Source organism: Aquificaceae bacterium (assembly GCA_037481935.1).
Taxonomy (GTDB): Bacteria; Aquificota; Aquificia; order Aquificales; family Aquificaceae; genus Pampinifervens.
Genome location: JBBFKQ010000008.1, coordinates 1 through 54,112, shown reverse-complemented (window position 1 = coordinate 54,112; position 54,112 = coordinate 1). Strand labels below are relative to the sequence as shown.

64 protein-coding genes, 2 tRNA genes and 1 pseudogene (1 of these 67 cut by a window edge) are annotated in these 54,112 nt (G+C 48.3%); 18 read left to right on the top strand and 49 right to left on the bottom strand.

Going from position 1 to position 54,112, the window contains the following annotated elements; all coding sequences use genetic code 11:
* The 4 genes from WHS43_07755 to ispE form a co-directional block, all read right to left on the bottom strand.
* A protein-coding gene (locus WHS43_07755) for a 50S ribosomal protein L25/general stress protein Ctc (GenBank protein ID MEJ5339531.1) crosses the window boundary here: on the bottom strand, positions 1-329 show its 5' portion. 241 nt of this gene lie to the left of the window's left edge; only the first 329 of its 570 coding nucleotides appear in the window; it begins with the start codon at positions 327-329; its stop codon lies off the left edge, out of view.
* 12 nt (positions 330-341) lie between these two features.
* Positions 342-1,277, bottom strand: coding sequence for a ribose-phosphate pyrophosphokinase (locus WHS43_07750; protein MEJ5339530.1), 936 nt, complete (start codon positions 1,275-1,277; stop codon positions 342-344).
* A 27-nt stretch (positions 1,278-1,304) separates the two neighbouring features.
* Positions 1,305-1,377, bottom strand: a tRNA-Gln gene (locus WHS43_07745).
* Positions 1,368-2,180: a 4-(cytidine 5'-diphospho)-2-C-methyl-D-erythritol kinase gene (ispE, locus tag WHS43_07740; GenBank protein ID MEJ5339529.1), complete on the bottom strand. Its 813-nt coding sequence runs from the start codon at positions 2,178-2,180 to the stop codon at positions 1,368-1,370. Before ispE ends, WHS43_07745 begins: the two co-directional genes overlap by 10 nt.
* 169 nt (positions 2,181-2,349) lie before the next feature.
* Between ispE and groES the strand changes: the two genes are divergently transcribed.
* Together groES and groL are read left to right on the top strand one after the other, a co-directional pair.
* Positions 2,350-2,643, top strand: coding sequence for a co-chaperone GroES (gene groES / locus WHS43_07735; GenBank protein ID MEJ5339528.1), 294 nt, complete (start codon positions 2,350-2,352; stop codon positions 2,641-2,643).
* A 24-nt stretch (positions 2,644-2,667) separates the two neighbouring features.
* Positions 2,668-4,305 carry a chaperonin GroEL gene (gene groL, locus WHS43_07730; protein MEJ5339527.1) on the top strand — a complete coding sequence of 546 codons (1,638 nt, stop codon included), beginning with the start codon at positions 2,668-2,670 and terminating at the stop codon, positions 4,303-4,305.
* A 25-nt stretch (positions 4,306-4,330) separates the two neighbouring features.
* Here the strand turns inward: groL and sulP are convergent.
* Positions 4,331-6,361: pseudogene (gene sulP, locus WHS43_07725) on the bottom strand (sulfate permease).
* 94 nt (positions 6,362-6,455) lie between these two features.
* On the opposite strand from sulP, the gene WHS43_07720 reads away from it, so the two are divergent.
* Positions 6,456-7,193, top strand: a complete 738-nt coding sequence (locus tag WHS43_07720) for a carbon-nitrogen hydrolase family protein (GenBank protein ID MEJ5339526.1) — start codon at positions 6,456-6,458, stop codon at positions 7,191-7,193.
* A gap of 28 nt (positions 7,194-7,221) precedes the next feature.
* Positions 7,222-8,799, top strand: a complete 1,578-nt coding sequence (locus WHS43_07715; GenBank protein MEJ5339525.1) for a CTP synthase — start codon at positions 7,222-7,224, stop codon at positions 8,797-8,799.
* Here WHS43_07715 and WHS43_07710 read toward each other — a convergent pair.
* From WHS43_07710 to guaA, 8 genes are read right to left on the bottom strand one after another with little or no spacing between them, the layout of a single operon-like run.
* Entirely contained in the window at positions 8,771-9,913 is a 1,143-nt protein-coding gene (locus tag WHS43_07710; protein MEJ5339524.1) for a metallophosphoesterase, read from the bottom strand. The two genes, WHS43_07715 and WHS43_07710, sit on opposite strands and share 29 nt — an antisense overlap.
* Entirely contained in the window at positions 9,910-10,581 is a 672-nt protein-coding gene (locus WHS43_07705; GenBank protein ID MEJ5339523.1) for a response regulator transcription factor, read from the bottom strand. Before WHS43_07705 ends, WHS43_07710 begins: the two co-directional genes overlap by 4 nt.
* Positions 10,578-12,413: a sodium-extruding oxaloacetate decarboxylase subunit alpha gene (gene oadA / locus WHS43_07700; GenBank protein MEJ5339522.1), complete on the bottom strand. Its 1,836-nt coding sequence runs from the start codon at positions 12,411-12,413 to the stop codon at positions 10,578-10,580. The genes WHS43_07705 and oadA overlap by 4 nt, the downstream gene beginning before the upstream one ends.
* A gap of 8 nt (positions 12,414-12,421) precedes the next feature.
* On the bottom strand, positions 12,422-13,348 hold the full coding sequence (thiL, locus tag WHS43_07695) for a thiamine-phosphate kinase (protein MEJ5339521.1): 927 nt from the start codon (positions 13,346-13,348) through the stop codon (positions 12,422-12,424).
* Positions 13,345-13,587 carry an NIL domain-containing protein gene (locus WHS43_07690; GenBank protein ID MEJ5339520.1) on the bottom strand — a complete coding sequence of 81 codons (243 nt, stop codon included), beginning with the start codon at positions 13,585-13,587 and terminating at the stop codon, positions 13,345-13,347. Before WHS43_07690 ends, thiL begins: the two co-directional genes overlap by 4 nt.
* 12 nt (positions 13,588-13,599) lie before the next feature.
* Complete coding sequence (locus tag WHS43_07685) at positions 13,600-14,847, bottom strand: HDOD domain-containing protein (GenBank protein MEJ5339519.1); 1,248 nt, start codon at positions 14,845-14,847, stop codon at positions 13,600-13,602.
* Positions 14,813-16,099 carry a serine hydroxymethyltransferase gene (gene glyA / locus WHS43_07680; protein ID MEJ5339518.1) on the bottom strand — a complete coding sequence of 429 codons (1,287 nt, stop codon included), beginning with the start codon at positions 16,097-16,099 and terminating at the stop codon, positions 14,813-14,815. The genes WHS43_07685 and glyA overlap by 35 nt, the downstream gene beginning before the upstream one ends.
* 10 nt (positions 16,100-16,109) lie before the next feature.
* On the bottom strand, positions 16,110-17,642 hold the full coding sequence (guaA, locus tag WHS43_07675; protein ID MEJ5339517.1) for a glutamine-hydrolyzing GMP synthase: 1,533 nt from the start codon (positions 17,640-17,642) through the stop codon (positions 16,110-16,112).
* A gap of 67 nt (positions 17,643-17,709) precedes the next feature.
* Here guaA and WHS43_07670 point away from each other — a divergent pair, with 67 nt between their 5' ends.
* Positions 17,710-18,903, top strand: a complete 1,194-nt coding sequence (locus WHS43_07670; GenBank protein MEJ5339516.1) for a class I SAM-dependent methyltransferase — start codon at positions 17,710-17,712, stop codon at positions 18,901-18,903.
* Here WHS43_07670 and WHS43_07665 read toward each other — a convergent pair.
* The 4 genes from WHS43_07665 to WHS43_07650 all read right to left on the bottom strand — a co-directional run bounded on the left by WHS43_07665 (position 18,882) and on the right by WHS43_07650 (position 20,759).
* Positions 18,882-19,646, bottom strand: a complete 765-nt coding sequence (locus WHS43_07665; protein ID MEJ5339515.1) for an ABC transporter ATP-binding protein — start codon at positions 19,644-19,646, stop codon at positions 18,882-18,884. The two genes, WHS43_07670 and WHS43_07665, sit on opposite strands and share 22 nt — an antisense overlap.
* Positions 19,643-20,080 carry a pyridoxamine 5'-phosphate oxidase family protein gene (locus WHS43_07660; GenBank protein ID MEJ5339514.1) on the bottom strand — a complete coding sequence of 146 codons (438 nt, stop codon included), beginning with the start codon at positions 20,078-20,080 and terminating at the stop codon, positions 19,643-19,645. Before WHS43_07660 ends, WHS43_07665 begins: the two co-directional genes overlap by 4 nt.
* A 3-nt stretch (positions 20,081-20,083) precedes the next feature.
* A complete protein-coding gene (locus WHS43_07655) occupies positions 20,084-20,659 on the bottom strand; it encodes a CDP-alcohol phosphatidyltransferase family protein (GenBank protein ID MEJ5339513.1) in 576 nt (191 codons plus the stop codon).
* A gap of 12 nt (positions 20,660-20,671) precedes the next feature.
* Positions 20,672-20,759, bottom strand: a tRNA-Ser gene (locus WHS43_07650).
* Between the two features lie 22 nt (positions 20,760-20,781).
* On the opposite strand from WHS43_07650, the gene WHS43_07645 reads away from it, so the two are divergent.
* Positions 20,782-21,951 carry an O-antigen ligase family protein gene (locus WHS43_07645; protein ID MEJ5339512.1) on the top strand — a complete coding sequence of 390 codons (1,170 nt, stop codon included), beginning with the start codon at positions 20,782-20,784 and terminating at the stop codon, positions 21,949-21,951.
* On the opposite strand, the gene WHS43_07640 is transcribed toward WHS43_07645, so the two are convergent.
* The 5 genes from WHS43_07640 to WHS43_07620 are packed head-to-tail and all read right to left on the bottom strand — an operon-like array spanning position 21,893 to position 25,924.
* Positions 21,893-22,825 (bottom strand): dihydroorotate dehydrogenase, encoded by a 933-nt coding sequence (locus tag WHS43_07640; GenBank protein MEJ5339511.1) that lies wholly within the window; start codon positions 22,823-22,825, stop codon positions 21,893-21,895. The genes WHS43_07645 and WHS43_07640 overlap by 59 nt on opposite strands.
* Positions 22,818-23,762 (bottom strand): complex I NDUFA9 subunit family protein, encoded by a 945-nt coding sequence (locus tag WHS43_07635; GenBank protein ID MEJ5339510.1) that lies wholly within the window; start codon positions 23,760-23,762, stop codon positions 22,818-22,820. Before WHS43_07635 ends, WHS43_07640 begins: the two co-directional genes overlap by 8 nt.
* Entirely contained in the window at positions 23,759-24,493 is a 735-nt protein-coding gene (gene tatC, locus WHS43_07630) for a twin-arginine translocase subunit TatC (GenBank protein MEJ5339509.1), read from the bottom strand. The genes WHS43_07635 and tatC overlap by 4 nt, the downstream gene beginning before the upstream one ends.
* Complete coding sequence (locus WHS43_07625; GenBank protein ID MEJ5339508.1) at positions 24,447-24,770, bottom strand: twin-arginine translocase TatA/TatE family subunit; 324 nt, start codon at positions 24,768-24,770, stop codon at positions 24,447-24,449. The genes tatC and WHS43_07625 overlap by 47 nt, the downstream gene beginning before the upstream one ends.
* A gap of 23 nt (positions 24,771-24,793) precedes the next feature.
* Entirely contained in the window at positions 24,794-25,924 is a 1,131-nt protein-coding gene (locus WHS43_07620) for an aspartate aminotransferase family protein (GenBank protein MEJ5339507.1), read from the bottom strand.
* A 203-nt stretch (positions 25,925-26,127) separates the two neighbouring features.
* Here WHS43_07620 and WHS43_07615 point away from each other — a divergent pair, with 203 nt between their 5' ends.
* Entirely contained in the window at positions 26,128-26,847 is a 720-nt protein-coding gene (locus WHS43_07615; protein ID MEJ5339506.1) for a hypothetical protein, read from the top strand.
* Here the strand turns inward: WHS43_07615 and WHS43_07610 are convergent.
* Positions 26,835-28,526: an NAD+ synthase gene (locus tag WHS43_07610; protein ID MEJ5339505.1), complete on the bottom strand. Its 1,692-nt coding sequence runs from the start codon at positions 28,524-28,526 to the stop codon at positions 26,835-26,837. The two genes, WHS43_07615 and WHS43_07610, sit on opposite strands and share 13 nt — an antisense overlap.
* Before the next feature lie 73 nt (positions 28,527-28,599).
* Between WHS43_07610 and hfq the strand changes: the two genes are divergently transcribed.
* From hfq to WHS43_07585, 5 genes are read left to right on the top strand one after another with little or no spacing between them, the layout of a single operon-like run.
* A complete protein-coding gene (gene hfq, locus WHS43_07605; GenBank protein MEJ5339504.1) occupies positions 28,600-28,809 on the top strand; it encodes an RNA chaperone Hfq in 210 nt (69 codons plus the stop codon).
* Positions 28,809-29,915, top strand: a complete 1,107-nt coding sequence (gene hflX, locus WHS43_07600; protein MEJ5339503.1) for a GTPase HflX — start codon at positions 28,809-28,811, stop codon at positions 29,913-29,915. Before hfq ends, hflX begins: the two co-directional genes overlap by 1 nt.
* Positions 29,912-31,204: an adenylosuccinate synthase gene (locus WHS43_07595; GenBank protein MEJ5339502.1), complete on the top strand. Its 1,293-nt coding sequence runs from the start codon at positions 29,912-29,914 to the stop codon at positions 31,202-31,204. The genes hflX and WHS43_07595 overlap by 4 nt, the downstream gene beginning before the upstream one ends.
* Positions 31,189-31,425 (top strand): hypothetical protein, encoded by a 237-nt coding sequence (locus tag WHS43_07590; protein MEJ5339501.1) that lies wholly within the window; start codon positions 31,189-31,191, stop codon positions 31,423-31,425. The genes WHS43_07595 and WHS43_07590 overlap by 16 nt, the downstream gene beginning before the upstream one ends.
* 40 nt (positions 31,426-31,465) lie before the next feature.
* A complete protein-coding gene (locus WHS43_07585; protein MEJ5339500.1) occupies positions 31,466-32,074 on the top strand; it encodes a CDP-alcohol phosphatidyltransferase family protein in 609 nt (202 codons plus the stop codon).
* On the opposite strand, the gene WHS43_07580 is transcribed toward WHS43_07585, so the two are convergent.
* The 9 genes from WHS43_07580 to WHS43_07540 form a co-directional block, all read right to left on the bottom strand.
* A complete protein-coding gene (locus tag WHS43_07580; GenBank protein MEJ5339499.1) occupies positions 31,998-33,095 on the bottom strand; it encodes a glycosyltransferase in 1,098 nt (365 codons plus the stop codon). The two genes, WHS43_07585 and WHS43_07580, sit on opposite strands and share 77 nt — an antisense overlap.
* The gene (locus WHS43_07575; GenBank protein MEJ5339498.1) at positions 33,092-33,823 is read right to left on the bottom strand and encodes a metal ABC transporter permease; all 732 of its coding nucleotides are present in this window, start codon (positions 33,821-33,823) and stop codon (positions 33,092-33,094) included. Before WHS43_07575 ends, WHS43_07580 begins: the two co-directional genes overlap by 4 nt.
* Positions 33,820-34,704, bottom strand: a complete 885-nt coding sequence (locus WHS43_07570; GenBank protein ID MEJ5339497.1) for a zinc ABC transporter substrate-binding protein — start codon at positions 34,702-34,704, stop codon at positions 33,820-33,822. The genes WHS43_07575 and WHS43_07570 overlap by 4 nt, the downstream gene beginning before the upstream one ends.
* Positions 34,701-34,925: a hypothetical protein gene (locus WHS43_07565; GenBank protein MEJ5339496.1), complete on the bottom strand. Its 225-nt coding sequence runs from the start codon at positions 34,923-34,925 to the stop codon at positions 34,701-34,703. Before WHS43_07565 ends, WHS43_07570 begins: the two co-directional genes overlap by 4 nt.
* 167 nt (positions 34,926-35,092) lie before the next feature.
* A complete protein-coding gene (locus WHS43_07560) occupies positions 35,093-36,523 on the bottom strand; it encodes a hypothetical protein (protein MEJ5339495.1) in 1,431 nt (476 codons plus the stop codon).
* Between the two features lie 12 nt (positions 36,524-36,535).
* Positions 36,536-36,874: a hypothetical protein gene (locus tag WHS43_07555; GenBank protein MEJ5339494.1), complete on the bottom strand. Its 339-nt coding sequence runs from the start codon at positions 36,872-36,874 to the stop codon at positions 36,536-36,538.
* Positions 36,875-36,920: 46 nt separating this feature from the next.
* Positions 36,921-37,211 carry a hypothetical protein gene (locus tag WHS43_07550; protein MEJ5339493.1) on the bottom strand — a complete coding sequence of 97 codons (291 nt, stop codon included), beginning with the start codon at positions 37,209-37,211 and terminating at the stop codon, positions 36,921-36,923.
* A gap of 4 nt (positions 37,212-37,215) precedes the next feature.
* Positions 37,216-37,506, bottom strand: a complete 291-nt coding sequence (locus tag WHS43_07545; GenBank protein ID MEJ5339492.1) for a nucleotidyltransferase domain-containing protein — start codon at positions 37,504-37,506, stop codon at positions 37,216-37,218.
* Positions 37,487-37,918, bottom strand: a complete 432-nt coding sequence (locus WHS43_07540) for a nucleotidyltransferase substrate binding protein (GenBank protein MEJ5339491.1) — start codon at positions 37,916-37,918, stop codon at positions 37,487-37,489. Before WHS43_07540 ends, WHS43_07545 begins: the two co-directional genes overlap by 20 nt.
* A gap of 18 nt (positions 37,919-37,936) precedes the next feature.
* Between WHS43_07540 and mog the strand changes: the two genes are divergently transcribed.
* Complete coding sequence (gene mog / locus WHS43_07535) at positions 37,937-38,467, top strand: molybdopterin adenylyltransferase (protein MEJ5339490.1); 531 nt, start codon at positions 37,937-37,939, stop codon at positions 38,465-38,467.
* A 2-nt stretch (positions 38,468-38,469) separates the two neighbouring features.
* Here mog and WHS43_07530 read toward each other — a convergent pair whose 3' ends face one another.
* From WHS43_07530 to WHS43_07500, 7 genes are all read right to left on the bottom strand, one after another.
* On the bottom strand, positions 38,470-38,709 hold the full coding sequence (locus WHS43_07530) for a hypothetical protein (protein MEJ5339489.1): 240 nt from the start codon (positions 38,707-38,709) through the stop codon (positions 38,470-38,472).
* A gap of 26 nt (positions 38,710-38,735) precedes the next feature.
* The gene (locus WHS43_07525) at positions 38,736-38,948 is read right to left on the bottom strand and encodes a DUF3276 family protein (GenBank protein ID MEJ5339488.1); all 213 of its coding nucleotides are present in this window, start codon (positions 38,946-38,948) and stop codon (positions 38,736-38,738) included.
* Positions 38,949-38,969: 21 nt separating this feature from the next.
* On the bottom strand, positions 38,970-39,509 hold the full coding sequence (locus WHS43_07520) for a Uma2 family endonuclease (protein ID MEJ5339487.1): 540 nt from the start codon (positions 39,507-39,509) through the stop codon (positions 38,970-38,972).
* Positions 39,509-40,054: a Uma2 family endonuclease gene (locus WHS43_07515; protein MEJ5339486.1), complete on the bottom strand. Its 546-nt coding sequence runs from the start codon at positions 40,052-40,054 to the stop codon at positions 39,509-39,511. Before WHS43_07515 ends, WHS43_07520 begins: the two co-directional genes overlap by 1 nt.
* Positions 40,055-40,102: 48 nt before the next feature.
* Positions 40,103-40,612 carry a thiol peroxidase gene (gene tpx / locus WHS43_07510; GenBank protein ID MEJ5339485.1) on the bottom strand — a complete coding sequence of 170 codons (510 nt, stop codon included), beginning with the start codon at positions 40,610-40,612 and terminating at the stop codon, positions 40,103-40,105.
* Positions 40,613-40,755: 143 nt separating this feature from the next.
* The gene (locus WHS43_07505) at positions 40,756-41,298 is read right to left on the bottom strand and encodes a Uma2 family endonuclease (GenBank protein MEJ5339484.1); all 543 of its coding nucleotides are present in this window, start codon (positions 41,296-41,298) and stop codon (positions 40,756-40,758) included.
* The gene (locus WHS43_07500; protein ID MEJ5339483.1) at positions 41,298-41,834 is read right to left on the bottom strand and encodes a Uma2 family endonuclease; all 537 of its coding nucleotides are present in this window, start codon (positions 41,832-41,834) and stop codon (positions 41,298-41,300) included. Before WHS43_07500 ends, WHS43_07505 begins: the two co-directional genes overlap by 1 nt.
* A 43-nt stretch (positions 41,835-41,877) precedes the next feature.
* Between WHS43_07500 and WHS43_07495 the strand changes: the two genes are divergently transcribed.
* The 5 genes from WHS43_07495 (at position 41,878) to WHS43_07475 (ending at position 45,561) form a co-directional block, all read left to right on the top strand.
* Positions 41,878-42,348, top strand: coding sequence for a prepilin-type N-terminal cleavage/methylation domain-containing protein (locus WHS43_07495; GenBank protein ID MEJ5339482.1), 471 nt, complete (start codon positions 41,878-41,880; stop codon positions 42,346-42,348).
* A 67-nt stretch (positions 42,349-42,415) separates the two neighbouring features.
* Positions 42,416-42,880 carry a GspH/FimT family protein gene (locus WHS43_07490; GenBank protein ID MEJ5339481.1) on the top strand — a complete coding sequence of 155 codons (465 nt, stop codon included), beginning with the start codon at positions 42,416-42,418 and terminating at the stop codon, positions 42,878-42,880.
* Positions 42,877-43,206 carry a hypothetical protein gene (locus tag WHS43_07485; protein ID MEJ5339480.1) on the top strand — a complete coding sequence of 110 codons (330 nt, stop codon included), beginning with the start codon at positions 42,877-42,879 and terminating at the stop codon, positions 43,204-43,206. Before WHS43_07490 ends, WHS43_07485 begins: the two co-directional genes overlap by 4 nt.
* Before the next feature lie 10 nt (positions 43,207-43,216).
* Positions 43,217-44,044, top strand: a complete 828-nt coding sequence (locus WHS43_07480; GenBank protein MEJ5339479.1) for a prepilin-type N-terminal cleavage/methylation domain-containing protein — start codon at positions 43,217-43,219, stop codon at positions 44,042-44,044.
* Between the two features lie 5 nt (positions 44,045-44,049).
* Entirely contained in the window at positions 44,050-45,561 is a 1,512-nt protein-coding gene (locus tag WHS43_07475; GenBank protein ID MEJ5339478.1) for a hypothetical protein, read from the top strand.
* Between the two features lie 151 nt (positions 45,562-45,712).
* Here WHS43_07475 and WHS43_07470 read toward each other — a convergent pair whose 3' ends face one another.
* The 10 genes from WHS43_07470 to ppsA form a co-directional block, all read right to left on the bottom strand.
* Positions 45,713-46,021: a type II secretion system protein gene (locus WHS43_07470; GenBank protein ID MEJ5339477.1), complete on the bottom strand. Its 309-nt coding sequence runs from the start codon at positions 46,019-46,021 to the stop codon at positions 45,713-45,715.
* A gap of 55 nt (positions 46,022-46,076) precedes the next feature.
* Complete coding sequence (locus WHS43_07465) at positions 46,077-46,400, bottom strand: prepilin-type N-terminal cleavage/methylation domain-containing protein (GenBank protein ID MEJ5339476.1); 324 nt, start codon at positions 46,398-46,400, stop codon at positions 46,077-46,079.
* A gap of 205 nt (positions 46,401-46,605) precedes the next feature.
* A complete protein-coding gene (locus WHS43_07460; GenBank protein MEJ5339475.1) occupies positions 46,606-46,737 on the bottom strand; it encodes a hypothetical protein in 132 nt (43 codons plus the stop codon).
* Positions 46,734-46,988: a hypothetical protein gene (locus WHS43_07455; GenBank protein MEJ5339474.1), complete on the bottom strand. Its 255-nt coding sequence runs from the start codon at positions 46,986-46,988 to the stop codon at positions 46,734-46,736. The genes WHS43_07460 and WHS43_07455 overlap by 4 nt, the downstream gene beginning before the upstream one ends.
* Before the next feature lie 28 nt (positions 46,989-47,016).
* Positions 47,017-48,996 (bottom strand): pilus assembly protein, encoded by a 1,980-nt coding sequence (locus WHS43_07450; GenBank protein MEJ5339473.1) that lies wholly within the window; start codon positions 48,994-48,996, stop codon positions 47,017-47,019.
* Entirely contained in the window at positions 48,993-49,226 is a 234-nt protein-coding gene (locus WHS43_07445; protein ID MEJ5339472.1) for a hypothetical protein, read from the bottom strand. The genes WHS43_07450 and WHS43_07445 overlap by 4 nt, the downstream gene beginning before the upstream one ends.
* Positions 49,223-49,963: a hypothetical protein gene (locus WHS43_07440; protein MEJ5339471.1), complete on the bottom strand. Its 741-nt coding sequence runs from the start codon at positions 49,961-49,963 to the stop codon at positions 49,223-49,225. Before WHS43_07440 ends, WHS43_07445 begins: the two co-directional genes overlap by 4 nt.
* 3 nt (positions 49,964-49,966) lie before the next feature.
* Positions 49,967-50,617 (bottom strand): hypothetical protein, encoded by a 651-nt coding sequence (locus WHS43_07435; GenBank protein ID MEJ5339470.1) that lies wholly within the window; start codon positions 50,615-50,617, stop codon positions 49,967-49,969.
* Entirely contained in the window at positions 50,614-51,477 is an 864-nt protein-coding gene (pilM, locus tag WHS43_07430; GenBank protein ID MEJ5339469.1) for a pilus assembly protein PilM, read from the bottom strand. Before pilM ends, WHS43_07435 begins: the two co-directional genes overlap by 4 nt.
* Complete coding sequence (gene ppsA, locus WHS43_07425; protein ID MEJ5339468.1) at positions 51,474-54,029, bottom strand: pyruvate, water dikinase; 2,556 nt, start codon at positions 54,027-54,029, stop codon at positions 51,474-51,476. Before ppsA ends, pilM begins: the two co-directional genes overlap by 4 nt.
* Between the last annotated feature and the right edge of the window lie 83 nt (positions 54,030-54,112).

Below are 54,112 nucleotides of genomic sequence, written 5' to 3'. Positions count from 1 at the left end.
GTGCCGATAAATTCTATGGGCACTTCCACCTCAATCTCGCTCACATGTGTTATATCCTGCAGGTCCACGTGTATGGGGTTGTCCCCAAGCCAGCCCATCTGCATCTCCCTAAGGAGACATACCCTTCTATCTCCATCAATCTCCGCCTCAATGAGAAAGGTTTCACCCTGTGGAAAGGCCTTTAGGTCTCTTATGCTTATGTATGCATGTATGTTCTCCACATCTTTGCCGTATACCTCCACAGGAACGTAGCCTTCTCTCCTGAACCTCTTTACCTCGCTCTTTTTGCCTAAAGCTCTTGGTATTAGCTTGACCTGAACCCTTTTCATCCTTTACCTCCTTTATACAAAAAGTGAGCTTATGGATTCACCCTCATGGGCACGTTTTATAGCTTCTGCTATGAGCGGAGCTATGGAAACAACCTTTAGCTTCTCAAGCCCTTTCCCCTCCATGCTAAGGGTGTTGGTCACTATAACCTCTTCCACTGGAGACTCCCTCAGTCTGTCTATTGCAGGACCTGAAAAGATACCATGGGTTGCGGCCACCCACACACCCTTTGCTCCCTTTGATAAGAGCATGTTAGTGGCGGCAACTACAGTGCCGGCGGTGTCTATTATGTCATCAACTATTATCGCCTTTTTACCCTTAACATCGCCTATGAGGTCAAGCACTTCCGCCACGTTGGGCTCAGGTCTTCTCTTATATATAATGGCAATGCTACAGCCCAGCTTGTTGGCAAGGAGCCTTGCCCTCTCTACCCCGCCTGCATCTGGTGAGACCACCACCATATCCCCATCCATATAGTTCTTTATGTATTCGTATAGCACATTCAGGGCGTAAAGGTTATCCACAGGTATGTTGAAAAAGCCCTGAATCTGGGGAGAGTGAAGGTCAACTATTATGAGCCTCTGGGCTCCTGCAACCGTTATGAGGTCAGCCAGAAGCCTTGCACTTATAGGAACTCTAGGTTTGTCCTTTCTGTCCTGCCTTGCATAGGCATAGTAAGGGATTACAGCGGTTATTCTTCCAGCAGAGGCCCTTTTGAGAGCATCAAGCATGAGAAGAAGCTCCATTATGCTCTCGTTAACGGGATATCCAAGAGACTGAATCACGAAAACATCTTCCCCTCTCATGGATTCGTTTATCTTCACTCTCACCTCACCGTCGCTGAACCTTCCCACTATAACATCGGACAGTGGGATGCCAAGATATTCAGAAACTTCCTGTGCAAGCCTGGGATTGCTGGTGCCTGTCAGAAGTTTTATAGAGCCAAACATTGCACACCTCTTCAGTTTTATGGAAAGCTGGGGTGCCTGGATTCGAACCAGGAGCCCCCGGATCCAAAGTCCGGTGCTCTGCCAGTTGAGCTACACCCCATAACTTTCCACTCTGTAAAGCCTCCAGCCTCTTGCCCTGCAGGCAAGCTCTACCTCAACGGTAGGCTCACCTACATAAAAAACGCTTGAGCCACTACCACTCACCAGGGCTGACATGCCCAGGCCTCTCAGAAACCTAAGCACTTCGCCCACCTCAGGGTAAAGCTCTCCAGCCAGCTCACCCAGCCTGTTCTGGAGCACGCTGAAGTCTCCAGCCCTCAGGCAATCTATTATTTTATCACCCTCTAACTTTTCTGTCAACATCTCTTCTCTTACCATGCTGTATACATGGGCTGTTGAAGACCTGATTCCCGGATGTATGAGGGTAAAGGTCATCCTGGGCAGCTCTAGTCTTTCAAGAATCTCACCCCTGCCCCTTCCTATAGCAGCTCCACCGAGGAGAAAGAAGGGAGCATCAGAGGATATCCGACCTGCTATTAGATATAGCTCTTCTTCACTCAGCGGATTACCCATGAGCTCGTTTACGGCCCTTAAAACCGTGGCAACATTTGAAGAGCCACCCCCAAGACCGCCGCCCTCGGGTATGTTTTTCTGGATAAAGATTCTCAGGCTAATTTCCTTCCCGAGAAGTCCCTCCATCACCCTGAGGGCCTTGTAAACCAGGTTTTGTTCCATGGGTATCCCCGTGCTGGTTTCAACGCTGAGGGGACCTTCCTCTATAAGCACCTCGTCAAAGAGGTCTACAGCCTGATAGATGGTGAAAACCTCGTGGTATCCATCAGCCCTCTTTCCAAGAAGCCAGAGACCCAGGTTCACCTTTGCGGGGGACAGAAGCCTCAGCATAGGTATAATCATAGCTCTTTGATTTATCCGCTGCAAGCCATGTTTATTAACTTTTCAGGCTAAATAAATATTAGTGATTTATACTAAGAATTTTCTCAAAAACCTCTTGACAAACTTTCCGGGTGTTAATATAATATCTACCCGTAAAATTCCTTGAAGGAGGTGGAACATGGCAAAGCTCAGACCCCTTTATGACAAGATTGTGGTCAGGAGACTCGAAGAACAGGAACAGAGAACAGCCTCTGGCATCATCATACCAGACACCGCCAAAGAGAAGCCTCAGGTGGGTGAGGTGGTGGCGGTGGGAGAAGGAAAGCTCCTGCAGAACGGTCAGCAAGTTCCACCAAAGGTAAAGCCCGGGGACAGGGTTGTTTTTAACAAGTATGCGCGCACCGAGGTAGAGCTTGACGGTGAAAAGTTCCTTATCATGTCTGAGGACGAAGTCCTTGCCATAGTTGAGTAAAAAACTTTTAAAGGAGGTGGTAGCATGGCAGCAAAGAAGGTTATCTACGGAGAAGATGCAAGGGCAAGGCTCAAGGCAGGCGTTGACAGGCTTGCCAACGCGGTAAAGGTCACCCTTGGACCAAGGGGTAGAGAGGTGATAATTGAGAAGAAGTGGGGAACGCCCCTTGTCACAAAGGACGGCGTGACCGTTGCCAAAGAGATTGAGCTCAAAGACCCCTATGAGAACATGGGAGCTCAGCTGGTAAAGGAAGTCGCCTCCAAGACCGCAGACGTTGCCGGTGACGGAACTACCACGGCAACTGTTCTTGCTCAGGCAATCTTCACCGAGGGACTCAAGGCAATAGCCTCCGGCGCAAACCCCATGGACCTTAAGAGGGGCATAGACAAGGCTGTGGAAAAGGTTGTTGAGGAGATAAAGGCACAGTCCATACAGGTGGGTGGAAGGAAGGAAATAGAACAGGTTGCCACCATATCCGCCAACAACGACCCCGAGATAGGAAAGATAATAGCGGACGCAATGGAAGCCGTGGGTAAGGATGGTGTTATAACCGTTGAAGAGTCCAAGTCCGCCCAGACCACCCTTGAAACCGTCCAGGGTATGCAGTTTGACAGGGGATATCTGTCTCCCTACTTCGTGACCAACCCTGACAAGATGGAGGCAGTGCTTGAAGACCCATACATACTCATATATGAGAAGAAGATTTCCAATGTAAAAGACCTTCTGCCAGTTCTTGAGCAGGTGGTAAGGGCTGGAAAGCCAATCCTGATAATCGCCGAGGATGTGGAAGCGGAAGCCCTTGCAACCCTGGTGGTCAACCATATAAAGGGCGTAATTAGGGCATGCGCAGTAAAGGCACCGGGCTTTGGTCAGAGGAGGAAGGACTACCTGCAGGACATAGCTATACTAACGGGTGGAACCGCCATAACTGAAGAGCTGGGTATAAAGCTTGAAAGCGTTGGGCTTGACATGCTGGGAAGGGCGGACAAGGTGATAGTGGACAAGGACAACACCACCATAGTGGGTGGAAAGGGCTCTAAAGAAGCCATAAACGCGAGGATAGAGCAGATCAAAAAGCAAATCGTGGAGACAACCTCCGACTACGACAGGGAAAAGCTCCAGGAAAGGCTTGCCAAGCTGGCTGGCGGTGTTGCTATAATAAGGGTCGGTGCAGCCACAGAGGCAGAGCTTAAAGAAAAGAAGGCAAGGGTTGAGGACGCGGTGCATGCCACCAAGGCTGCGGTGGAAGAAGGTATAGTGCCCGGTGGTGGTGTGGCACTGGTGAGAGCTTCAGAGGCTCTTGAAAACCTCAAGGTGGAAAACCCTGACCAGCAGGTGGGTGTGGACATAGTGAAGAAGGCCTGCAGGACGCCGCTCAGACAAATTGCCAGCAACGCAGGCTTTGAAGGATATGTGGTGCTTGAAAAGGTTCTCCAGCTCGGAAAAGAGAAGGGCAAGAACTGGGGCTTTGATGCCTCTGTGGGAGACTACAAGGACATGGTAGAAGCCGGAATAATTGACCCCACAAAGGTGGTGAGGACCGCCATACAAAACGCTGCCTCAGTGGCGGGAACCATGCTTACCGCAGAAGCCCTCGTGGCTGAAATACCAGAGGAGAAAAAGGAGAAAGCACCAGCCCCAGAAATGCCCGAGCTTGACTAAAAACCTGCCCCCGCAAGGGGGCTCTTTATTTCAATATCTTAAGCAGACTTTCCACAACCTCCCCTGTATTGGTTCCCAGATAGATAAAGCCGTTTTTCATCTGGCATCCCTTTGTGGCACACAGTCCACCAAAGGAAAGAACCTCACCGTTGTGTTTTATTAGCTTTGTGGAGGGCACATAAAGACCTTTTCCATCTGTATAAAAGTCCTCAGCCCTGAGCTCTATCTCCCTGCCATCCGACCTGAGCAGAAGGGTTCTGTATGCCTTTCCTGCATAAACATCCAGACCTTCATAGGCTGAAAATCCCTCGTACATATCCCTTATGGGGTTCTCTGCCTGTTCAAACTTCACATAATCCTTTACCGTATAGCATTCCTTAAAGAGAGCATAGGGGCAGAGCTTTGCACAGTAGTCATGGTCTATGCTCTTGAAGAGTTCACCCAGTGCATAACCCTTGGAGGGAAGTATGTTCTCCTTTCCCAGTTTCTGGAGAAAGCCTGACCTTCGCATAACCTCCTCAACTGGTGCCTTTGCGTTCACGAAGACCAGGTTCACCCCCTTCTTCCTCAAATCATCTAGAAAATCACCAAGGGCGTCAAGGGCGGTTCCATCCATGTAGTTCACGGACTCGCAGTCTATAACAAGATGTTTCAGGGCTGGCTTTTGCTCCACTATCTCCCTTATTTCCTCAAGTATGTTCTCCGTGTTGGCATAGTAAAAGGATGCCTCTGGTCGAACCATTTCAATCTGAGGGCATGTGGGCAGGTTGTTGCTTTCTGCGTTGACAAAGGTTTTGCTTACAGGGTCTCTTGACAGCCTCACAATCCTGGGATACAGACTCCTCCAGAGGAAGAGGGAAAGGGAAAGAAACATACCTATGAATATGGCGTAGTCTGGCTTCATTATGAAGGAGAGGGCAAAGGTAGTTATGGCAGACATTCCATCGTAGCGGTTTGTCCTCCAGAGGTGCACAAAGTAAGCAGGCTTTACCAGGTTTATTACCGCTGTTATAACAATCGCAGAGAGCACTGCCCTTGGCAGGTAATACAGAAGAGGTGCTACAAAGAGTATGGTGGCTATGACAAAGCTTGCACTTATTATGTTTGCCATGCCAGTTTTTGCACCCGCCTGAAAGTTTACCGCAGAGCGGGAAAAGGAACCGCTGACAGGAAAGCTCTTGAAGAAAGAACCCACAAGGTTTGCAAGCCCCTGACCCACAAGCTCCTGATTGACGTCTATCCTCTGCTTTGTCTGACTTGCTATGAACTTGGCTATGGCGTATGCTTCCATAAAGCCAACAAGGGCTATGATAAAAGCTTTACCCAGTATCCTGTCAAGAAGGTCCCAGTCTACAGACGGTAAGGAAGGAAGAGGAATTCCTCTGGGTATATCACCCACCACCCTTATACCATAGCTTTCAAAGGCGAAGAAGTAAGACAGTGAGGTAAAAAGGGCCACCGTAAGCAGTGCGGATGGAAAGTTTCTGTTTATCCTTCTCAGACCTATTATCAGGGCTATGGATACCAGGCCCACTAGAAGGGTATATGGGTTTGTCTGTGGAAGGCTCTTTGCTATCTCGTATAGGTTCTGGAATATGAGCTCCTTCTGCTCCACCTTTATGCCGAGAAGGGCAGGAACCTGCGTCGTCATGATTATTATGGCCGCTGCGTTTGTAAATCCTATTATCACCGAGTGGGAGACAAAGTTTACAAGAAATCCTAGCCTGAAAAGCCCGATGGCGAGCTGTATGATGCCTACAAGAAAGGCCATCAGTATGGCGAGCTCTATAAACTTCTCATCGCCGGGCTTTGCGTAGCTTGTGAGAGAGACAAAGGTTAGAAAGGCAACTATGGCAACAGGACCTGTGGCCAACTGGGCGGAGCTTCCAAAGAGGGCGGCTATTATGACGGGTATGGATGCGGCGTAAAGTCCGTAAACGGGTGGAAGACCGGCAATCAGGGCGTAAGCCATGGACTGGGGGACAAGAACCACAGCCACGGTAAGACCGGCAATAAAGTCAGAGCTGAGGGTTTTCCTGTCATAACCCCTGAACCACCTAAGAAAGGGGAAAACCTCTCCATAGCTTTAAAAATACTAACATAAATCATAAAAGTCCATGTTCCTTTATCCGCTTATAATCTTATAAGCCATGCTTAATCTCGCGGTCCTCCAGTTCAGACCAGTTCTTGGAAGGGTGGAGGAAAACCTGAGGAGAGTTATGGAAATGCTCATGTCTGTTAAAGATGGTTCGCTGGTGGCTCTGCCGGAGATGTGGCAGTGCGGCTTTGATTATGAGAGACTTGACAGGCATGCGGATGCCACCGGTGAAGTTCTGGAGGAGTTAAAGAAGGTATCCGCTGAAAAAGGTCTGACATTAATCGGCACATACCCAACGAAAAAAGAAAAGGGCATATACAACTCCGCCATTATCCTTGAGAGAGGGCAAATACGGGGCTTCAGGCACAAGATAAAGCTCTTCCCCCTCTATGAGGAGCCCAGGCACTTCCTGCCCGGTGCTGAAAACCCTGTTTTTGAACTTTCTGGATTGAAGGTGGGCATACTCATATGCTTTGAGCTCAGGTTTCCTGAAATTTCACAGAGTCTTAGAGAAGCTGAGCTTCTTGTGGTCCCTTCCATGTGGGGTGAAGGCAGAAAAGAGCATCTGAGAATTCTCTCAAGGGCGAGAGCCATAGAAAATCAGTGTTTTCTCATGCTGTCCAGTGCTTGGGGGGAGGTTGGGGGTGAGAGGTTTGCAGGATGCTCTGGCATATATGGACCCTGGGGTGAAGTTCTCGCCTTTTCTGAAAAGGGAGACAGCCTTATTCAGGTAGAGGTGGACTTAGAAGAGGTAGAGAGGGTAAGAAGACTTATTCCAGTCCAGTTATAAATCCTGAGCTGTTGTAAAATATCCCTACATGACCCGCTACATATTCGTCACGGGTGGTGTTCTCTCTTCTCTCGGAAAGGGTGTTGCCTCAGCCTCAATAGCAACACTGCTTGAGGAGCAGGGGCTTAAGGTAAACCTTCAGAAGCTTGACCCATATCTCAATGTTGACCCTGGCACCATGAGCCCTTACCAGCACGGTGAAGTCTATGTTACGGAGGACGGTGCAGAGACTGACCTTGACCTTGGACATTATGAGAGGTTCACAACCATCAGCATGAGCAGAAAAAACAACGTGACCGCAGGAAGGGTCTACTATAACGTCATACAGAGGGAAAGAGAGGGTGGTTACCTTGGGGCTACCGTGCAGGTCATACCCCACATAACCGATGAGATAAAGAGACTGATAAGGGAGCTGGAGGATGGCTGTGATGTGGTGGTGGTGGAGATAGGGGGAACGGTGGGGGACATAGAGAGTCTTCCCTTCCTTGAGGCTGTGAGACAGCTCTCCGTGGAGGCGGGCAGGGAAAGAGTGCTTTTTGTGCACACCACCTATGTGCCATACATAAGGATAACTGGAGAGCTAAAGACAAAGCCCACACAGCACTCTGTAAAGGAGCTCAGGGCAATCGGTATACAGCCAGACATAATTCTGTGCAGGTCAGAGACGGAGGTGCCTGAAGGCATAAAGGAGAAGATAGCTCTTTTCACCAGCGTCAAAAAGTCTGGGGTTATATCAGCACCTGATGTGGATTACATATACGAGGTTCCTCTGGTTTTCAAGAGGCAGGGGATTGATAAACTCATACTTGAGCATTTTGGCTTTGAATACAGAGAGGTGAGAAGCAAATGGGAAAGTATAGTGGAAATTCTCAGGTCTTCAAGGGGTGAGGTAAACATCGCCCTTGTGGGAAAGTATGTTTCCCTGAAAGATTCCTACAAGAGCGTGGTTGAAGCCCTCATCCATGGAGGTATAGCCAACAGAGTAAGGGTAAACATTAACTGGATAAACTCAGAGGACTATGAGGAAGAGCTTCTTGAAAAGTCTGACGGCATACTTGTTCCGGGAGGCTTTGGAGAGAGAGGGACAGAGGGCAAAATGAGGGCGCTCACCTATGGCAGAGAGAAGAAAAAGCCCACCTTTGGTATATGCCTTGGTATGCAGCTCATGTGCGTGGAGTTTGCAAGGAATGTGCTCGGTCTGGAGGGTGCCAACTCTACAGAGTTTGACCCCATAACGCCCCATCCAGTTATAGACATAATGGAGGAGCAGAAGAACATAAGACAGCTTGGCGGAACCATGAGACTGGGTTCTTACCCATGCATGCTTGTGGAGGGGACAAAGGCAAGGGATATATACGGACAGGAGCTGGTCCACGAACGCCACAGGCACAGGTATGAGTTCAATAACCTATACAGAGAAGCCTTTGAAAGCTCCGGTATGCTCTTTTCCGGGCTCTCGCCCGATGGGAGGCTTGTGGAGATAGTAGAATTAAGGGACCATCCCTGGTATCTTGGCTGCCAGTTTCACCCCGAGTTCAGAAGCAAACCCTTCCAGCCCCACCCTCTCTTTGTGTCCTTCATCTCCGCCTGTTTACAAGGCCAATGACCGCCACATCTGGCGGAGAAAAGAGCCTCATGGGAGGACCGCCCGTTCCTACTCCCTTGCTTACGTAAAGGTAAGAGCCTCCAAGACTATGAAAACCCCTGTCGCTGAGGAAAAGTTTTGTAAGTATAAGCCTGCCCAGTGGATAGTAAACTCCCCCGTGGGTATGACCCGAAAGCATGAGGTCAAAAAGACCCAAAGTCCCCTCTTCCAGCCTTGGCTTGTGCTTCAGGTATAGGACAAAGCTTTTCCTGTCAACCCTCTGCAAAAGCTCTCTGTCTGAAAGGGTGCCAAGGCAGGCTCTGAAAAGCCTGCAGTCATCGTCGTCAATTCCAGCAACTGTGAGGTTGTATTCTTTCAGGTATATCACATCTCCTCTGAGAAGTTTAAAGCCAGCTCTCTGGGTAAAATCCACTGCCTGCTCCACTCCCCTGTAGTATTCATGATTTCCCAGCACTGCATACTTTCCCAGCGGCGGGTTCATCTCTGAAAGGGCATCAGCCAGATAAAGCTTATCCCTCATGTTTCCGTCCACCAGGTCCCCTGTGGAGACCACCAGGTCTGGCCTTTCCCTCTCATACACCTGCATTATGAGCCTGACCTTGTCCATACCCATTACAGGACCAAGGTGAAGGTCCGAGATGTGAAGTATTCTGACCCTCTCCACATGAGCCGGTAGTTTATCCGTATAGAGGGTAAACCTCTCCACCCTGAGGTTAAGAGTTTCGTAGTGGCTGTAGGCGGAAAGGGCAAGGGAAAATATCAGGAGCGCGGCTGCAACCACTTTTACAGGGGGCTTAGGCAGTGGGTTAATCCTCAGAAATCTGTAAGAAACATAAATGACTGCCCTGTAGAGCTCAAAAAGAAGTCCACCCAGCACCAGATAGAAGAGAAATCCCATCCAGAGAAGCCCGCTCAGGGCTGTTATGTAGGCAATATGATAGTTCATGTGAGCATCCGCAAAACGCCAGATGAAGGGTGAAAGGAACCCGAGGAAAAAGAGGGAAAGCACAGCCCTTCTGCCTATTTTTCCAAGGGCTGGCTTGAAAACTCTGAAGTATGCGTAAGCATGCATGAAACCAAAGACTGTAAGAAAAATCAATATAAACCACATCATAGTCCCAGCTTATACCCGAAGCCCCTCACCGTCTGAATCGCCCTGCCCTCTTCGCCCAGCTTTTCCCTGAGCTTTTTTATGTGAACATCCACAGTTCTATCATACACATCTCTCTTGAGAACCCTTTCTATAAGATACTCCCTGCTTACGGGTTTTCCATAGTTTTCAAGAAGTGCAGACAGTATCATAAACTCTGTAGGTGTCAGTTCAATGAGCTCATCCCCCCTTTTTACCTCCTTTTTTTCCAGGTCCACTTGAAGACCACCGAGCTTGAAATGGGTCTGTCTCTTTTCCTTTCCAACCCTTCTCAGCACCGCCTTTACCCTTGCCACAAGCTCCTTCAGAGAAAAGGGCTTTGTTATGTAGTCATCTGCGCCCAGAGAAAAGCCTCTCAATTTGTCCTGTTCCATATCCCTGGCTGTGATAAATATAATGGGGATTTCTCTCAGGTTGTTGCTGTTTCTCACATACTGAGCTATCTTAAACCCGTCGTAGTCTGGAAGCATCACATCAAGGAGCAGCAGGTCGGGTTGTTGTTCTTGGAGATACTTCACAGCTTCAGCGCCCCTCAGACAGATAATTGGCTGATAACCCTCTTTTTTAAGGTTATAGGCTATGAGCTCAGCAAGGTCACTGTCGTCTTCCACAAGGAGTATCTTCAGGTTCATATCTTCAAGGGCTTTATCCTTACAGCCACCTCGTCCGGGTTTACCACATCACCCACAGATATGAGCACTTCCTCCACCACGCCTTCCACAGGACTGTGAACTTCGTTTTCCATCTTCATGGCCTCTACCACAAAGAGCACATCTCCTTCTTTTACCTCCTGCCCTATGCTCACCTTTACGTTTACCACCTTGCCTGATATGGGCGAGGTTACATCTCCAACGCCCACGGGCTTTGGTCTTCTGGGCTTCACCTCTACTGCAGAGGTTATTTCACCGTAAGGAGAGGGAATGCTTTCCACTTCCTTGAGTGGCCTTAGGATGACCTCTTCCAGCTTTCCATCAAGCCTCACAAAGAAGGGCCTTCCTTCGGTGGTTGGTTCACCCCTCCCCGCTATCTGCACATGATACTGTTCTCCATGGACTGTAACAATGAACTCAACAGGTATGTTTTCCTTCATTTCTTCCACGAGTTCCTCAGGTGGAAGTTTTTCTCCCTTCTCTCTGGACTCAAAAAACTCCTTCGCTACCAGGGGAAAGATGGCATAAGAAAGCACATCCTCCTCACTCTTTGCCCCAGCCCTTACAGCCTCTTCCCTTGCTTTGGGTAGCTCAGGCTCAAGAAGGTCTGCAGGCCTTATGTGATATATGGGCTCCTCGTCACCCAGTATCTTTTTTATAAGCTCTTCCCTTATGGGTGCAGGGGGCCTGCCATAGAGACCCTTCACGTAATCCCTGGTCTCCTTTGTCACCACCTTGTACCTTTCTCCGTGAACCACATTAAGAAATGCCTGAGAACCAACTATCTGACTTGTGGGGGTTACAAGGGGAGGATATCCAAGGTCCTGACGGACTATAACCACCTCCTCAAGGACCTCTGGAAGCCTCTCCTCCATACCCTGTTCTCTGAGCTGACTTATAAAGTTGGAAATCATACCACCGGGAACCTGATGGAGAAGCACGCCCACATCGGGATAGGGAGGGAGCACATCATATTTTTTATACTTCTTCCTTATGCCTGCAAAAAGGTCTCCGGCCCTCTGGTAAAGCTTTTCATCCACCCTCACCTGATAGCCGAACTCCCTCAGCACATATATCATGGTCTCACCTGGCGGGTGAGATGTCTGACAGGAGAGGCTGTAAAAGACCGTGTCTATCATGTCCGCCCCCGCTTCCACGCCTTTGAGCTGTGCCATCTGTGCAAGGTCTGCTGTGGTCTGGGTATGAAGATGCACCATGTATTCTGGAAATTCTGACTTGAGGGCGTAGACCAGCTCGTAGGCAACCTTTGGGGAGAGCAGTCCGGCCTGGTCCTTTATGGATATGATATCTATGCCCATATCCACAAGTTCTCTGGCAATACCCACATAATATTCCACCGTGTGCACCGGGCTTATAGTGTAAGAGAGCACACCTTTTACCGTTGCCCCTACCCTCTTAGCAGTTTCTATGGACTTTCTCATATTTCTTGTATCGTTAAGAGCGTCAAAAATCCTGAATACCTCTATGCCGTTGTCATATGCCCTCTTTACAAACTCCTCTACCACATCGTCCGCATAGTGCCTGTAGCCCACCACATTCTGACCTCTCAGGAGCATCTCAAGCCTTGTGTTTGGTGCATGCTTTTTGAAGAGCCTGAGCCTCTCCCATGGGTCTTCCTTGAGATACCTGAGGCACACATCAAAGGTGGCCCCTCCCCATACCTCAAGAGACCAGAATCCGCACCTGTCAAGGACCTCTATAAGTTCAAGCATGTCCTCTGTCCTGACCCTTGTAGCAAGGAGAGACTGAATACCATCCCGTAAAGAAACGTCTGTGATAAAAATCTCTCGCATAGGGAAAATTATAACACCCTGAAGTGGTCAAAGCCTGTAGGCTCAAGCGGCTTCCCATCAAGGAAAACACCCTGCCCCTCTTCCACAAAACCTATCTGCACAATGCTGAGGAAGGGGTTCAGTCTTTCAGGGGGATGGGTAAAAAGAAGCTCGTAGTCCTCTCCACCAGAAAGGGCATACTCAAGAGGGTCTTTTCCGTGCTTTTTGCAGAAGTTTATGAGTTCCTGAGAGAGGGGAATTTTTTCAGAGAAAAAACTGAGCCTCACACCGCTTGCCCTCGAGAGCTTTTCCGCATCTGAGGAAAGTCCGTCGCTTATGTCCATGCTGGCGTTGGCATACTTTGAAACATGTTTTAAAAGGTCTATTCTTGCAGTGGGTCTTAGATGCTTCTCCATAAGCCTGAGCTCAAAGTCCTCGTAAGAGCGTCTTTCCATCAGGAGAAGCTCAAGCCCTGCCCTTGAGTCCCCCAGAGGTCCAGACACAAAGACTCCGTCCCCCGCCCTGGCACCACCCCTGCCCACAAACCTCTCCGCCTTCCCTAACATAAATACATCTATACACAGCTTATCCCCTCTGCTCAAATTCCCGCCCACCACCTCACAAGAGTAGAACTCACAGGCCCTTTTTATGCCAAGGTATACATCCTCTATATACCTCAGCTCCATGTCTGGAAGCACCAGTGAGACAAGGGCATACAGGGGTTGTCCACCGTTTGCCACCACATCGCTCACATTTACAGATATTGCTTTCCAGCCTATGGCGGAGGGAGGATAGTGAAGCTTGAAGTGCCTGTCCTGAAGAAGCACATCGCACGTAAGGAGAAGTAAGCTATTTCCCAGCCTTACTGGTGCGGTGTCGTCTCCTATGAGTCCACTTCCCAGTATACCTTTAAGCCTTTCTATGAGGCCGAACTCACCTATCTCAGAAACCTTCATTCTGTAAATATCTGCCCCTCTATGGGCTGAACCATAACACCCCTATCTTCAATAAACTTCATTGCCCTCTCTATCTCCTCAGCCTCACCTTCCACTTCAACGGTGAGTATGCCTGTGTCCTTTGTTACCTTTGCAGTTCTTATGTTAACCACCACATCAAAATTCTTGCAGACCATACACAGGACTGGCTCCTTCACCTTTTCCTCTGGATATATGAGCTGAAGCCTTATCAGGTTCATAGAAAAATTATATCAGACCTTGAGAATGTAATCGGCCATCTCAAAGGAAGATTTAGCTATGGCAATCAAAGCCTGACTGTTTATACCTGTCAGCTTTTCCAGATTCACAACCACATCACCCTGAGCAGGGTCCTGCATGTTTAGCAATTCCGGAAATTTTTCTTCCAGCACTATAGAATAATCCAGTATGCTCCTCAAGTGCACATTCTTTCCCGTATAACCATCAATAATCTCCTGTTCTATTCTGACATCTTTTAGAAAAGCTATCTTATCCATACCAAGAATTTCATCTATAAGAGAGAAAAGACCAATAAGGTAGGCTTCAGACTCATACTTAGGGTTTATAAGCTCGGCAATCTTCTGAGCTATTAGAGCCCTTGTGAGTGATTTCTTCCATAATTCTGGATTCTCAACGGATACGTAGTCATTCATTGCCAGAACAAGCAGAAAGTTTCTCAAGTTTTTCAGGCCAAGCATGGCACAGGCCTGCTCCACACTCTTTATTTCCTTTATGGGAGAGTAATAAGCAGAGTTTACAAGCCTGAGTATCTTTGCGGTCATGCCCACATCTGTGGCTATGAGGCTGGCAATTTCTCTGGGGCTCTGGGCAGCATGTATGGTGGCTATAAGTCTCAGCAGGGTATTTTTCAGGTAGGGTGCGGTCTGGAATTCTTTCAGTATAAAGGGACTTTCCAGGTAAATACCCTGGAAAAGGTCTCCTATTTTGCTAACTCTGTTGTATTCTTCCGCATCCTCTATTCTTGAGATGAGAAGGGTTTTTGACTTTGACTTTGATAGGTCCAGAATCTTCTGATTTAGCCTTTTTGCATCCACAGAGATTATGTTTACCTTGTCCAGGAGTCCGGCCATCTTCTCATTTTCCAGATTTTTTTCATTTAAACTGAACATAACGCCCTGCTCCATGTATCTGTCTATGGCGTTCAGTATCTGCCTGTAGACCATTTCACCTACTGGCACCTGGGGTTCTATTACCTCAATTATCAGCTTCCTGGGATCAAGGGACTCAATGGCCTTGTTTATAAGTGAGTCAAGGGACACATTTATCATTATCCTTTTGCCTTCTCCCACCCTTTCTATACCCTGCTCCAGAATTATCTCTATTATTATGTAGGTTGCCCTGCTGTAAGGAACTTCCTTTGGATACTCATACATGTTATCCCTTTTTCTGAGAAAGACCTCAAAGGCAACCCTCCTGCCCTCTCTGTTAAATATGGGTTGCTTTGCTATAAGAAAGCTCATCCATGACCTCTTTCATTTCGGGATACAGCGGGAATTGCTGGCAGAGTTCTATAACCTCCCTGCCAACTCTTTCAATAACATCCCTGTCTTCTAAGTTCTCTATCACCTGAGCTATTAGTCTGGCTATTAGCCTCATCTCCTCTTCCTTCATGCCCCTGGTGGTCATGGCAGGCGTTCCGATTCTTATGCCACTTGTCTTTGTAGGTGGCAGGGGGTCAAAGGGAACAGCGTTCTTGTTAACTGTTATGTTTGCTTTTCCAAGGGCATCTTCCACCTGTTTGCCCGTTATTCCCCTGTCTCTCAGGTCAAGGAGCACTATGTGGCTGTCCGTTCCACCGGATACTACCTTAAAACCCAGCTTTATGAACTCTTCAGCCATTGTCTGAGCGTTCAGAACCACCTGCCTTGAGTAAGCCTTGAACTCTTCGCTCATGGCTTCTTTAAAGGCAACTGCCTTCGCCGCTATAACATGCATTAGAGGGCCGCCCTGCAGACCCGGAAAGACGCTCTTGTCTATATCCTTTGCAAACTCTGCTCTGCAGAGTATAAAGCCACCTCTGGGACCTCTGAGGGTCTTGTGAGTGGTGGAAGTCACAAAGTGAGCGTAGGGCACAGGGTTTGGATAAACCCCGCCTGCTATGAGACCTGCATAATGTGCCATGTCCACCATAAGGTATGCACCCACATCTTCCGCTATCTGGGCAAACTTTTCCCAGTCTATAACCCTTGGATATGCGGATGCACCTGCCACTATTAGCCTGGGCCTGTGCTCCTTTGCCAGCCTGTAAACTTGGTCATAGTCAATGAGCTCAGTCTCTGGATTGAGGCCGTAATAGACCGCATGGTATACCTTTCCGGAAAAGTTTACCTTTGCTCCATGCGAGAGATGCCCGCCATGGGCAAGGTCCATACCAAGGATTGTATCGCCGGGTCTGAGAATGGCCATGTATACCGCCATATTTGCCTGAGAGCCTGAGTGGGGTTGCACATTTGCATGCTCCGCACCGTAGAGTTCCTTTACTCTACTTATGGCAAGGTCCTCTGCTATGTCAACAAACTCACAGCCGCCGTAATACCTTTTGTGAGGCAATCCCTCCGCATACTTGTTGGTGAGCACCGAGCCCTGTGCTTCCATAACCGCAAGGGAGGTGAAATTTTCTGAGGCTATGAGTTCAAGATGGTAGAACTGCCTTCTGTATTCCTTGACTACTGCCTCGTATATATCCGGGTCTACCTGTCTGAGGTGTCTCATGTCTATTATTTTACTCCCATTCTATGGTGGCTGGTGGTTTCGAAGATATGTCATAAACCACCCTGTTTATGCCTTCCACCTCGTTTATAATCCTTCTCATCACATAGTCAAGAAACTCGTAAGGAAGCCTTGACCAGTCTGCTGTCATGCCGTCAGAGCTGTCCACAGCCCTGAGCCCCACAACCCTTTCATAGGTTCTCACATCGCCCATCACTCCCACGCTTTTAACTGGCAAAAGCACCGCAAAAGCCTGCCAGACCTTATCATACAGACCCCACCTTTTAAGCTCCTCTATGAATATGCTGTCTGCCTCCCTTATGGTCTCCAGGTCTTCTTTCTTAACCTCTCCCAATATTCTTATGGCAAGTCCTGGACCCGGGAAGGGATGACGCATGAGCACCTCCTCCGGCATTCCGAGAAGTCTTCCCACCTGACGCACTTCGTCTTTGAAGAGCTCCCTCAGCGGCTCAAGAAGTCTCAAATTCATCCTCTCTGGAAGTCCTCCCACGTTGTGATGCGTCTTTATCACCTTTGCACCGGGAATACCCGCACTTTCCACCACATCAGGATACAGAGTGCCCTGAAGCAGAAAGTCTGCACCCAGCTTCTCAGCCTCCCTTTCAAAAACCTCTATAAAGGTGTGTCCCACTATTCTTCTCTTCTCCTCAGGGTCTTCCACGCCCCTTAGCCTCTCCAGAAAGAGCTCTTCTGCATCAACCCTGTAGAAGGGCAGGTTCATCCTCCCGAAGTAGCCTTCCACCTCTTCTACCTCACCCTTTCTGAGAAGTCCGTGGTTTACAAAGACGCATCTGAGCTGGTCTCCAACAGCTCTGTATGTGAGAAGCGCAGCAACTGTTGAATCCACACCACCTGACAGGGCACATATTACCTTGCCGTCCTTTACCTCTTCCCTTATCTCTTCCGTCTTTTCCTTAACAAAGTTGCCCATGCTCCAGTTTTTCTGAGCACCGCACACTTCAAAGAGGAAGTTTGACAAGAGCTCTTTTCCATACTCTGTGTGGGCAACCTCGGGGTGAAACTGCACACCATAGATGGATCTGTCCCTGTGTCTGATGATTGCATAGGGGGAGTTCTCCGAACTCGCAAGGCTTTCAAAACCCTCAGGAAGCCTTACTGCCTTATCTGCATGGCTCATCCACACATCAAACTCCTGGGGGAGGTCTCTGAATATGGGGTCACTCTTCACAAGTCTAAGTCTGGCTCTTCCGTATTCCTGTTTTTCAGACCTTTCCACCAGACCACCAAGCTGGTGCACCATTGCCTGTAGTCCGTAGCATATGCCAAGAATGGGAATGTTAAGGTCATAAAGTCGGAAGTCTGGAAGGGGGGCATCCGGTTCATACACAGAGGCAGGACCACCGGAAAATATCAGACAGTAAGGATTTTTCTCCTTCACCTCTTCATGACTTATGTTGTAGGGTACAATCTCGCTGTAAACACCGAGCTCTCTTATTCTCCTCGCTATAAGCTGGACATACTGGGAACCAAAGTTCAGGATTAGGGCGGGTCTCCTTACCACCATATTTAATTATACATCATTGACAGTTTGGAGTGGTGCGTATATACTAATCGTTGAGGAGGGTTATCAAATGGTAGAAAAAATCATAGCAAGGATAAATACGGGTTTCAGTGAGGGTTTATCCGTTGAACTGCCCGATGGACTGTGTATAGGAAATGGTCAGCACAGGATAAAGGTTCTGAGGAAAGATGTTGTAAAGGATGTTCTGAGAGACCCTGAGATGGGCTTCTGTGAGGCTTACATGAGGGGGGATATTCTCATTGAGGGAGACCTTGAAAAGGTTGTCCGAGCCTGCATGGAATATGTGGAATCGGAAGGTGGAGAAGGTTTGAGAGGCGTTCTGATGACCCTTCTGAGATGGCTATTGAAGGGTTTTGGGTTTATCAAAATGATTGAAGGTAAAGAGGTAAGAAGGCATTACGACCTTGGTAATGAGTTTTATCAGCTCTGGCTTGACAGGTCCATGACCTACTCCTGTGCCTTCTTTTCAGAGCCCAGCATAAGTCTGGAGGAGGCGCAGAGTGAAAAGAGAAGGATAATATACGAAAAATTACAGCTAAAAGAGGGTGACAGGCTTCTGGACATAGGATGTGGATGGGGTTCCATCATACTTGAGACCGCATCCATGTATGGAGTAAACTCTGTAGGCATCACCCTTTCCAAAAATCAGTATGAATACGTGAAAGATAAAATAGAAGGCCTTGGTCTAAGGGGAAAGACTGAGGTTTATCTCATGCACTATGAAGACCTTCCAGAACTTGGCAGGAAGTTCAACAAGGTGGTGTCTGTGGGTATGTTCGAGCATGTGGGAAAGGGAAGGCACAGAAGGTTCTTCGAAGCGGTTACCCAGATAATGGAGGATGGCGGTCTTTTTCTGCTTCATACCATAGGGAAGGTCCATCCTTCAAGTCAGAGCAGATGGATAAGAAAATACATATTCCCCGGTGGCTATTTGCCTTCCATAGAAGAAGTGCTCAGGGCTTCCAGAGGGCTTGGTTTCAACCTGATAGATATAGATGACTGGAGGCTCCACTATTATCTCACACTAAGGGAGTGGAAGAAAAGGTTCCTGAGTGTTAGAGACTGGGTTGTTAAAAGGTATGGAGAGGAATTCTTCAGAATGTGGGAGCTCTACCTTACTGCCTCTGCTGTTTCTTTCTATACGGGCAGCAACCACCTTTTTCAGTTTCTCTTCTCAAGGGGTGTGCTTAACAGCTACCCGGTTATGAGAAGATACATGGGTCAGCCCCTCCTCGCCTCCTGAAGGTCTCCCAGACCTTTCTTTATAAATTCCCTTACAAAAGGTATGCTGGAGTTCATGATATCTTCTCTCGTGCCTGTCTGAACCACCTGTCCATCCTTCAGTATCATTATCCTGTCCGATATGGAAAAGGCGGACACAAGGTCATGGGACACCACGATGGCGGTTGAGCCTGTCCTTTCCCTTAGGTTCAGTATGAGCTCGTCTATGAGCCTGCTTGTAATCGGGTCCAGGCCAGAGGTGGGCTCGTCGTATATTATGAGCTCAGGCTCTGTAGCTATGGCCCTGGCTATCCCAACCCTCTTTTTCATCCCCCCTGAGAGTTCAGAAGGGTAAAGGTCAAGATGTTCTTCAGAGAGTCCAACCATGTGGAGATATTTAAGAGCGAGAACCCTCAGGTCCTCTTCCCTGTTCCTTCCGTGTTCAAGATGGAAGAAAACCACGTTCTCCCATACGGTAAGGCTGTCAAAAAGAGCTGCTCCCTGGAAGACGTAACCTATGTGCCTCCTGAGCTCATCAAGCTCCATCTGATTCAGCGCCGCCACATTCTTCCCAAAAGCCTCAACTCTTCCGGATGTTGGTTTATAGAGTCCAACAAGGCATTTGGTTATGGTTGTCTTACCGCTTCCGCTCCCACCCAGTATGGTAAAGACCTCACCCTCATAAACCTCAAAGCTCACATTCCTGAGTATTTGCCTTTCACCTATATAAAGGCTCAGATTCTCTACTAGGACAAGGGGTTTCATGGAGCCTTCAGGGCGTCAAGCACCAGCTGGTCAAGCTCTCCAGCCCTCTGCAGGTCTCCTGTATGCATGAAGGGTATGGTGCCCGTTATGGTGCCTCCAGGGAAAAGGTTGTTTTCTACGCTGTTTATCTTGACCTCAAACACAGAGACAGGAAATTTGACCTCTTCTATCCTTTCGTGAAGAAGGCTTGCAGTTCCGTAGCAGGCAAGAGCCTTGTCCTGTGCTATAAGCATGAGGCATACCTGCCCTGTCTGGAGCATGTTCTTGGCACTCTTGGCGTTAGAACTCAGGGCAACCCTCAGTGTCCTGTCATCCACTGGATACATCCAGGTTATAAAGGTAAGGTGCATGTTCCCCTCCTTATCGGAGGTAGCAAGAACTGCAGGGAAAACGCCCAGATTACGCATCAGGTCTGCAAGTTCCTTCGGAATCATACTTCACCTCCTTTGAGACTTTTTAAAAATATAAACCCTCTGCAGGGTGGTAAATAGGGAACCCAGAGCCACTATGCTTACCGCGATAAAGACCATATCCAGGGCTATACCAGCCAGAAGCACCGCCCATCTTTCTGGTCTTTCAAAGAGCCCTGCCTTCAGCTCATAACCCAGGCCCTCTGCCCTTGCTCTTGTGTAGCTCACCGTGAAGGAGAAAAGCATGGCTAAGAGCGCCATGAGGGAAAGAAGTCTGTCCTGCGAGGAAAGAGCTAATGCTATAAAGGGGAGGGCATCGGACACTCTGTCAAGAAGGGAATCAAGGAGCGCCCCTAAATCCGAGTTTTTACCAAGTCTTCTGGCAAGACTTCCATCCAGTGCATCAGCAAGAGCACCAAGGAGAAGTAGTAAAAAACTCAAAGCTGTATATCCTGAGTAAAGAGCCAGGGACCCAAGGAACACAAGAAGAAAACCTGTAAAAGTTATGAGGTTAGGCGTAGCCCCCAGCTTTTGAAGCAGGGCGATAAGGGGTTCGGTCATCCTCTCAAAGGCAGGCTTTAGCTCCCTTACAATATAGCTCATGTTCATCTCCTGCGGCGAGGGAGGGATTCGAACCCCCGGTGGGCTCTGAACCCACAGCGATTTTCGAGACCGCCCCGTTCGTCCACTCCGGCACCTCGCCTCACTTATAATTATAAAGCCATATGTTGCTTACAGTTCTTTTTGCAACAGCACTACTTTCTATAAGCCTCTTTGAAGCACTCATAGTTCTCCTGCTTGTGTATGCTCTTTACAGGTTCTTCAGAGGTTTAAGGTATGGGGGTAGGCTTTTCTTGCCACTGACTTTGCACGCTTTTACGGTGCTATTGTCGACAAGCCTTTTCCATATGTCGCAGATAGGCAAAGCTATAGAGAGGGGTCCTTTCCTGCTTCTTTATTGCTATGGAGAACTTCTCAAAGTAAACCCAAAAAGTCTGTTAAGGTTCAACCAGTTTTTGTTTCTGTCGGGGCTTTTTCTTCTACCTGTGGTTTTCTACAGATATAGTCAGACAGGTCAACCTGCCATGTTGTGGGGTGGCTGGTTTGAGGTAGGTGCCTTCTACAGCATTTTCACAGTAGCCAGCCTTTCTCTCTTTTTCTACTCGAGAAAAATATACTATCTGTTGCCCTTCATACCTTTTGTAGGAATGGTCTTTTTCACCATGAGAAGGTCAACCATGCTGGGGCTGGCCTTCGCCCTGATTGCCTTTGCACTGCTCGCCAGTAAGAGTCTTTCCAGAAGGGCCTTCTGGGGTATTTTGATTACCCTATTCATTGGCTTTGTTGCAAGTAGCGTAACTCTCGCTCAGAAAGACATAAGATACAGAGCTGTGTATGAGTTCATAACTGGAAAGAGAGCACTGGACGATGAAGCGCTAAACACCATATCAAGCTATCGCTGGGAGATTGCGAAGGCAGGTATTCAGGTTATAAAGGAGGACCTTCAGGAAGGCAACTGGCTCCCTCTCCTCATAGGACATGGTATAAACTCAGGCTATTACCTTGAACCCAGAAGTCCTGTTGGTGGTGTATATGAGTCGGTTTTTTTGCTTTCTGAATTTATTGAAAAGGGTCTCATTGGCCTTCTGGCAGTTCTCTGGGTATACTACTCCTATTTCAGGTTTCTGCTGAATTTCAGGCTCATGCGTAGAGAAGAATATCTTCTTATGCCCCTTCTCCTTGCTCTTGGCTCACATCTGATAGGTTCTGTCTTTACCTTTTTCTGGGATGCTATGCTCCCCCTCTATCTCGTAATGTTCAGGGTGGTAGAAAGGCTCAAGAACGCACCATCATACGGTGAGCCCTCCCCACAAGCTCAGAAAAGCTCTGAATAGACCTCTCCCTCAGGTATTCTTCCAGGCCATCAAGAATCTTGAGAGGAGAATAAGGGTCAAAGAAGTTGGCAGTGCCTACCTGAATGCACGTTGCCCCTGCCAGCACATGCTGAAGGGCGGAGTCTGTGTCGTGTATGCCACCAACACCTATTATGGGCACAGAAAAACCAAACTCTGAGAAGACTTCCCATATCATTCTTACCGCTACAGGAAGTATGGCAGGTCCGGAAAGACCACCCATCAGAGTAGAAAGCTCCGGCTTCTGTGTCCTTGTATCTATTTTCATGCCAAGCAAAGTGTTTATAAGCACAAGTCCATCAGCTCCAGAGTCCAAACATACTCTGGCGAAGGCTTTTACATCGCCCGTGTTGGGCGAGAGCTTGACAAGAACAGGTTTTCTGACCCTTGCCCTGACCCTGTCCACAAGCCTTCCGAGAACAACAGGGTCATGCCCAAAAAGCATGCCGCCCTTTTTCACATTTGGACAGGAGACATTAAGCTCATAGGCCACCACCTTCTCCGCTCCCTCAAGGGCAAGGCATACCTCCACATATTCCTCCTCGGTCTCTCCGAAGATGTTGGCTATGAAGTGAGTTTCTATGTCTTTTATGCGTGGGTATATCTTTCTCAGAAAGCCCTCCACGCCCGGGTTCTGAAGGCCAATGGAGTTAAGCATTCCACAGGGTGTTTCTGCGATTCTCTCTGGTGCGTTTCCCTCCCTTGGTTTTAGGGATATACCCTTGGTGACTACCGCTCCCAGCCGTGAGATATCGTAGAGTTCCATTGCCTCAAGACCATAGCCAAAAGTGCCTGATGCAACCCAGACAGGGTTTTTAAACCTTATGCCAAAGAGCTCCACAGAAAGCTCAGGCATTCAAACTCCTCCCGAATTCCTCAAGGCTCCACCTGAGAGACTCTTCATAAGGCACAGGCTCTCTTCCGCAAAGCTTTTTTACACCGTTGCTTTCCACATCCTGGTCAAGGCCGCACACATTGCCCCTCCACATCATAAGCATCTGGTCTGAGCTGAAAGGCGGTGGCTGGAGGAGCTTTTCAACCAGAAGACCACCAAGATACATTGCAGCCCTTGGCAAAGGCAGAAGAAGCACCCTTCTCCTCCAGAAACTGAATATATCCTCAAGAAGTTCTCTGAAGCTCACTTTCTGGCTTCCGCATAGCTCGTATGTCTTTCCATCACTTTCATCCGCCTTTAAGGCATTTACAAAAGCGCAGACCACATCCCTAACATCCACGGGCTGGAAAAGATAGCTACCACCACCGGGCAGTGCGACCACGGGCAGGATTCTGGTTATCTTCCACATGTCAGAAAAGAGCCTCTGCTCTGGTCCAAGTATGATTGAAGGTCTCATTATGGTGTAGTTAAGACCAGACCTTTTTAGCTCCTCTTCCGCCATAAACTTGGTGCGGTGATACATGGAAGGTGCATCTGGGTGAGTGCCGAGGGCGCTCATATGAACCACTTTCCTGAGCCTTCCGTATTCCTTAGATACTTCATAAAGGGTCTTTGAGTAAAGATAATGCACCTTCATAAAGGTCTGAGCGTGCCTTCTGTCTTCCACAAGGATACCCACAAGATGTATTAGGAAATCAGGCTCAAATTCCTCAAAGACCTTCAAAAGAGATTTTTTATCCCCAAGGTCAGATATGTAGGGTTCTACCTTATCACCGAACAGATGCTCCAGCTTACTCACATCCCTTACAATGCATCCAACGGTGTAGCCAAGTTTCAGAAGCTCATCAACCACATGTCTTCCCACAAAGCCAGTTGCACCTGTTACCAGAACTTTCATCCCTGAACCACCTCTATGGCGGTTTCCTTTTGCCTGCGCCTTCCTAGCTTGCCTGCCAGAAGGGAAATCTCATATAGAAGGATGAGAGGCACTGCCATGAGCACCTGAGTGGTAACGTCTGGTGCTATGAGGGCCCCAGCCACGAAGGCAAGAACTACAAAATACTTCCTGAAGGACTTGAGCTGTTTTTCTGTGACAAGACCAGACCTCTGCAGGAGAAAAATAACCACAGGAAGCTCAAAGGCTATACCAAAGCCCACTATCATCTTGAGAAGGAAGGATATATAAAGGTTGACAGAAAGAAAGGGAGTTGCCTGGAGCTGGGAAAGTCCTATACCCAGCAAAAACTTCAGAGCCATGGGGAGAGCCAGAAAGTAGGAAAAGGCTCCACCAAGGAGGAAAAGAAGTATAGAGAAAAAGGTTAGAGGCAGGACAAGCCTTTTTTCATTTGGATAGAGAGCTGGCTCTACGAACCTCCACAGCTGATAGAGTATAACGGGCAGAGAGAGAATAAAACCGAAGACTATGGATATTTTCAGAAGTATGAAAAGAGGCTCGGTGGGTGAGAGGGTTACAAGCTGAACCTGGGGGTATGACTTCCTGACAGGCTCTTTGAGAACCTCAAATATGTAGCTGGCAAAGTAAAAAGCCACACCGGTGCCCGCCAGAAACGCCAGTATAGACTTAATCAGCCTGCTTCTGAGTTCCCTCAGATGCTCCGTCAGGGGCATCCTGGGAAGTTCCTGATTCTCCATTCTCTTTCTTTACCTCCTCATGCTGAGCCTCTTCTATTAAATCATATGAGTCTGCTTGAGGGCTGACATCCTTGCTTTCTTCCATTATCTTCTTGTTCACACTTTCCATGTATAGCTGATACCTGAGCTCATCCCAGGTTTCCCTTATCTTGCGCAAAAACTCGCCCAGCTTAGTGGCTACCTCCATCATCCTCTCTGGACCTAGGAAGATGAAAGCCACCGCAAGAATCACCAAAAGCTCAGGAAAGTCCATAGCTCACGCATATTAATATAGCACTATCTGAGGACTTCTGCCAGTATACCCATGGCTTCGTCCACATGCTGTTCCTGAATTATGAGGGGGGGCACAAACCTGAGAACCCTCTCTGAAGTGCAGTTTATCACAAGACCCTTCTCAAGAGCCTTCAACGCCACCTGAGAGCATTCCCCGTCCAGCTCAAGACCAAGCATTAGACCCCTTCCCTTCACCCTGCCTGCCTTCAGCTCCTCAAGCCTGTGTTTAAAGTAATTCCCTACCCTCTCTATCTGGGGAAGAAGACTCTTTACCTTTTTTACCACCACCATGGCGCCCGCACAGACCAGAGGGTTGCCCCCAAAAGTTGAGCCGTGAGAGCCCGGCTTGAAAGCCTGTGCCACCTCCTCCCTTGCCAGAAGCGCACCTATGGGAAGCCCACCCCCCAGACCCTTGGCAAGGGTTATGATGTCTGGCTGTATGCCGTAGTGCTCGTAGGCGTAGAACTTCCCGGTTCTTCCAACACCTGTCTGCACCTCGTCCACCACAAGAAGTAGACCCTCCCTTCTGCAGAGCTCCTGAAGCCTCTGGAGAAACTCCATCTGAGCCTCGTTTATGCCACCTTCGCCCTGAATGACCTCAAGCATTATGCCTGCAGTTTCTTTTCTGAGAGCCCTCAGCACCGACTGGAAGTTGTTAAACTCTGCATAGTCAAAGCCCTCCAGCAGTGGTTCAAAGCCTTTCTGAATCTTCTCCTGAGCGGTTGCAGACATGGCACCGAAGGTCCTTCCATGAAAGCCCCTGTAGAAGGTGATAATCCTATATCTCTTTTCCCCCCTCTCGTAGAAGTATCTTCTCACCAGCTTTATGGCTCCCTCGTTGGCCTCTGCCCCGCTGTTGCAGAAGAAGACCTTTCCCCTTGTCCAGAAGCTTTTGATAAGCTCACCAGCCAGCTCTTCCTGCCAGGGGTTTTCAAAGAGGTTGGAAACGTGCAAAAGCCTCTGAGTCTGCTCGCAGATAGCCTGAGTGAGCTCAGGGTCTGCATAACCCAGAGCATTGACCGCAATACCTGCCAGAAGGTCAAGGTATTTCCTGCCCTGCTCGTCGTAAAGGTACACGCCCTTCCCCCTCACAAAGCGGACAGGAAGCCTTCTGTAAGTGTCCATAAGGTGCATGGCTAAATAGTCTACCACTTCTTAACTATTTTTAACCGGACTGGTATGTTATAACGCAAGTTGCAGGTTAGACTACAGCCATCTATCTTTACCTCTTGACCACACTGAACACATTCTCAGCAAGCCTCCTGTATCCTTTTCAGCTCAGGTTATAATATTGATATTGAATGTGCTTTTTAACATGGTTTTATGGAGGTATAAAGATGAGAAAGTTAGCACTTGTTATGGTAATGTATTCTCCTGCCCTTGCCTTCTTTCCCTTTGAGGCAGAGGACGCAGGCACGCTGGGAGGACTGGGAAACTTCCAGTTTGAAACCAATTACGCCAGCTTTAAATACTACAACGGAGCAAGAAGGCAGAGCCTGGACTTTCAGTTTCAGGCTGGACTTTTAAAGAACATGGACCTTGCCCTCCTTCAGCCCTATGTGAAGCTCAGGGAATGGGGGGAGAGGCTCAGCGGTCTGGACGACCTTAGGGTTTTCATAAAGCACATACCCTATGAGAAAGAGGGCTGGAGAGCAGGCTACAGGCTACAGCTCAACCTTGACACGGGCAAAAGGGGCATAGGCTACGGAAAGACCACCGCCAACCTCAACCTTATTCTTGAAAGAGACATAGGTAGGCTCACCCTCAACCTGAACGGCGTATACCTAAAGTCCTCCCATGTGGAAGGTCTGAGGGACGCCTACGGCGTCATATTTCATGCCTACGGCAGACCCACTCAGTGGCTCACCCTCGGTGCAGAGCTAAAATACATAAGACCAGAGCAGAGAGAATCAAAGAGAGATACCCATGCTCTCCTTGGCATACTACTGCATCCCACAGAAAGCATAGACCTCAGCTTTGGTCTTCACAAAAGCCTCAACAAACATCCTGCACAGCCAGACTATGGCTTTCTTGCCGGCTTTCTCTACAGGTTCTGATAGCCGTTGCTTATGGGCATCCTCCAGTCCTTTCCAAAGGCTCTCTTTGTGAGCTTTGGACCGGGAGGTGCTTGCTTTCTTTTGTATTCCGCTCTTTTTACCATCTGCAAAACTCTTCTTACAAGCTCCCTGTCATACCCTTCAGATACTATCTCCTCCAGACCCATGCCCTCCTCTATGTGCAGCTCCAGAACCCTGTCCAAGAGCTCGTAAGGTGGAAGGGTGTCCTGGTCTGTCTGACCGGGCCTTAGCTCTGCGGTGGGAGGTCTCAGGAACACCCTCTCGGGAATGTCTGGGCTAATGGAGTTTCTGTATCTGGCAAGCCTGTAGACCCATGTTTTGTAAAGGTCCTTTATGGGGGCAAAGCCCCCCGCCATGTCTCCGTAGATAGTGGTGTATCCCACCGCAGACTCGCTCTTGTTGGAGGTAGACAGCACAAGCCAGCCATACCTGTTGGAAAGGTAAAAGAGTATGTTTGCCCTTATGCGAGCCTGAAGGTTTTCCTCTGCGGTTGTAAGCTCCTGTGAATTTACAGTATTGAGATAGCTCCTGTAAACCTCTGTGATGGGATATTCAAGAAGCTCAAAGCCTAAATTTTTTGCAAGTTGGTAAACATCCTCTCTGCTCTCTCTGGAGGTAAACTCCGAAGGCATAAAAACGCCAACCACCTTCTCCTTTCCCAGGGCGTCCACCGCAAGGCAGGCAACAAGAGAAGAGTCTATCCCACCAGAAAGACCCAGAACCACCCTTTCAAAGGAGTTCTTCCTCACGTAGTCCTCTAATGCCAGCCTTATGGCTCTGTAGAGCTCTTCCTCCTCTGAAGGGGAGCTTTCCACACGGGCAGACACCCTTTCCCTTTCCGGAAAGTCCGAAAGCGATACGGGTTTTACCCTTTCTACAACCCTCTCGCGGAGTCTGAGGTCTAAAAGCCTTTTCCTTCTTACCCTCTCTATATCAAGGCTTACAAGGAGCAGGTCTTCCTCAAAGGCCTTTGCCCTTGCCATAACCTTGCCCTCCGGGTCCACAACAATGCTCCTGCCGTCAAAGACCAGCTCATCCTGTCCCCCCACCATGTTCACGTAGACCACATATGCCAGATTGTCCTGAGCCCGAGCCTTCAGGAAGTTCTCTTTGAACTGATACTTCCCTCTGTAGTAGGGAGAGGCGTTTATGTTTATGAGCACTTCACAGCCAGAAAGGGCGTAGTATCTTTCCCAGCCGTCGGGATGCCATATGTCCTCACACACAGAAAAGCCCACTCTTACGCCGTTTATTTCAAGCATGAGAGGCTCCCTTCCAGCTCTGAAGTATCGTTTCTCATCGAAAACAGAATAGTTGGGAAGGAAAGTTTTTTTATACACACCCAGCACCTCACCCCTGCCTATCAGCACAAGAGCGTTGTAAAGGTCTTCCTCGTAGTAGGGGGTTCCGAGAACTAAAAGTGAGGACATACCCCTGGATAAGCTCACAAGCTCATCAAGGGCTCTACGGCATTTTCTCAGAAAATCCAGCTTCAAAAGTAGGTCCTCAGGAGGATAACCACACAGAAAAAGTTCAGGGAAGATAAGGAGGTGGGATTGGGTATCTATCTTTTCCCATATACTCTTTATTTTCCGAAGATTTCCGCTTATGTCCCCCACAACTGGATTTGTCTGGCAGAGGGTTATACTGAGAGACATGGCTTAATATTTTAGACCTTTAAAGGCTTGACTGAAGCAAAAAGTTTTATAATTTATAATGGAGGTTTGCAGGATGTTTATGGAGAAGAACACGAACGTGCAGGACGAATACATAGAAGAGCTCAAGAGAAAGGGTGCTACCGTAACCGTGTTCCTGACAAGAGGGAACAGAATAACGGGCAAGGTGCTTGACCATGATAAGTACACCTTGCTTCTTGAGGTGGAAGGCGAACCAAACCTCATATACAAGCACGCCATAAGCACCATAGTGCAAGGGGGTTAATGAAAAGTATTCTCGTAAGCCTCATAGAAAACAGCAAGAAGGATAGCAGCGAATCTCTTGAGGAACTCAAGGAACTTCTCAAGGCGGTGGGGGGCCACTGCCTTGGATACATAATCCAGAGGAAGAGCCATCCAGACCCTAAATACTATGTGGGTGCAGGAAAAGTGGAAGAGATAAGGCAGGTGGCAGAAGGCACCGGAGCGGATGTGGTCATATTCGACACCTTCTTGAGCCCCTCTCAGGTGGCAAACCTTGAAAGGGCTATAGGCAGGAGAATTATGGACAGGGCAGACCTTGTGTTGGAAATATTTTCCAGGAGGGTAAGGTCAAAGACCGCCAAGCTGCAGGTAGAGCTGGCAAAGCTCACATACGAGCTCCCGAGACTCTACGGAAGAGGAAAGGAGCTCTCAAGGCTTGGGGGTGGCGTGGGAACAAGGGGCCCTGGTGAGCAGGAGGCAGAGATAAGAAGAAGATGGATAAAGAGGAGAATACAGCAGATAAAGGAGGAACTTGAGGACATAAAAAGGCAGAGAAGAGAGCAGAGGAAAAAGAGGGAAAGCTCAGGAGAGCTCAAAGTTATAAAGGTAGCCCTTGTAGGCTACACAAACGTGGGAAAGTCCAGCCTGATGAGAGCCCTCACGGGGAGAGAAACACTGGTGGCGAACATGCCTTTTGCCACACTTGACACCACAACCTCTGCAAGGCTTCTCTTTCCAGACATAAAGGTTCTGATCACCGACACGGTGGGCTTTATCAGAAAGCTACCTCCTGAGCTCATAGAGTCCTTCAAGGCAACCCTTGAGGAGGTGCAGGAGGCGGACATTATCCTGCATGTGATAGACCTTTCGGACAAGGGCTGGCTTGAGAAGGTAAAGGTGGTCAGAGATATACTCAGAGACCTCTCTGCAGAGGAAAAGCCTGTTATATACGTTTTCAACAAAGCGGACAGAGTGGTGGAAAAGGAGGAGGACATAAAGTATCTTACAGAGCCCGCCTTTATGGAAGGCAGGTCAGTGGTGGTTTCCGCAGTTAAGGGTTGGGGGATAAGAGATTTGCTTGAAGCTATAAGGGAAAAGGTGGAAGAGCTTCAGGGAGCGATTGGATGAAGAGACATCTTGTGATACTGGGCGCCCAGTGGGGCGATGAAGGAAAGGGTAAGGTGGTGGACCTTCTCTCTGCGGACTTTGATATGGTAGTCCGATATCAGGGTGGAAGCAACGCAGGGCATACGGTGATGGTGGGGGATGAAAAGTTCGTCCTGCACCTTCTGCCAACCGGGATACTCCATGAGCATGCAGTGGGTGTGGTGGCTCAGGGTATGGTGGTGGACCTGGAGCTTCTGGTCAGGGAGATGGAGGAGCTCCAGGCAAGGGGTCTGAAAGTATGGGAAAGAGTTTTTATCAGCGACAGGGCGCACCTTGTGCTCCCCTACCATAAGGTGCTTGACTCTCTCTTTGAGAGGAAGGGAAAGATAGGAACCACCCTGAGGGGTATAGGACCCTCTTACATGTTCAAGTATGGAAGGAAGGGTATAAGGGTCTGCGACCTTGAGGACCCGGACAGAACCTACAGGCTAATAAAGGAAAACATAGAGTTTGTAGCAGACCTGTGTGAGAAGGTCTACTGCGAAAACCACAGCATGGATGCACAGGAAATATTTGAAGGCACCATGGAAAACTACAGAAGGATAAGGGAGAGGGTAGTGGATACCACGCGTCTGCTTCTGAACTTTGAGGGCAGAGTGCTTTTTGAAGGTGCTCAGGGAACCATGCTGGACATAGACATGGGCACATACCCCTATGTTACCTCCTCCAACGCCTCAGCCCTTGGACTTTCCAACGGAACGGGGCTTCCACCAAAATACTTTTTAGAAGCAAGCTTCTGGGCCGTCTCAAAGGCATACGCCACAAGGGTGGGAGAAGGACCTTTTCCCACAGAATTGAAGGGAGAAGAGGGCGAACTTCTCAGAGAAAGGGGCGGAGAGTATGGAGCTACTACGGGAAGACCAAGGAGGTGTGGATGGCTTGACCTGGTTGCCCTCAGGCATGCGGTGGAAGTGAACGGGCTTGACGGGCTTATAATCACAAAGCTGGACGTGCTGGATGCTTTTGAAGAGATAAAGGTCTGCGTAGCCTACGAAATTGATGGAAGAGAAAGAGACAGCTTTCCTGCAAGCCTGAGTGCCCTCTCAAGAGTAAAACCTGTTTACAGGACCTTTAAGGGCTGGCTAAGAGACACCAAGGGGGCAAAAGACCTACAAAGCCTTCCAGAGCAAGCCCTCTCCTACCTTGACTTTATCCAGAGCTATCTGGGTGTTCCCATAGTGATGCTTTCCACAGGTCCGGAAAGGGAGGAATACCTCTGGCTTGAAGTGCCCGCATGGAAGGAAGGGTGAGGCTTTCTGAAAAGACTCTCAGGTCAATAAGGGAAACTGCAGAGGAGGTCTTTGGCAAGGAGGTGGAGGTCTATCTCTTTGGCTCAAGGACAGACCCTGCGGAAAGAGGGGGAGACATAGACCTGCTTATAAAAGCACCCATGAAAGTGGTGCCGTATCCAGAGGGTGAAGAGGAAAAGCCCATACACAGGATAGCATTGGAAGAAGGTGTAAGGCTTTGAGAGAAAAGCAAGTTCCCGCTCTTATACACTACTACACCGCCTGCCAGAAGAACTACACAGATATGAAGGAGGAGGGAATATTCTCTTCATAAGGGTTAGAGGAAAAAGGCTAAGGCTCCTGCCAAGCCTGCTAAGCTCTACCAGAATCCTGCTTGGACTGCTCTTTCTGTTTTTCCTGCTTAAAGGCAGGCTTGGAGAAGGGCTCCTTGTTTTTATTCTAGGTGTCTTCAGCGACAAGCTGGATGGCTTTCTGGCAAGGAGGTTCAGGGTAGAGAGTGAGGCTGGAAAGGTTGTAGACCCCGTATCGGACAGGATATTTGTAGCTCTTGCTTTTCTTGCCCTTTATTTTGCACCGCTCAAGATTGACGTGAGCTGGTGGGCTGTTCTGCTAACGGTGGGGCAGGACATTGCTCTCGCACCTGTGGGCGCTTATGCAACCCTCATCAGACACAGGGTAAAGGTTTCAATTCTTGGAAAGCTCGTCACCTTCTATCAGTATCTTTTTGTTATGCTTGTCCTTTTTCTGAACCTTCTTGACGTGAGCCTAAACCTGCTACCCTTTGAGCTCCTTCTTATAACCCTAAACCTTCTTTCTGCAGGGCATCATGTATACCTCTGGCTACTGAAAGGGAAGAATGGGGCTTCCTGAGCCTTCTTATGTTTTCTCTAAGAGATTCCCTGAACTGGCTATCTTCAAAGAAGAACCTCAGGACTCTACCGAGCTCTCTCCTGTTGCCGGCAACCATTCCCGCCTCGTTTTTCAGAAGATACAGAGCGTTGTAGTATTCCTGACCGGGGAGTGGTCTGTAGACGAGAAGAGGTGTCTCTGCAGAAAGAGCTTCTGAAGTGGTTATGCCACCTGCCTTTGATATGAGAAGAACAGACCTACCCATATATCTCGCCATCTCTTCGTGGGTGAGGACTCCTTCAACCGCCTCAACCCTTCTGAATCTCATTTTCACCTTCTGATAAAGTCTTCTGTCGGTGCCACACAGCAGTGTTATTTTTAGGTTCCGGGGAACAACTTCTTCGACCACCTTACATATCTCCATAACGGAGGGGGTCATACCAAACATACCTGCACTTATGAGGACTGTGTCCCTGTCTCTTTCCCGGAACTTCTCAAACTCGGGATTTATGGGTATACCCGTGACTTGAACCCATCCGCAGACCACACCCTTTCTGTGTAAGTGAAACTTTACCTCCTCTGAAGGCACGAAGTAAACATCTATACCGTCATGAAGCCACTGCACATGGGCAACGAAGTCCGTTATCACCACAAAACTCTTCGGAACAGAAAAGCCTCTCTCTCTAAGTATCCTGAGCATGCCCGCGTAGGTAGGGTAGACCGCCACCACCGCATCCGGTCTTTCTTCTTCTAAAAGCTCCCTCAGCTTATCAATGCCCGGAAGGGAGAGGAGAAAGTTAAGGATGCTGTCCTTTTCAAGGTCATAGGTGGAGTTGTAAAAAAGCCCGTAAACTCCGGGAAAGTATTTCATCATGTATACGTAGAACCTTGCGTTAATCTGGTTCAGTCTCGGGTTCATGAGGTGGTAGGGGTCTTCTATCCTGACGCTTGCAGAGTAGTTTTCCTCAAGGGCTCTTTTGATAGCCCTTGCAACGCTGTTATGCCCCCCACCAAAAGAAGAGGTGAGTATCAACACCTTCATTTAGCCATTTTAATTATAAACACAGCAAGCCCCATTAGAGAGTGTAAGAAAACAAGACTATATCCAGTGGGCATATCAAGCCAGAAGGAAAGGGCTATTGCCAGAAAGCTCCAGAAGGTCCCCCATACCCAGGCAAAGACAAGCCCCCTACCCAGAAGCAGAGAAACGAGGGCAGGGGATACAAGAAGAGAGAAGACCACAAGCACGCCAGCAAGCTTGACTGAGCTGGCAAGGGTAAGGGAAAATAGGGCAAAAAAGGAAAGCTCCCGCAGAAGCCCTCTGAGATACCTGCGAAGGTATAGCATTATGCCGATGGCGGAGTATATGAATGCGGTTTTTAACACCTCTTCAAGTCTTACGAAAAGGATGTCGCTGGCTGTGAGCCTTTTGAGCTCCTCCATGCCATGGGCAGAGAAGGACAGTATAAGAACTACAAGGGAAAAGCCAAGGGCGTAGAGAAGACCTATGAAGGCTTCAGCATAATCTTTAAGCCTTTGAGACAGGGCTATGAGAAGGCTGGCAAGCAGGCCAAAGAACAAGGAAAATAAGTAGGTATATTCTCCATGAAAGAGCATGAGGGAGAGGGCAATGCCCACCCCTGAAAACTGAGCCACCGCAATGTCTGTGAAGATTATACCCCTGCGGACTATCTCCCTGCCAAAGTAGGCATGAATGCCCACAAGCAACACAGAGAGAAGAAAGCTGGAAAGAAACAAGTCCCATATCACTGAGATAGCCTCCTCAGGATTATGTCATACATTTCAAAAAGGCTTTTTGCACCTTCGGAGCCCACGTCGCTGGGAAGTATAGCCACCTTTGCACCTATTTGCTCTGCCACCCTCTGGGCAGTCCTTCTCTCTCCAGCCCTGAAGCCCTCAATGACCACATACCTCACCCCCTGACCTTTTGCGGAGGACACAAGCTGTTCAAGATGTCTTGCGGTGGGGGGAATACCAGGAATAGGCTCTAAGGTGCCTATAGTCTGTATTCCATAGCGATTAAAGAGATAGTTGTAGGTTTTATGCCACTGGATAACTTTCAAGCCTCTGAGCTTTAAAAAGCCCTCGTCCCATTCCTTCAGCTTTGCATTCCATCTTCTGAGGAAGTCCTCAAGGTTTGACCTGTAGAAAGAGCATTCAGACTGCCTGAGCTGACACATCCTTTCGGTGACCGCTTTTGCGAGCACTGGAATGTTGTAGGGGTCATACACGTAGTGAGGATTTCCCTCCGGATGCACGTCCCCCATCTCTCTGGAAACCCTCTCAGGCTTTTCTATTATCTGGACAAACTCCGAGAGATCCAGAAAACCCTCCCTTCCCGGCTGAATTCTTGGATTGTTGGACTGCTGAAGGAGTGGTGGAAGAAAGCCAACTTCAAGGCTCGCACCGTTTATAACCAGCAGGTCCGCATCCCTTAGCTTTGCTATATGAGAAGGTCTTGGCACCACAAAGTGAAAATCTTCATCCGGACGGGCTATAACATGCACCCTTACCCTGTCCCCACCCACTTCCTTCACCAGCTCCCCTATCCATGGGTAGGTGGCAACTACCCTCAGCTGGGCAGAGGCAAAGGAGAGGCTAAGGAGCAAAAAGACCAGCAGACTTTTCATGGCTCACACCTCCTTGTATGTTTACCCCCTTCCCCCTCAGCCTCCCCTCCCCTTATAGAGGAAAGGAGCTTTTTACTACCTATAAGCAGGGCAAGACCCACCACGCTGGCTGAAGCCCCAAGGCATGCGGGACAGTGCCCACAACCGCAGGCAGAAAACACCCCAAGGGTGCCAGCGTAAGGAACAAGAGGGAGCGTCTTTACGAAGACTTTCTTAAGCATAATAACCCCTCCCCCCTCCTGTCATAAACGGTGCTTCCACAGTAGAGGGAGCAAGGCTCAGCGTGACCGAAGAGACAGAGCGATTAGAAAATTTCTTAATGAAAAAGATTTTGATTGTATTCTTGCAGGGAGTTAGATATGCGGGGAGTGACCCCCCGCCTGCGATTTCAGAAAGGATGCGCACCATGGGCTCCTATGGCAAAGTTGAACTGCAGGATGACCTCTTTTACGGGCTTGCGTTTCTGACCCTCGTAGAAGGCTCTGTTTTCTCCCACCTGAAGCCTTATGCGTGAAAACTCAGTGGGTGTGTATTCAAGCATGGCGTAGTAGGCAGGAAGGTTGTCGGGTGCCCACAGGGCAGTGCCGTTTCTTTTAACATCGTTCTTGTTTATAAGCTCATAGCGAACACCTGCCCTCCACTGCTTGTGGAACCTGCCCACAAGCTGTGCATAAAAACCTGCCTGTTTTCTGTCAATCTTTGCTGTAGTCACGTTCCCAGCGTTGTTAAAGCCATACCTTGTCCCATCCTGGTCTCTCCACATATACTCACCCTGCAGAGCCAGATATCTGACGCTGTCTATCTGATATCTTGCGGTAAGGTCAAAGCCGTATAGCTTGGTCTTCGCATCCAGTCCGTGGTCGTCATGAGCGTGTCTGTGCTTACCCTGAGCGTAAGAAAGCCCGGTAAGCACGGAGAGCCTTCCAAGGTCAAAGGAGGTCTTCATATAGCCCACATAGAGGTTTGGAACTGGCTTGTCGCCAATTTCAAAGGTATTGCTTGGATTGTTTGGGTCAGTTATGGTAAAGCCCTTGTAGCCAAAGCTCTGGTCGTTCTCCCCCTGAAGCACCTCAAGACCAAAGAGAAGATAAAAGGGTGTAGGTGCAAGCCAGTTTATACCTATGCCTTTCTCCACAAGCCCGTCATCACCAAGAAATACCTTGTTGGGAAGTGGCTGGGTGGCAAAGTCCCATGCGTGAGGGTGCTGTGCGTTGAGCCTTCCAAAACCGCTCCTGAACTTACCCACCTTCAGCTGTAAGCCACCGGGAAGACCTCTAGTGACCGCATAGGCTTCTTCTATTTCCGCACCATCTTCGGAGAAGGGTATGGTCGCATACAGGTCAAAGTAAGGGTCAACAGGAGCATACAGATACAGCTCTCCGTAGTTGAGGTTAAAGCCTCTCTTATCGTTCAGGAGTGCATGTCCGTGCCCGTTGTGCTCGTGCCTGTGCCAGAGCCTGGGAATTACAAGCTCCTCGTATTCCTTATCCTTTCTGTTTCTTGCCACCGCAGAAAAGTCCAGTATGAAGGAAATGTCGGGTAGAAAGGCGGTCTGTCTGAAGGGAGAAACCTGATATGCTCTCAGTCTTTCGTCAAACTTTGCCCTGAGCTGGAGACTTCTGTCTGCGGGCTCTGGCTTTGTGAGCTCTTTCTTTTCCTCTGGCTTTGACTGCTGAGCTTTTTCAAGGGACTGAATTTTTCTTTCCAGCTCCTGTATGAGCTTTCTATGCTCTTCCAGCTGACGCTTCAAGTCCTGAAGGTTTTCCTGTGCAAAGGTAAAGCCAAACAGACCTGTCAGAAAAATAAAAGCCTTTCTCATCTCTTCACCTCCTTAAAGTGTTATGACCTGCTGGACGCCCAGTTGCTGGGCTTTTCCATAAAGGTTTGGAAAACACCCTATAGTGGCACCATCCACGAGTTTGTCCGCTATGTTTCTTTCGTAACAGCACTGGTCGCAACCCATCAGAAAGCCAATCTTTCCATCCCTGAGAAGTTTTGCAAGCCTCTCCCCTATGGGGTTTCCCTTCACCAGCACATAGTTGTTGTCAAGAAAGAAAAACATCCCTGAGACCTCTACCGGGTGGGCGTCGTTTTCCAGCTGGGGCAGTATCATTCTGCCCAGTATGTAGCTGGCGCTGTTTAGCGTGCTGAAAATGTATAAAACTTTCATGGCATGCACCTCCTTTTGAGTTTTTATAAGGGGTCGGTGTAGAGGTTTAGAGGGCAGGAGGTGCTCTACAGTGCGTGGTCTTTATAAGGGGTTTAAATACTGGCTGAAGGGGTTTTTCCTGAAATTTTACAGGGATTGTGAGAATTCTTATGTCTAAACTGGGCTTGTAGCTGGGGGTGTCCAGCTGGGTATGCTGGAGGATACATACGGAGCAGTCTACATGAAGCTCATGGTCCTCGTGGTGATGCTCTGCCACCGCAAAGTCCGCAAAGAGCAGGAGCAGCGTGCTGAGAAGGGAGACCACCAGCTTCATGCTGAAAGTGATTTTAACATTCACAATATCAGATGTCAACCTTCTCAGGATATATCTCTAAAGCTTCCTCTGGCAACTGCCAGTTCATTATAAGGTCAATCTTATAAGGTATGTCAAGCTCCTCAAGCTCTGAGTAGAGCTTCAGGTAGCGGTCAAAGCTCATACCCGGAGCCACAAGAAAAAGGTCTATGTCTGAAGCCTTAGAGTAATTGCCTCTTGCCCTTGAGCCAAAAAGATAAACCTTCTCCACCTCTGGATACTTTCTAAAGACGCTCTTTAGAAGTTCAAGAGTCTTAGTGTCAAGAGCTACTCTGTTCATATTCCTTCTCAAGCCTTTCAAAAGCGTTCTGGAGTTTTTCAAATTCTGACATATACTGTTCCACTATTGCTTTAATCACCTGCTCCGCAAGGCTCTGGTCGTAGGTGTGTGATGTGAGGTTTCTAGCAGACATCATCTGTATCCATAGCTCACCGTCCTCTATAAGACCATACCTGAAGGCTGTTCTTATGGCATCCCTTGAGCCTTTTATGTCCGTATGTCCCTGATAAAGAAGATAGTCTCTCAGTAAGTTCCAGCCAAGTTCAAACACATACTCAAAAGCTTGAATCATACCCTGCTTTTCCAGGTCTGTAAGCTGCCTTTCCCCGAATAGCTCCACCGCAGACCTGAGCTGTTTTAGAGCTTTTCTGTAGTTTTCAAGCCTGTAGACCCACCTTGGTTTTTGCTCCATGTTTTATAATGTTAACCCATGGAAAAGGCAAAAATAGGTGTTCTCACTATTTCTGACAGGGCAAGCAGGGGAGAATACGAGGACATAAGCGGTAAATACATAATAGAGTATGTGAACGAAGTTATAACCTCTCCTTTTGAGGTGGTTTATCGTATAGTTCCCGACGAGAGGGACCTAATAGAGGGTGCACTCATCCATATGTCAGATGTGGAGGGCTGTTGCCTGATACTCACCACAGGCGGGACGGGACCAGCGCCCAGGGATGTGACGCCTGAGGCTACAGAAGCGGTGTGCCAGAAGATGCTTCCTGGATTTGGTGAGCTCATGAGGGCGGTATCTCTAAAGCAGGTTCCCACTGCCATACTCTCACGCCAGACAGCAGGAATAAGAAACCGGACTCTCATAATAAACCTGCCGGGAAAGCCTCAATCCATAAAGGTATGTCTTGATGCCGTCTTCCCTGCAGTGCCTTACTGCATAGACCTCATAGGAGGTCCATACATAACCACCGACGAGACAAAGGTCAAAGCCTTCAGACCCTCAAAATAGACTTATCGCCTTCTGGTAAACTTAAGCAGCTTTCCATCCCTTGCATCTATCACCGCAGTGCCCTCAGACCCCCTAACTCTGTAGAAACACTCTCCCGTTTTTCTGTTCTGAGATAGCTGAGCGGACTGGACATTCCCCACATGTTGCCTTGCGTTGTTTATTGCCTGTTCAAGACTTATGGAGGGTCTACAATCTTCAAGGGCAAAGCTGGCCATTGGTAAGAGAAAGAGAAGCAACTTCATGCCCCAACCTCCTGCGAATTGTCTGTTTATTTCACCTCTTTCATCTTGCCCAGGGCTTCCTGCAGTGCCTGCATGAACTCTTCTGCCCTGTCCTCAAAGACCATTAGCCTGTTCTTCTTGTCCTCAGTCTGCTCTGTGATTATCAGGTAGGCAGAACCGTCCCTGCCCTTCTTAATGTCAAAAAAGTAAGTCCTTTTGCCAGCGTTCAGCTTCTTTGAATAGAGCCTTTCCCTTTCCACGATAAAACCTCCTCCCTTCTATTATAAGGTAAATACCTCTTCCACATCCAGCTCAAAGCCCTCGAGAACCTTTGACTTTACCCTACCCTTCTCTGTAGCGTAAGAAAAAAGCTCATAACCCTTCTCTGTAAGCTCATAGACCATTATGGTCTTTTCTAAAGGAAAGACAAGCCAGTATTCTTTAATGCGGTGTTTTTCGTAAATTTTCATCTTATCGGTTATGTCTCTTTTGAGGGTGGAAGGTGAAACCACCTCCACCACAAGGTCTGGTGAGCCGTGTATTCTGTTGCCTACTTTGGAAGTATCTGATACATAGACTATATCCGGCTGAAGCACCATATCTTCTGAAAGCACCACATCAATAGGTGATGCAACTACAAATCCAGTCTTTCTGCTATCTACCCATGAAAGCATGTTTGATGCAATCCTCAATACTACCAGTTGATGCATAAAGCTCGGCGCCGGCATTTCGTAGACCTCCCCGTCAATGAGCTCAACCCTGCTCTCCTCTGGATAGAGTTTAAAAAACTCCTCAGCGGTCAGCCTTGTTTTAACCTCCATCACAGACCTCCAAAAAGCTCTTCCACCTCCAGCTCAAAGCCCTGCAGGACTCTTGACTTTACTTTGCCCTTCTCTGTGGCATAGGAAAGGAGCTCATAACCCTTTTCTGTAAGCTCATAGACCATTATGGTCTTTTCTAAAGGAAACACAAGCCAGTATTCTTTTACACCATATCTCTCGTAAAGCTTCATCTTATCTGTCAAATCCCTTTTGAAGGTGGAAGGCGAGACTATTTCCACTACAAGGTCCGGAGAGGCGTATATCCTGTCTCTAACTTCTGAAAGGTCTGACATATAGACAATGTCCGGCTGGAGAACCGTATCCTCTGAAAACACCACGTCCACTGGAGAGATAAAGACCTCACCCTGAATATCCTGCTTCATAATTAATTCCTGCATACTCCTTGAGATGTAAAAAAGCACTCTCTGATGGTGAACACTTGGCGCGGGCATCTCGTAGACCTCCCCTTCTATGAGCTCCACTCTGGACTCTTCGGGATAGAGTCTGAAAAACTCCTCTGCGGTGAGCTTTGTTTTTGTTTCCATAAGGTTAAATATAGGCTGGATGGGGGCAGAAGCCCCCATGTTAAAGTATTAGAGAAGTTCCTTTACCTTTGAGACCACCTCATCGTAATTGGGCTCCTGAGTGATTTCGGGCACAAGCTGTATGTAGGCGATTTTGCCCTCCCTGTCCACTACAAAGACAGCCCTTGCAAGAATGCCCTTGAGGGCACCCTCAGATATTAGGACGCCATACTTTTCCATATCCCTGTATCTGAAGTCAGAAGCCACCACCACGTTGCCTATGTTGAAGCTCTCGCAGAACCTCTTCTGTGCAAAGGGCAGGTCCATGGATATGACGCATACCGCAACTCCGTTCATACCAGCCATGAGCTCGTTGAACTTTTTTGTCTCCGTCTCACACACGGGGGTATCAAGGGATGGAACGGTGACTATGACCTGCACCTTATCGCCGGGACCTCCCACAGCTATCTCCTGAAGGTCTTTTGTAACTACGTATGCCACAGGGGCATCGTCTCCCACCTTGAGAGCAGGTCCACACAGAGCAACGGGATTGCCCTTTAGGTTAACAGTCTGTGCCATGATTTTACCTCCTTATGGGTTTTGCTCTTATTTTAAGGGCTGTGAAAGGCTTCTCATAATGATTTATATCAACTGGAGAAGCGGAATTCAGGCTCTTGGCTACGCTATGTGTAAGGGCTGGACGGGTCTGAAGATATAAGTCCTTAAAACCCTTCAAAAACTTCTTCTACAGCAAGCTCAAAACCCTCGAGAACTTTAGACTGGACTTTTCCTCTATCTGTTGCTGACGAATAGAGCCTGTAACCTTCTGATGTAAGTGTGTAAACGATTATAACCTTTTCAAGTGGCAGAACAAGCCAGTATTCCTGTACCCCGCTCTTTTCGTATATTTTCATTTTATCAGTCAGGTCTCTTATGATTGTGGAAGGTGAGACTATCTCAACAACCAGCTCTGGCACCCTGTCTATTCTCGGGCTAGAAAAGGAGAATTCCCTTGCCCATACCACATCCGGCTGAAGCACTGTATTTTCCGAGAAGACAACATCAACCGGAGCCACAAACACATTACCGTAAGTCCTTTCCTTCACGAAAGACTTCATGGCAGAAGCAATCCTCATCAGAATTTCTTGATGTATAAGGCTCGGTGCTGGCATCTCATAGACCTTCCCTTCAACAAGCTCTACTCTGGACTCTTCCGGATATAGCCTGAAGAACTCCTCAGCGGTCAGTTTTGTCTTTGCCTCCATCACAACCCTCCAAACACCTCCTCCACTTCCAGCTCAAAGCCCTCAAGAACCCCTGACCTGACCTTTCCTTTTTCTGTGGCATAAGAAAAGAGCTCATAACCCTTTTCTGTGAGCGTATAGACCATTATGGTCTTCTCTAAGGGAAACACGAGCCAGTATTCTTTCACTCCGTGTTTTTCGTAAATTTTCATCTTGTCGGTTATGTCCCTTTTAAAGGTTGAAGGAGACACTACCTCCACCACAAGGTCTGGAGAGCCGTATATTCTGTCTCTTACCTTTGAAGGGTCAGACACGTAAACTATATCGGGCTGGAGAACGAGGGTCTCTGAAAGTACCACATCAATGGGTGATGGAACTGTTCTGTCCCTTGCCTCTGGGTGCTTCAGAAGAGCTGAGAGTATCCTTACCACTATGAGCTGATGCTTAAAGTTGGGTGCCGGCATTTCGTAAACCTCCCCTTCAATAAGCTCCACTCTACTCTCTTCCGGGTAGAGTTTGAAAAATTCCTCAGCTGTGAGTTTGTTTTTTGTTTTCATGTATTAAAATATAAGCCGTAAAAGCTCTGGAGGTAAAGCAGTCATGGGGAGAAGAGGGTTAAGTCTCGTTGAGCTTTTTATAGCAATTACTATAGTGGCAATACTTGCGGGCGTAGCCATACCCCTCGTGGGGGAGTACTACAGGGCATACAAATATAACGAGTATGTGCTTCAGGTAGAAAGCACCATAAAGTGGGCAAGACTCATAGCCATGGAAAGGGGCATAAATGTGGGCATATGCGTGCAGAGCAACATGCTCACCCTTCACGATATGGGGACAAGGAGGTCTGGCATATGCAACGGAGATGGGATGAGAAAAGTGGAGATAATGGACAACTTTGTCCAACTGAATGCCACGGGTGGAGGCTCAGCCTTTGACCCGAGAGGATTTGCCATATTTAGCAGCACCGTGTTCGTCAGGCGAACTGATACTGAGCGATGTGAATGCTACACCTTACAGCCTCTAAGGGGGCTTATAAGAAGGGGAACATGCACTGGAACCAACTGTCAGTAGTTTCACGATGCCTTCACGCAGAGTATCTTTCGTAGCCTTAAACTAAATGTGCAAGGAAGGTGTGGAGATGAAAAAGGGCTTTAGCCTCATAGAACTTCTCATAGTGGTGGCTATCATCGCCATTCTTGCGGGCATAGCCATACCCTTTGTAAGGGAATACTACAGAGCTTACAAGTATCAGGAATACGTGCTTCAGGTAGAAAGCACCCTCAAGTGGGCAAGAATGGTTGCAATAGAAAGGGGTGTAAACACAAGCATATGTCAATCAGGAAATGGAATTGCCGTCTATAATATTGGAGTATCAAGAAACTTGACATGTGGTGGAGATGTAGTAAGAAGTGTAAGTGTTGCAGAGTCTGACGCCCAATTTGTGCAGATAAACGCTAATGGTGTTACCGGGTTTGACCCGAGGGGTCTCGCCATAAACACCTCTGATGCCACAGTAGATGTGAGAAGAACAGATACAGGAAGATGCGTAAGATACACCATAAGGGGCTTTGGCCCATCAATAGTAAGGGGGTCATGTCAATGAGAGGCTTTACTCTCGTGGAAGGTCTTGTGGCGGTGCTCATAACCTTTATAGTTGCCGTGGGCATAGCAGGGCTTCTTACTTTCTTCGGTATATACAACAGGCAGAACATACTTCAGACCTGTTTAGTGCAGGCGGCGAGCTCAGCCATAGAAGCATGCAGAGGTGGAAACGCTGTGGGCAACATACAGTGCAATCGCTTTAATGTATCAATCAGCGTGAGTGGAAGCTGTAATCCCCGTATCAATTCCTGTAGCACTGTGACCGCAACAGCATCCGCTGAGGGCAGGAGCTTCAGTCTTACAGATATAGTGTGCAGATTTGATTGAGGTGAATGTCATGAAAAACAGAGGTATATCTCTCGTTGAACTTCTTGTAGCCATAGTGGTTGCTACCATCATACTTGGCGCAGTGGCAAGCATGTTCATAGGCTCAAACAGAGCTTTCAGGGGGAACAGGGATGTTTCTGAGATGAGCGAGGATGTAAGGAATGCTATAACCACCCTTGAGTTCCTTTTCTCAAGATGGGGGGCTGGAGTACCCTGCCCTGGAAACACTACAGACCAGAACAACGTATGCAACATAAACCCCAATCTCATACCCCCCTGCAACAACCAGTATCCACCACAGGACCCCATGTGTATGGACATTGCAGGTAGCTCGGTGACCTTTTATGCCAACCTTTACGGAATAGGGTTTGTAAGAGCCGTAAGCGGTAACAACGCAACTGTGATAAGTTGCAGGCTAAACACCGGGGCAAATCAGAACTGCTATTATGTATGGCACAACGCAAGAATAAAGCCGGGATATGATAACAACGGGCGACCTGTAGTGGTCTCTCTTGGGGGCTCACTGAATCAGCCAGACTGTATGACGGGTATGAATACGGTAAGCATACCTGCAAACCTGGGGAACAATGTCAACCTGGGAGCCGGGGACTACATAACCCGTGTGCCACACAGAATCACCATACGTATGGATGGTGATTGGCTCGTGATGGACAGGGTGGACATGGCTGGCAACTGCACGGATAACGAGAACGCAGTCCGAATAGGAAGGGTTCAGAACTTCAGCGTGCAGGCTCAGGGCAGGTCTGTCAGGGTGGATGCCACCTTCCTCAGTGCAGACGGCAGGCAGTATCAGATAACAAGGTATTACGGGAGGTGATAGCCATGAGAGAAAAAGGCTTTGCTCTTGCCACAACGCTCGTGATAGCGGTTGTGGTGCTTATCATGGGTATGGCGGGCATGTATATGACGGAGATGGGCTTTAGGTCCATAACCTCTGAATCCAGATGGCATCTTGCAGAAAAGGCTGCGAACGCAGGAATAATGGAGGCAACAAGAAGAAGATTTGATGGCGCTGAATGTGCAAACATTGGTGGAACAATGAACTACAACGGTGCAAGCGTAGAGGTTCAGACAGCTGATGCGGGCGGTGCATGTTTTGTGTGGTCAAGGGCAACTATTGGAAACGCAAGGGTGGTCAAGGTTGCTGTGCTCACAGCAAGGACCTATGCAAACCTTGGAGCCGCCAACTTTTTAGAGCTTGATGGCATAAATCTTGGTGGCTCCGGAGCAATAGCCAGCTGTGAAGAACAGTGCAGGACGTCGGCTCTTCTGACAGGAAATCTGGTGCAGAACCCACCAAGAGAAAACGAGGTTCAGAGATGTCCGAATAACCCGCGAGGAACAACAGCCCTTGTGGACCCTTATGTACCCAGCGCCTTTCCCCCTGGAACGGACCTGACAAGAGATGTCTTTGACGGAGCAAGAAACAGAGCTGAGCTTCTTGACCTCTTATCAAGAAACTTCGGAGTGAGCTTTGCAACCGATGGAAGACCAAGCCTCTCAACCGCCGGACTTCCACAGGAATGCGTTAACAACAACTTCAGCAGTTGCACTGCCTCAGGAAACACAATATCCTGTGGCTCTGGAAATAACGCTGTAAGCTTTGTATGGAACGGCACCGCCTACGAAAAAAGACAGGGCAACGCCACCCAGGCCATATGTGAAAGGGTAAACCTTGGAAACAACGCAAATCTTAGCTTTTCTGGAACATTCACCGGTGGAGGTGTAGTCTCGGCCAGCAACGTAAACCTTGGAAATGGAACAGTAAACGGCCAGAATCTAACGCTTGTTGCGAGTGGCAGAGTGGAAGATGGTGGAAATGGTCTTAGGGTCAACAATGTAAACGTCTTTGCGTACAACATCCATCTGAATGACCGGAACATAAGATGGAATGGCGGTCTTTTATACACTGGCGGAGGGAATGCCACGAGCTGTTCAGACCCGCCAGCAAACGGTTGCTTTTACATAGACCTCAACTCACAGAGTGCTCTCGGTTCCGAACAGAATCCTGTTCTCATAATAACCGACAACAACATGGTCATAAGCAGGAATGGCACGGCGGAGATAAACGGTCTTGTTTTCGCAACCAGCAACAGCAGACAGTTCTCCATAGGTTCTGGAAATGGAACCTTTGACATAAACGGGATGTTAATAGTCAATTCAACAGGTCAAAACGCCAACAACAGGATAGACATAAGCGGTAACTTTGAAATATGGTTCAATTCTCAGGTCGTAAGGAACCTCAGCAACATGTTCAGCTTTGTGAAACCACCGCTCTGTGCCAACGTGACCGCTGGAGTGCCCTTCATTCAGACAAAGACCACCACCTACTGAAAGGCACGGGACCCTCTGCGGTCCCTTATATTCTTCAGACCCATCCCAGACCAGGCTAATAGTCATCAAGAATCAGTCCCTGTCTTCTGTATATCCTGAAAAAGAAAGGGAGGAAACCTGCAGGTTTTAGATAGATTATTTAGAATCAAACCTACTGACAGCTCACAGAACCGCCATCACCGAGGGTGCATGTAACTGAACCCACAAGTCCAGAAACTGTGCAGGTGCAGGATGAGCCATCAGCAGAAAGAGTACAACCTGCAGGTGGAGTGTATGGGTCGTTTTCTACTGTTGAAGCTGAATATTCCGACAGACAGACTCTGGCATTAGCCAGTGCAGAAGCCCTGTAGGACTTTCTTATGGCATCTCCAAAAAAGGCGATGGCAATGGAAACAAGAACAACAAGAATGGCAATTGCCACAAGAAGCTCAACGAGTGTAAAACCCCTCGCCGTTCTCATTTTCAACCCCCAAAAGCAAAAAAGCCCCCGGATGGGGGCTTAGGAAAGATTCATATTACTGGCAGTTCACTCCGCCCTGAGCGACTGTGCATGTAGCGCTCTGCTGTCCTACAGTGCAGGTGCAAGAGGTTACATCTCCTTGACAACCGGCTGGAACTTGCGTGCTTACACCTGCCTCAATTGCTGCATAGGCTGTGAGGCACTGTCTTGCGTTGGCTATGGCTGCTGCCTTCTGTGACCTTTCCCTGTACTGGTCGAAGGCTGGTATGGCTATGGCTGCAAGTATGGCTATGATGGCTATGACCACAAGAAGCTCAATCAGGGTGAAACCCCTGTTTGCCTTTGCTGACCTTGCGGTCGCTTCGTAGATTGCTCTCATGGTAAACCCTCCTTTAGAGTATTTCCTCCCCTGCCCGGGCATTCGGAGGATGATAATAGTTTACTCCGCATATGAGATATGTCAAGAGACTTCACGAAAATTTCACGAAAAAGGGCTACTCCACGTCCCCCTTGTGGGAAACCTCAAGCACTTTGTATAAAAGCATACGGATTTCTCTTATTTCCTCCTTTAGTTCTGTAAACCTTCAGTCCATATCCTGCCTGAGCTCATCAATTCGTCTATTGGTATCGTCTATTCTCTTATTCAGCGGGCTCACTGCAATACCTACTACTACAGTGATGGCAGATATTATGGTTATTACCTCTGTGAGGTTCATTCCTTTTCCTCCTTGTGAGGCACCTCAAGGACTTTGTAGAGGAGTAAACGAATCTCCCGTATCTCTTCCTTCAGCTCCGTGAACCTCCTGTCAGTGTCCTGCTTGAGTTCTGTAAACCTCCTGTCCATGTCCTGCCTGAGCTCGTCAATACGCCTGTTGGTATCTTCTATTCTCTTATTTAGCAGACTTACCGCTATGCCAACAACCACAGTTATAGCAGAGATGATGGTTACAACCTCTGTCAGGTTCACCGCATCCTCCACCTATAAATATAAGCCCCTACTGGCTTATAAGGGTGGGCTGTATAAAGATAAGAAGCTCAGAATCCTCTTTCTCCGTCCTCTGCTCCATAAAGAGCCACCTGAAGAAGGGAACTCTCATGAGACCAGGAATGCCTCTTTCTGTGGTTTTGTCCAACGCCTTGACAAGTCCCCCGAGCACTACGAGGTCTCCATCTTTTACTATCACCTTTGTGTCCGCCCTCTGGCTCTGGACAGTGGGTATGTCAAAAACAGAACCCGTCTCAAGTTGTATCTGTTCAAGCTTGACTATTTCAGACTTGTTAATGGTTATATCCAGCATGAGATTACCCTCGGGCAGGATAACAGGTGTCACGGTAAGGTAAACCGGTATTCTCTTGTACTGTATGTCCACTGTAGCTGTTCCACCGGGCACCACTGTGACTCTTCTGATAGGGAATTCAAGAACACTCTGTATTATTGCAGGCTCTCCGTTCAGTGTTACTACCACAGGCTTTGAAAGCGTCTTTGCCTTCTGCACCTGCTCGTAGGCGGAAAGTCTCAGGTTTAGTGCGTTCAGAATACCCCTCTGGAAGGTAAAGGCGAGTATGCCACCGGGAGTTGTGGAAAGACCCGGAGAGAGATATTGAGGTACTCCAAAGAGCGTTCCAGGCGCTGGAGACACACCTATTCCCAGATTGGAGCCACCTCCACCACTCCAGAATTGAGGCACCCTTGCTTGAGAGAGAAGAGCGTTCCAGTTTATACCAAGCTCCCTCACCGCACTGGAAGAGAGTTCCACAACCCTTGCCTCTATCTTTATCTGAAGTGGTTGTTCTGAGACAATGTCCCTGTACCTTTCCATAACTCTGTATACCACGTCCGCATAGTCTCTCACTATGACCGCATTCTGGAATATTACCCTTGCGGACTTGTCTTTTCTGTATTCAGGTCCTATTCTTGCCAAATCCTCAGAATCTGGAAATCTGTCACCTATACGCACGCTGTCACCCCTCTGTCCCGCAGGTGCCTGAAGCACCCTCTGAATCTCCTGCTGTCTCTGCTGAAGTTGCTGGAGCTGTTGCTGAAGCAGCGTCCTTTCCTCAGGGGTTGCTTCTCTGAGCCTCTCCGCTATTGCCTGTGCCCTCTGCTGGAGCTCTCTTAGCTCCCTCTCCTCAGCCACTGTTACCGCAATACCAGTTCCAAGAATGTAGACCTCGCCTACTTCTGATAGCATTGGTTGTATTATCCTTCTGAATTCATCCGCAGGCACATACTTTACATAAAGAGCTTTTGTAAGAATGGGCTTTTCTATTCTTGTATCCATTACATACTTTTCAAGGGCTTTTTCCACCCTTTCAAGGTCGCTCCTGCGGGCTGAAATTATAAGGGCGTTGAATTCTGGAGCTTCAGTTATGGTCATGTCTTTTATCTTTAGCTCCTGAAGGGCCTTTGATATGTCTTTGTAGGATATGTCCCTTCTTATGTAAAAGACTCTGGTGATGTATTCTTCTTTTACCTCCGCCCGAAGGCTTGCCCTTTCAATATCCTTTTGAAGTTTTCTGAGCTGTTCTATCTTTGAGATTTCGTCTCTCACAAAGACCTTTTTGAGTGTCCTGTCTATGACAATTTCTGCGGAGGGGCTCACTCTTGCCTTCAGGAGGTCTATAAGTTCCTTTACCTGTGTATCTGTATAGCCAGCTATATCAAAGGTTATGTCTCCTGCCTTCGTTATCCTGAAAACTTTCGTGTCTGCTGGCACGGCTATAAGCCCGTGGGTTTTCAGAACTATGTTCATAGCCTCGCCGACCGGTACAGGTCTGTATATGGCAACACTCACGGTCTTCTGAAGCTCCTGAGATATGGCAGGGTCAAATATTATGTTCATGCCCGAAACTTCAGAAAGTGCCTTGAGGACTATCTCTAACTTCACGTTCTCAAACCTCATCTCCCTTATGGTCTGGGAGTATGAGAGACTTACAAAAAGAAGAACAGTCAGCAGACTCAGCAACCTTTTCATTTCCTACCTCCTTCCCTTGGTTCTTCGGTCTTTTTCATGAACTGAGCGGGATTTTTGTCCACTTTTACCGTTCTTACAGAACCGTCCTTGCCCTCAACAACCACATAGTTTTCAACCTTTCCACCCCTTTCCACCACTATGTAGCCCACAGCACCCTCAAGGCTCTGAAAGGGTTGCTGAGAATAGGAGAGACCTGTTATGGAAAGAAGAGTAATAATAAGTTTTCTCATAGCTCCTTTCCCTCCTTTATGAGTAAATAAAGGTTTATTTCTGTCCTGACCCTGTTGCCTTCGTTGATGAGGTTGAGGCTGGAAGGGTAGGATATTATACCCTCTTTTCTGAGCCCTTCAAGGAAGTTTCTGACCCCTCTGTAGTCCCCGGTCAGGGAGAGCTTCAGCTCACTTCTGAGAAAAGCCACGCTTTCCACTTTCTGTTGAGGCTGTTGTACGGGCTGTTGTGCAGGCTGTTGTTGTGCAGGCTGCTGGGCTTGCTGCTGAGCCTGCTGACCCTCCTTTGGCTTTGGAACCTCCTTTACGAGCTTCTTTTCCGCATCCTGAGCCAGGTAGTATTCAACCTTTTCAGGTTTTGTAACCTGCATCCCCAGTATGAGCACTCCGCTTTTTCTGGCTATGTTACCTATGTTTCTGAGCACGATACCCATGTCCTTCTCCGTGGGTATTTCACCCACAAGGTTAATGAGCTCCTCATACTTTTTTGAGTATTCTGCCCTCAAATCCTCCTCCTGCCTTTTCAAACCCTCCATTATCTTTGGGTCTATACCAGCCTTTATCCTCTCTATATCCGCCTTAAGATTCCTAACATCCATCTCAAGCTTGCTTCTTTCATCAAGAGCCGGCGTGACCATCATAAACCAGAGATAGAGAATGAGAGCAAGGGGTATTAATATAAGAATGGCGTACCTCTGCCACGGTGGAAGCGCCTTAAGCTGTGCTACGAGCCTCTCCATATCTTACCTCCCTTCCTGAAGCTCTCTCTCTGTATTCAGCTTTATGCTGTAGTATTCAAAACCATGGGGATTGAGTTTTCTCTCCAACTGTGTGAGCATTACCCTCTGAGAGCCTGTCCCGAGGGTCTTACCGTAGTTGCTGAGGCTGTTGTAGTCAAGGGAATTAACTTCAAGCTCTGTTACGAGCATCTGCCTGTCCAGGTCAAGGTTCTGCCTGTAAGAGCTGACCCATGAAGCCTTTGGCACGTAAGAGGTGTAGAAGAGAAAGCCCGAATTGAAAGGTTCGTAGTAAGATTTCAGCCCAAGAATTATATCCTTACTCCTCTCAATATCCTGAATCTCCTTCTTTATTCTTGCTATTCTTTCCTCCACAGCCTTTTTCTCATCAAGAAACCTCTTTGCCTCTGTCTGAAGCTTTACCTTCTCTGCGTTCAGCCTGTTAAGCTCAGCTTTTAGGGCATCCACATCCTGATTTACCTTCCAGTAGTATCCAAGAACTGCCACAACTCCAATCCAGAGCACAATCCCTGCGTAATACTCGCCGCCCGCCTTGAATAGGTCCCGAAGCCTCAGTCTTCTGATGGCTGCGATGTCTACGGCTACAGCCTTCTCAGGTCTTTCTTTCCTCACCCTCGCAAGGTTTATCTTAATCATCCTTCCATCCCCCTTATACTTAGTATATACGGAATAAAGAAGTTTGGCTTAACCCCCTCAAGGTCCAGAAGCCCCAGTATGGGAAGGTTTTCCATTATTCTGGTAAGCATTTCCTCCTCTGCAATTATGGGTCCTGCCACATACATGCTGGAGAGGTCGTTGAGGACAACTATGTTTCTTATCTCAGCAAAGAAGCTCTCAAGAGATTCCTCGTCTCTGCTTTTGAGAAATTCTGAAAAGCTCCAGTAGGTCACGTAGTAGCTTATGTTGGTGGGTGAATAGGTGGTGAGTATGGAGTAGTTGTAATCAATGTAAAGAACAGAGAAGGGCACAGGAAGCCTGTGATAGAGTCCATAGTTTATGATGGCCACCACCTCATAGTCCAGTGAATGGAGCTTTAGACCCGCAGACTGGAGCATGTTTCTTATTCCTTCAACGGTTTCCTTGCGTGAAAGAACAAGGACAACACCAATCTGTTTGTCTCCTGGACTCGGCTCGAGTATAAAGTAGTCATAGTAGGTTTCCTCCTTCATGGCGGAGAGCTCTCTCTTTATAGACCACTCTATGGCACTCTGGAGGTCTTTTTTACTCATGGCTGTGGGATACTTGTAGAACTTGAGAAGCCCATCGTTGACGGGTATGCAGGCAACTACCCTTTTGCCAGAAAGTCCGTGCCTCTGAACAAGCTCCTTCAGCACCCTTTCCTTATCCCTCCCCTCAAGGCTTACCTCAAGAGGCTCAGATGCTGGCTTTCTATCCTTTCCCAGCTCCAGTAGCCTTATAACCCTGTCTGTAAAGTGCATGCCAACAACGGTCTTTACTCCCCCCAGTATGGGCGGAAAGGCAAGGCTTATGTTCATGGCACCATCTCCCTCATTCTGTTTTCTGCATCGGCAACCACAAGCATGGTTTTTAGCACTGAGTCTGGGTTCAGGGATATGCTGTCTATACCCTGCTCCACAAGAAAGACGGCAAACTCAGGAAAGTCTGAAGGTCCCTGGCCGCATATTCCCACCTTTCTTCCCTTTTCCTTGGCAACCTGTATCAGGTGGGCTATGAACCTCTTTACCGCCTCATTCCTCTCGTCGTAGAGGTGGGCAACAAGACCCGAATCCCTGTCAAGTCCGAGGGTGAGCTGTGTGAGGTCATTGGAACCTATGGAGAAGCCATCAAATATCTCTGCAAACCTGTCTGCAAGTATGACGTTGCTTGGAAGTTCAGCCATCACATAAACTTCAAGACCATTCTCCCCCTTCCTCAGTCCATATTCCTCCATCACCTTAAGCACCCTTTCTCCCTCCTCGGGTGTTCTACAAAATGGTATCATAACTTTTGTGTTTGTCAAGCCCATCTTGTTACGGACCCTAAGGATTGCCTGGCACTCAAGACCAAAGGCCTCTTTGTATACCTCAGAGTAATACCTTGAAGCACCCCTCCAGCCCAGCATGGGGTTTTCCTCTTCCGGCTCAAAGAGCTCACCACCTATGAGCCCCCTGTATTCGTTGGACTTGAAGTCTGAAAACCTAACTATAACGGGGTTGGGATAAAAGGCGGAGGATATCTTTGCAACTCCGTAGGAGAGCTTCTTTACAAAATACTGGGCCTTGTCCTCGTATCCAAAGGTCAGGCTTTCTATGTCTTCTATGAGCTTCTGAAGGTTGACCTGCTTCCTGTCCTTGCCCTTCGCAAGTTTTTCAGACAGCGGTGGCTTTGCATACCTGTATATTACGCCCATACTCACGTTGCCCCTGTCATCCAAAAGACCCTGCGTTCTGAGATCCTGGTAGAGCTCTCTTATTTCTCCATAGTGCAGAAGGGCAAGGGGATGGACCTTTATGTAATTGGCTATTATGAACTCCTCTCTTGCAAGACCAACACCGTCGTTGGGCAAAGAAGAATATCTGAAAGCAGACTCAGGATTGCCCACGTTCATCATTATCTTGGTGCTGGTCCTTGGCAGGTTCTGAAGGTTTATCTCCTCCACCTCAAAGGGCACATAACCTTCATAGACATAACCAATCTCACCCTCCGCACAGGAGAGGGTCACTTCCATGCCCGTTTTGAGTATCTCCGTTGCCTTGTGGGTGCCAACCACGGCGGGGATTCCCAGCTCTCTTGCCACTATGGCTGCATGGGCCGTTCTTCCACCCCTGTTGGTTATTATGCCCATAGCCTTCTTCATTACGGGCTCCCAGTCTGGGTCTGTTATGTCGGTAACCAGTATTTCCCCTTCCTGAAACTGCCCTGCATCCTTAAGGTCATGTATGACCCTTACCTTTCCATGGGCTATCTTGTCACCAACGGCAATGCCGTATACGATTCTCTTCTTGATTCTTTCCTCTATGGGCTGAGTGAACTTGTAAACCTTGAGAATATTCTCCTCCCTTCTTGAGTGGACCGTTTCCGGTCTTGCCTGCACCACAAAGAGCTGGTTCAGGATACCATCCTTTGCCCATTCTATGTCCATGGGCATCCACCTTCCGTTCCTTCTTGAGTAGTAGTCCTCTATGAGAATTCCCCATCTGGCAAGCTGAAGAATCTCGTCGTCAGAGAGGGCAAACTGCTTCTGCTCCTGAAGGGATACATTTACCACCTTTACCCTCTCCTGTCCTGTGCCGTAGACCATCTTTCTATCCTTCCTTCCGAGCTTTTTCTCAATTATTGCCGAGTATCCAGCCTGAAGTGTGGGCTTAAAGACCATATATTCGTCTGGGGTTACCATGCCCTGCACCAGAAGCTCTCCAAGTCCGTAGGAGGCATTTATTACCACCACATCCTTGAAGCCAGATTCTGTGTCAAGGGTGAACATTACACCAGAGGCACCCATGTCTGACCTGACCATCTTCTGAACTCCCATGGCTATGCCAACCCTGAAATGGTCAAAGCCAAAGGATTCTCTGTAGGATATGGCTCTGTCGGTAAAGAGGGAGGCAAAGCCATTCTTTACCGCAGTGAGCACGTTCTCCGCTCCCACCACATTCAGGTAGGTTTCCTGCTGTCCTGCAAAGGAGGCATGAGGCAGGTCTTCTGCAGTGGCTGAAGAACGCACCGCCACATCAACGGCAAAGGAGCCATACCTTTCCGAAAGCCTCTGATAGTATGTCTTTATTCCCTCTTCAATCTCCTTTGGAAATTCTCCACCCTTTATGAGCTCTCTTATCTGATGGCCTCTTTTTGCAAGGTCCACCACGTCCTTTGGGTCAAGCCCACGCAGGATTTTTCTTATCTCCTCTTCAAGGTGGTTATACCTTATGAATTCATAATAGGCTTCAGAGGTGACCACAAAGCCATAGGGCACGTTTACACCAAGAGAGGACAGGTTTCTTATCATCTCACCAAGAGAGGCGTTTTTGCCCCCTACCAGTGGTATGTCCTCAATGCCCACTTCATCAAGCCAGACAAGATGCTTCATGCCTTACCTCCGCAAAGAAATTTTCAAGTTTTAAGAAATTTTCAAGTTTTTTAGGGTTTTTCACAGGTATTCCCAGGGCTATC

Coding starts and splice junctions, on each gene's coding strand:
- WHS43_07505 (MEJ5339484.1), bottom strand. CDS start 41,298: ATGGAGGCAAAGACAAAACTGACCGCTGAGGAGTTCTTCAGGCTATAT.
- WHS43_07715 (MEJ5339525.1), top strand. CDS start 7,222: ATGACCCGCTACATATTCGTCACGGGTGGTGTTCTCTCTTCTCTCGGA.
- pilM (MEJ5339469.1), bottom strand. CDS start 51,477: ATGAACATAAGCCTTGCCTTTCCGCCCATACTGGGGGGAGTAAAGACC.
- WHS43_07615 (MEJ5339506.1), top strand. CDS start 26,128: ATGAGAAAGTTAGCACTTGTTATGGTAATGTATTCTCCTGCCCTTGCC.
- WHS43_07645 (MEJ5339512.1), top strand. CDS start 20,782: ATGTTGCTTACAGTTCTTTTTGCAACAGCACTACTTTCTATAAGCCTC.
- WHS43_07640 (MEJ5339511.1), bottom strand. CDS start 22,825: ATGCCTGAGCTTTCTGTGGAGCTCTTTGGCATAAGGTTTAAAAACCCT.
- WHS43_07485 (MEJ5339480.1), top strand. CDS start 42,877: ATGAGAGGCTTTACTCTCGTGGAAGGTCTTGTGGCGGTGCTCATAACC.
- tatC (MEJ5339509.1), bottom strand. CDS start 24,493: ATGCCCCTGACGGAGCATCTGAGGGAACTCAGAAGCAGGCTGATTAAG.
- WHS43_07655 (MEJ5339513.1), bottom strand. CDS start 20,659: ATGAGCTATATTGTAAGGGAGCTAAAGCCTGCCTTTGAGAGGATGACC.
- WHS43_07635 (MEJ5339510.1), bottom strand. CDS start 23,762: ATGAAAGTTCTGGTAACAGGTGCAACTGGCTTTGTGGGAAGACATGTG.
- WHS43_07460 (MEJ5339475.1), bottom strand. CDS start 46,737: ATGAACCTCACAGAGGTAATAACCATAATATCTGCCATCACTGTAGTA.
- WHS43_07690 (MEJ5339520.1), bottom strand. CDS start 13,587: ATGAACCTGATAAGGCTTCAGCTCATATATCCAGAGGAAAAGGTGAAG.
- hfq (MEJ5339504.1), top strand. CDS start 28,600: ATGTTTATGGAGAAGAACACGAACGTGCAGGACGAATACATAGAAGAG.
- WHS43_07540 (MEJ5339491.1), bottom strand. CDS start 37,918: ATGGAGCAAAAACCAAGGTGGGTCTACAGGCTTGAAAACTACAGAAAA.
- WHS43_07475 (MEJ5339478.1), top strand. CDS start 44,050: ATGAGAGAAAAAGGCTTTGCTCTTGCCACAACGCTCGTGATAGCGGTT.
- WHS43_07500 (MEJ5339483.1), bottom strand. CDS start 41,834: ATGAAAACAAAAAACAAACTCACAGCTGAGGAATTTTTCAAACTCTAC.
- WHS43_07515 (MEJ5339486.1), bottom strand. CDS start 40,054: ATGGAAACAAAAACAAAGCTCACCGCAGAGGAGTTTTTCAGACTCTAT.
- WHS43_07530 (MEJ5339489.1), bottom strand. CDS start 38,709: ATGAAGTTGCTTCTCTTTCTCTTACCAATGGCCAGCTTTGCCCTTGAA.
- groL (MEJ5339527.1), top strand. CDS start 2,668: ATGGCAGCAAAGAAGGTTATCTACGGAGAAGATGCAAGGGCAAGGCTC.
- WHS43_07470 (MEJ5339477.1), bottom strand. CDS start 46,021: ATGAGAACGGCGAGGGGTTTTACACTCGTTGAGCTTCTTGTGGCAATT.
- WHS43_07750 (MEJ5339530.1), bottom strand. CDS start 1,277: ATGTTTGGCTCTATAAAACTTCTGACAGGCACCAGCAATCCCAGGCTT.
- tpx (MEJ5339485.1), bottom strand. CDS start 40,612: ATGGCACAGACTGTTAACCTAAAGGGCAATCCCGTTGCTCTGTGTGGA.
- WHS43_07580 (MEJ5339499.1), bottom strand. CDS start 33,095: ATGAAGGTGTTGATACTCACCTCTTCTTTTGGTGGGGGGCATAACAGC.
- WHS43_07555 (MEJ5339494.1), bottom strand. CDS start 36,874: ATGAAAGTTTTATACATTTTCAGCACGCTAAACAGCGCCAGCTACATA.
- WHS43_07660 (MEJ5339514.1), bottom strand. CDS start 20,080: ATGATTCCGAAGGAACTTGCAGACCTGATGCGTAATCTGGGCGTTTTC.
- WHS43_07545 (MEJ5339492.1), bottom strand. CDS start 37,506: ATGAACAGAGTAGCTCTTGACACTAAGACTCTTGAACTTCTAAAGAGC.
- ppsA (MEJ5339468.1), bottom strand. CDS start 54,029: ATGAAGCATCTTGTCTGGCTTGATGAAGTGGGCATTGAGGACATACCA.
- WHS43_07720 (MEJ5339526.1), top strand. CDS start 6,456: ATGCTTAATCTCGCGGTCCTCCAGTTCAGACCAGTTCTTGGAAGGGTG.
- WHS43_07520 (MEJ5339487.1), bottom strand. CDS start 39,509: ATGGAGGTTAAAACAAGGCTGACCGCTGAGGAGTTTTTTAAACTCTAT.
- glyA (MEJ5339518.1), bottom strand. CDS start 16,099: ATGAGACACCTCAGACAGGTAGACCCGGATATATACGAGGCAGTAGTC.
- WHS43_07610 (MEJ5339505.1), bottom strand. CDS start 28,526: ATGTCTCTCAGTATAACCCTCTGCCAGACAAATCCAGTTGTGGGGGAC.
- WHS43_07685 (MEJ5339519.1), bottom strand. CDS start 14,847: ATGAGCTTTCTTATAGCAAAGCAACCCATATTTAACAGAGAGGGCAGG.
- guaA (MEJ5339517.1), bottom strand. CDS start 17,642: ATGGTGGTAAGGAGACCCGCCCTAATCCTGAACTTTGGTTCCCAGTAT.
- WHS43_07670 (MEJ5339516.1), top strand. CDS start 17,710: ATGGTAGAAAAAATCATAGCAAGGATAAATACGGGTTTCAGTGAGGGT.
- WHS43_07440 (MEJ5339471.1), bottom strand. CDS start 49,963: ATGGAGAGGCTCGTAGCACAGCTTAAGGCGCTTCCACCGTGGCAGAGG.
- WHS43_07565 (MEJ5339496.1), bottom strand. CDS start 34,925: ATGCTTAAGAAAGTCTTCGTAAAGACGCTCCCTCTTGTTCCTTACGCT.
- thiL (MEJ5339521.1), bottom strand. CDS start 13,348: ATGAAGGTTTCTGAGATAGGTGAGTTCGGCCTCATAGAAAGGCTTAAA.
- WHS43_07465 (MEJ5339476.1), bottom strand. CDS start 46,400: ATGAGAGCAATCTACGAAGCGACCGCAAGGTCAGCAAAGGCAAACAGG.
- hflX (MEJ5339503.1), top strand. CDS start 28,809: ATGAAAAGTATTCTCGTAAGCCTCATAGAAAACAGCAAGAAGGATAGC.
- WHS43_07570 (MEJ5339497.1), bottom strand. CDS start 34,704: ATGAAAAGTCTGCTGGTCTTTTTGCTCCTTAGCCTCTCCTTTGCCTCT.
- WHS43_07590 (MEJ5339501.1), top strand. CDS start 31,189: ATGGAAGGAAGGGTGAGGCTTTCTGAAAAGACTCTCAGGTCAATAAGG.
- WHS43_07435 (MEJ5339470.1), bottom strand. CDS start 50,617: ATGATTAAGATAAACCTTGCGAGGGTGAGGAAAGAAAGACCTGAGAAG.
- WHS43_07490 (MEJ5339481.1), top strand. CDS start 42,416: ATGAAAAAGGGCTTTAGCCTCATAGAACTTCTCATAGTGGTGGCTATC.
- WHS43_07705 (MEJ5339523.1), bottom strand. CDS start 10,581: ATGAACCTGAAGATACTCCTTGTGGAAGACGACAGTGACCTTGCTGAG.
- WHS43_07665 (MEJ5339515.1), bottom strand. CDS start 19,646: ATGAAACCCCTTGTCCTAGTAGAGAATCTGAGCCTTTATATAGGTGAA.
- ispE (MEJ5339529.1), bottom strand. CDS start 2,180: ATGCTGAGGCTTCTGTCCCCCGCAAAGGTGAACCTGGGTCTCTGGCTT.
- oadA (MEJ5339522.1), bottom strand. CDS start 12,413: ATGCGAGAGATTTTTATCACAGACGTTTCTTTACGGGATGGTATTCAG.
- WHS43_07620 (MEJ5339507.1), bottom strand. CDS start 25,924: ATGCACCTTATGGACACTTACAGAAGGCTTCCTGTCCGCTTTGTGAGG.
- WHS43_07560 (MEJ5339495.1), bottom strand. CDS start 36,523: ATGAGAAAGGCTTTTATTTTTCTGACAGGTCTGTTTGGCTTTACCTTT.
- groES (MEJ5339528.1), top strand. CDS start 2,350: ATGGCAAAGCTCAGACCCCTTTATGACAAGATTGTGGTCAGGAGACTC.
- WHS43_07445 (MEJ5339472.1), bottom strand. CDS start 49,226: ATGAGAAAACTTATTATTACTCTTCTTTCCATAACAGGTCTCTCCTAT.
- WHS43_07710 (MEJ5339524.1), bottom strand. CDS start 9,913: ATGATGTGGTTTATATTGATTTTTCTTACAGTCTTTGGTTTCATGCAT.
- WHS43_07595 (MEJ5339502.1), top strand. CDS start 29,912: ATGAAGAGACATCTTGTGATACTGGGCGCCCAGTGGGGCGATGAAGGA.
- mog (MEJ5339490.1), top strand. CDS start 37,937: ATGGAAAAGGCAAAAATAGGTGTTCTCACTATTTCTGACAGGGCAAGC.
- WHS43_07625 (MEJ5339508.1), bottom strand. CDS start 24,770: ATGGACTTTCCTGAGCTTTTGGTGATTCTTGCGGTGGCTTTCATCTTC.
- WHS43_07495 (MEJ5339482.1), top strand. CDS start 41,878: ATGGGGAGAAGAGGGTTAAGTCTCGTTGAGCTTTTTATAGCAATTACT.
- WHS43_07450 (MEJ5339473.1), bottom strand. CDS start 48,996: ATGAAAAGGTTGCTGAGTCTGCTGACTGTTCTTCTTTTTGTAAGTCTC.
- WHS43_07480 (MEJ5339479.1), top strand. CDS start 43,217: ATGAAAAACAGAGGTATATCTCTCGTTGAACTTCTTGTAGCCATAGTG.